Genomic DNA, 57,023 nt, shown 5'->3' with positions numbered 1-57,023 from the left:
CAGGCTCCCCGTGAAGAGCTGTCCCAGCATCAGCAGCAACAAGCCCAGCGGCGCCAGATAGATTTCCAGCCCCTCCAGTCCGAAGGCCAGCGCGGCGATGAGCAGCGCCAGGTTGCACGCCGCCGCCGCGAAGGCGCCGAACATCCGGCTGCGCTCCACCGCCCCCAGCGCCGCGTACAGGAGCCCCGAGCCACCCGCGAGCAACGCCGCCTCCTGCGTCGCCTCGCCCGGCAGCACGAACGCCATTCCAATGGGCAATAGCGCCGCGAAGCGACGGGTCGCCGCCTCCACCGGGCGCACTCCCGCCCGTCGCGCCATCACCGTCACTCCGACGAGCGTGAAGCCCAGCGCCAGCGCGAAGAGGGCGTCATGCTCGGCCCGCAGGCCCGGCGCATACAGGCTGCGCACGAGCGCGTAGACGCCCACCACCGCGAGCTGCACGAAGTACACGTGCCGCCCGGTGTGCTCCACCCAGGCGCAGTGCAGCGCCACCAGCACCGCCAGCCCGATGGCCGCGATGGCCGTCGTCAGCGACTCCTGGGGCGCATTGCCGCTTACCGCCAGCGCGGCGAGCATCACCCCCGTCGCCACGAGCCACGCGTCCCGCCCCCACGTCATCCCCACCGCGACGTCCGCCCGGCGCGCTCGTGTCCACCGCTGCGCGGTCTGCAGGGCCACCACGGCCCCCGCGGACGCCAGGGCCAGCACCGCGCCGTGGACGATGAAGAGGTCCCCATAGCGCAGCCAGGGGCCGCTGAGGCTCGCGCGAATCGTGAACCCGGCCATGAACGAAGCCAGCACCGCGCTGCCCGCCACCCAGGTGCCGGCTGATGCCACGAGCGATGCGAACGCGCCCTTCCATCGGAACGCCGCCACCAGCAGGGAGGCCGCGATGAGCCACAGCGTCACCGGGAAGGCCGGCGACACCATCCACGAGCCACCCAGTCCGATGAACATCTCCCCGAGCAGGTTGAGCGCCGCGAGCGTCGACGACGTGGTGCCGTTCACCGCCAGCGCGTACACCGTCGCGGCGATGAGATAGACGGCCATCGCCTGCTGGATGCGGACGCGCGTCGCGCCCTCGGACAGGCCGCGCTTGTGCGCAATCCACGGGCCCACTGTCACCACCGCGAGTCCCACCAGCGCGAGCACGGGGCCCGGCCATACCTCGAAGATATCCACCCGGTGCGCCAACGCATGCACCAAGAGGAGGATGCTTGCGCCCAGCACACCGCGCCCCTGCGCTCGGGCTCCACCGACGAACAACACCACCCCCGTCGCGCAGACGAGGCCCGCCGCGGTGAGCCCGGGCTGGAAGAGCGCCGCGAGCCCCACCAGCCACACCGCCGTGACGGAGCGACGATGCAGCAGGTGTCGGAACTGCTCGGGAAGACCCCTGAGCGACGCCACGGCATAGACGAGCCCCGCGGCGGCGATGCCCGCGAAGGCTCGCTGCCACAGGAGGAATACGCTGTCGCCGGGCGCGAGCCACGCCGCTTCCGTGAGCCAGTGATAGCCCTCGGCGCCCACGCGCACCCACTCGCCATCGGGCGGCGCCAGCGCGACGAGCGAAGGCCCGAGCAGCGACTGTCTCGCGGCCCAGAGCGCGGCACCAGCCAGCCCCAGGTACAACCCCAGGTTCGCGAGCAACACCGCGCGGAACGAGGTCGCGAGCAGCAGCACCAGCACCGTCGCGCCGAGCACCAGCAGCGGAGGCGTGATTCCCAGCGCGTGTGACGCGGACGGCAGGCCGACCAGGACCGCGCCCTTCAAGAGCACGAGCGCCAGCGCCGCCACGCCCACGTGGGGCACCGCGTGGTACAGCGGGCCGTGCGAGGGTCGCTCCAGCCGCTTCGCCAGCCACGGGCCGAAGCGCCTCGTCGCCAGTGCGATGCCCCAGACCGCGATGCCGATGAGCGGAAGCCGCCGCGCCACGACATCCGGTGGCAAGGGATGGCCCGCGCGATTGATGATGGCCGTCAGCGCGATGAACCCGCCCATCGCCGCGAGCGTCACCACCGAGCCTCGCAACTCCCAGTCCTTGAAGCCGCGCGACCCGAACGCCAGGAGCGCGGTCAGGATGAGCAGTCCGCCCGCGAGCAGGCACGTGCCGCGCTCGGCATCGGCGGGGAAGGGGAGCCACTGGACCAGGGTGACGGTCGCGATGATGGCCTGCACCAGCGCGGCCGTGGCGAAGCCATCCGTGTAGAGCGAAAGCCCGCGAGCACCGAGCGGCAACCGGACGAGGGCGAACACCCCCCGACCCCAGAAGTCGCGAAGCGCGCCAGGAGCCGCCGCCGGGTCGACGACGGGAGGACGCGGGCGCAGCGTCGCGAAGAGCGCGAAGCCGAATGCCACGGCCGCCGAGCCCAGCGCGGAACGCGCCGATGCGAAGTCGAAGACGGTGCCCAGCACCTGGGACACGACGAGCGCCACGCCCGTGGCCGCGATGATGCTCACGATGCGGGTGCCGTCACGGCGCGCTCTCAGCAACAACTCCAGCGAGACCAGCGCCGTGGGAAGCGCGATGAGCACCCCACCCGGCAACGCGGCGACGGACATCAGCAGGTCCGGCGGCACGGGCGCGACGCCGATGGCGAGGAACACTCCCGCCGAGGCCATCACCAGCGACACGTCGTCCAGTGGCAACAGCGCATCATGGGGCGACGACGGCTGGGCCCACGCGTACTGCAAGAGCCCCGCGACACCGTACAGCGCGCTCACGAGCGCGAAGACCGCGAGGCGACTCCAGTCACCCGAGAGCCACGAGGTTCCATCGACGAAGGCCAGTGCGCCGAACAGCGCGGCGGCTCCGCCCAGGTAGTGCAGCCCCCGCCAGCGCCAACCTCCCGCCAGGTGCGCGGCCACGGCGATGACCAGGCCCGTGAAGACTCGGGGCCACGGTGAGCTTTCGCCCTCGCCCTCCATCCAGGACACGAGCGGCAGCGACACCAGCGTGCTGACGATGCTCCACGTCAGCAGCCGGATGCTCAGCATCGAGGACTGGCTTCGTCGCGCCGAGAGCATCAGCGCCGAAGCCGCCGCAGCGCCTCCGAACACCCACCAGCCCGGCTCTCCCGGAGCCAGGGTCCGCGCGAGCAGTGCTCCCGCGAGGAGCGTGGCCATGACCCCGGGATGCACCAGGGCCCGACGCCGCGACTCCAGCAGGAAGAAGACCCCGGCGGCGAGTACCGGCGCGAGCGCCGACGCGCCATCGACCTGGAGGTCTTCACCGGTCCCCACGGAGAACGCGGTGATGGCTCCCGCAAGCGCGCCCGCGGCCAGCACCGCGTGCGCCACGGTCTCCAGCACGGCGCTCGCACGGGGCAGGGCCTCTCGCGCGAAGTGCGTGGTCGCCGCCACCGCGATGACCGTGGCGATGGCCTGTGCCCAGAGCGTCATCCCCGCGAACAGCGCGCCGCCCGGTTGCAGGTCATCGAACCCCGAGGGGCCGCTCGACACGGCGAACACCGCGAGCCAGAGCGCGCCATAGAGCGCCGCGCTCGCGCTGACGAGCAGCGTGTTCGCGGACGTCTCCTTTCGCGAACGCCACACCGTGGCCCCGAGCGCCACCACGCCCGCGGAGGCGCAGAGCACACGCAGCCACGGTGCCTCGTCGAGTCCCATCAGCGGCAGGCCCGCGAGCAGCGACGGGAACAGGGCCACCGCGAGCGCGGTCGCGGACGTGCCATGCAACAGCCTCCCCGCGGACCTCAACGGCACCATCCCCAGCGCGGCGACCCCGAGCGCGACGGGAAGGCCCAGAAGGGGCGACAGCGCCACCAGCGAGGACAGCGCGATGAACGCCACGGGGAGCAGCGCCAGTCCGATGCCCGACAGGACGCGGCCCACGGGCATCGAGCGCCGCGACAGGAACACGCCGAGCCCGATGAAGCCCGCGTGGTAACCCCACAACGCACCCGTCACCAGGAGCTGTCGAGGCACGCCACCCAGCGCCCGCCACGCCTCGCGGACGCCCATGAGCGAGCCGCCGAGCACCAGCACCGCGCCGAGGAACCACCAGATGAAATCGTTCAGCCGGGGCGTGTTCTCCGATTGCGCGTCGAGCGCGACGACGGCTTCCAGTCCGCCACCGAGCGCACCCGAGGCGTCCCGGGCGAAGAGGGACTGTCCGGAGCCCAGCGCCGAGCCGAGGTCGTCCTCGCTCGCGTCCCTGTCTCCTCGCGGCCCCCGCGCCGCCTGCGCTCGCTCCTCCTTCGCGGCCTCATCCAACGAGCGCGCGAGCGCCGCGCCCCAGCCGAAGAAGCTCCAGCCTCCCGCGCGTTGCGCCGATGCCGCGACGCCATCCGCCCAGGCCTCTACGCGCGCGGCGGAGTCCAGTGGTTGCGCCTCCGCCACGACGGTGTCGTGTCCGACGGCCTGCACGTCCACGGCGACAACGGCTGCGGAAGAGGGGGCATCGAAGGGCGTCGCCATCGCGTCGAGCGACTGCTCCAGTCGGAGCGCCGTCGACTCATCGAGGAGTGCGTCGCTACGCCAGTCCTGGATGCGTCGCCAGAGGGCCTTCTTGACGAGTGCATCGAAGTGCGGCTCGGTGACGGGCTGGAGGGTGGCTCCACACTCCGGACACTCGCCCCCCGATGCCTTGTCGCGGAACCGCGCGCAGACTGGGCAGATCATCCGCGCAGCATAGCCGCACTCCCACATCACCTGCCTTGAGTCAGCATCACCCCGTGCGTGGAGTGCCTCGGAGACACGCCTGTCGCCCCGACTCGGTGTCGCGAGCCGGGCCCCTCCACGCGCTTTCCCCGGGATACGAGACTTGTATCACTCGGCCGGGGCCCCTGTTTCTCAGTCCCTCATGTAATGGCAGGTGTATCCGCCTGGATTCTTCACGAGGTAGTCCTGGTGGTAGCTCTCGGCGGGCGTGAACTCGCCTGCTTGAACCACCTGGGTGACGACAGGGCGCTTCCATTTCCCGGAGGCGTTGACGCGGGTCTTCACTTCCTCGGCGACGCGGCGCTGCTCGTCGGACAGCACGAAGATGGCCGAGCGATACTGCGTGCCCACGTCGTTGCCCTGGCGGTTGAGCGTCGTCGGGTCGTGCATGCGGAAGAACCAGTCCTCCAGCAGCGTGGCGAAGCTCAACACCTTCGGGTCGAACACGACGCGCACCGACTCCGCGTGTCCCGTCCGTCCCGAGCTCACGTCTTGATACGTCGGCTTCTCCAGGCCGCCGCCCGTGTAGCCGACGTCTGTCTGGAGCACGCCCGGAATCTTGCGGAGCAGGTCCTCCATCCCCCAGAAACAACCTCCCGCCAGCAGCGCCGTCTCCGTCACCCCCGACGCGGCGAGCGCCTTGTTCAGGTCGACCTTCGCGGGCGTCGCGCTCACCGGCTTGCGGCCGAACAGCGTCAACCACTCGCCGTACCCTTGTTTCTCCAGGTCGTTCACCGGCACGAAGCGCAGGGACGCGGAGTTGATGCAGTAGCGCTGCCCCGTGGGCTGGGGACCGTCGTCGAACAGGTGGCCCAGGTGGGAATCCCCTGCCCTCGAGCGGACCTCGACGCGCGCCATGCCCAGGCTCGAGTCCCGCTTCTCCACCACGTGGGCCGCGTCAATCGGACGCGTGAAGCTGGGCCAGCCCGTGCCGGAGTCGAACTTGTCCTTGGAGGAGAACAACGGCTCGCCGGTGACGACGTCGACGTAGAGCCCCTCTTCGTGGTGGTTCCAGTACGCGTTGCGGAACGGTGGCTCGGTCGCCTCCTTCTGCGTCACTTCGTACGCAGTCGGGGAGAGGGTGCGTCGCAGCTCCGCGTCGGCGGGCTTCTCGTAGCGGCGGGAATCCCCCGCCGTGGAGCGCGTCCCTGCTTCGAGCGTGCCCGCGCCGCCAGTGGCCGCACCGCTCGCCTGGGTGCATGCCGCGAGCACCGCGAAGGCCATGGATAACAGCAGGCGCCCTGGCGCGCCCCAGGAACGGGAACGGGAAGAGCGTGAGGTGACGATGACGGACGACATGGGCTGGAGCCTCTCCGGACACGCCCGCCGCGCGGGGGTTCTCCCTCCCTTACGCGCCAGCCCCGAAGTCGGTTTCAGCCCACGACACCCACGCCCCCGAATACCCCAGGCGAGCCGGCGGACGACCGAGCCCGCCGTGTCACGCCAGCACCCAGGGCACGAGCGGCGCGGTTCAGCCGCCCTTGTCCTCGCCCTCGTCGTCCAGCTCGCGGCTGAACTCCTCGTTCGACAGCAGCCCCTTGCGCGCCATGATGCGCATCAGCGCCCAGAACTTGCGCTCCAGCTCCTCCACCCGGTCCGGGTCCTCGCGGGCCTGCCCGAAGAGGTAGTCCAGGTCGTCGAGCACCCCGCCACCCGACGCGGGCTTGGGCTTCGCCGCGGCCTGCTCGCGCTTCTGCTTGCGCTGCTCCTCCCGCGTGCGGATCAACTCCGCGAGCGAGGTGCGCTGGGTCGTCTCACCGGGCGGCAGCTCCTCGCCGACGATGACCTCATCCTCGTCCTCGCCAGGCTCGCCAGGCGGCGGGGCCGATGCAGCGGGCTTCACCGCGGGCGCGGCGATGGGGCGCGCGCGTGCGGACGGCGCGGGCTTCGCGGCCGTGCCACTCGCCGGAGCCACGGGGACCTTGTGGTAGTAGCGCAGGATGGCGCCCCGCACGGCGGACAGCGCCGCCACGCGCACGCTCACCTTGAGTCCGGTGGTGAACTCGATCTCCTCCACCGCCGGTACGTTGAGTGGATCACTCATCGCGACGACGAGCTGCCGCCGCCCGCCCACGCTCTCCAGTGCGATGGGGAACAGGTCGTGCTGCTCGCAGAAGCGGGGGCGCAGCATGTGCACCGCCGCCCACTCCGGAGTCACCGCCGCCAGGTCCACCTGCGGCATCCCGAGCGCCTGACTCAGCGCGCTCGAAAGCGTCGCCTCGGTGATCGCTCCCTGGGCGATGAGTGTCGCCCCCAACCGCTGCCCTGACTTCCGGTGGGCCGCGAGCCCCGCCTCGAGCTGGGCGACGCTGATCGCCCGCTGCTCCAGCAGCAGCTCGCCAATGCGCTTCCTCGCCATGCGCCGGCATTAGCATGCGTTCCCTGGGCTCGGAAGCGCGCGCTGACACAACGCCCCCTTCTTGGGAAGCCCCCCAAAAGGCCCGTACTGCTGCCTGGAGTCCATGCTGGCAAGGGGTACTCCAGCGCAAAATTCCTGTGAGATTTCAGCACTTAACGCCAGGGCCCCTGCCTTGACACCCCAGACAGCCATTCCTAAAGTCGGCACCACCGTTTTCAACATCCATTCCTGCCGCCCATACATCTGGGGCGCACGCCCGGGGGGGCGACAGGTTCTGGAAGGTCCGGAGCGCCGGGCCAAGCCGCCGTGGAGGCAAGACGCGATGAACCTGGGGTTTTTGACGAATCTGGCCGTGCTCGCGAACGCTGGTGGTCCCGAGCGGGGCTTCTTCGAAGAGGTCGCCAGGCGCTGGGAGGCCGGTCAGTGGGGTATGTATCCCATCGCCGCTTGTCTCGTGGTGGCCCTGTCCATCATGGTCGAGCGCACGATCATTCTCTTCGGCAAGGCGTCCATCAACAAGGAAGCCTTCCTCCGTGGACTCAAGAAGCACATCTACGCGGGTGACCTGGACAAGGCCATCAACTACGTGGCGGGCCAGAAGTCGACGCCGCTGACGAGCGTCATCAAGGCCGGCCTGATGAACGTCCCCAAGGGCCAGGACGAAGTGCAGGCGGCGCTGGACGAGGCCACCCTGCGCGAGACGCCCCGCCTGGAGGCCCGCAGCGGCTACCTGGCGATGCTCGGCAACGCGGCCATGCTCGCCGGTCTGCTCGGCACCGTGTCGGGTCTCATCTCCTGCTTCGAGGCCGTGGCGAACGTGAACCCGGCCGACAAGGCGACCATTCTCGCCAACGGTATTTCCGAAGCCATGAACTGCACGGGCTTCGGGCTGGTGACGGCCATTCCGTGCCTCATCGCCTTCTCCGTGCTGATGGGCCGCACCCAGTCGCTGGTGAACGACATCAACGAGACCAGCGTCTCCGTGCTGAACCTCATCGTGGCGAACAAGGACAAGTTCAAGAACCTGAACGTCCCCGCCGCTCGGGACCACCACGACGACTGAGTCGGGCTCCCTGGAGGGAACCCGGAACCCGGGCGCGCTGTCCTGTCCCCCACATAGCGTGGGGACAACGGCGCGCCCCTTTCAGTCTCTTGCCGCGCTTCACCGCGCGGGGCCGTAGGAGGAGAACGCCATGGCCGGCGGAATGGACACAGGGCAAGGTGGTAAGGGTGGCAAGAAGCCGCTCGATACCGCCATCAACCTGACCGCATTCATCGACCTGATGGCAGTGACCATCAGCTTCCTCATCATGACGGCGGTCTGGACTCAGATTGGCCGACTTCAAGTTTCCCAGGCGGGAGGTCCCTCCACGGAGGAGGAGCAGCCGCCGACGGAGACCAAGACGGTTCAACTGACGCTGCTCATCACCCCGTCGGAGCTTCGGCTGTCGGCGGACCAGAGCACGTTCGACCCCATCCCCCTCACCAAGGACGGCAAGGGCAAGACGGACCTGTCCAAGCTGGTGGCGCGCTTCAAGGAGTTGAAGGCGCAGCTTCCGGACCAGACAGCCATCACCCTTCAGCCCGAAGACAAGGTCCGCTACGAGGACCTGGTCCGCATCATCGACGAGTGCATCGGCTCTGGGTTGCCCCAGGTGTCGGTGTCCGCGGCGATGGGCTAGCCGAGCACGGAGCCACTCTCAGTCATGGCCATCAAGGTTCCAGGCAAGCGGTTTGGCAAGCGCCTCCAGCACTCCAAGGTGTTCGGGCACGGCGTCCACGGGAAGCGCAACGGCTACGCCGACCTGCTCATCACCCCGCTGGTCGACATGTTCGTCATCATCGTGCTCTTCCTCATCGCGAACTTCTCCGCGACGGGTGAGGTGCTGATGATGACCAAGGACATCCAGCTTCCCGAGGCGGTCCACGTCCAGGAAGTGGAGATGCACCCGGTCGTCATGGTGTCCGGCGAGCAGGTGAGCGTGTCCGGCACCATCGTCGGTCGCGTGGAGGACTTCTCCAAGGACGAGTACCTCAACATCCCCGCGCTGGAAGAGAAGCTGCGGGACATGAAGAAGCAGTTCGAGGACCTGCACGCGATGGCGAACGACGACGCCAACACGTTCAAGGGCGACATCAACATCCAGGCGCACAAGGATGTGGAGTACGCCATCATCAAGCGGGTGATGTTCAGCTGCGCCACGGCCGGCTACAACAACATCAACTTCGCGGTGATGACCGTCGCCGGACCGGACGACGCCACCACCGCGGCCGTCACGCCCTGAGCGATTGCTGAACGGGCCTCGAAGCCCTGAACGCCCTGGCCCTTTCGGCCGGGGCGTTTTTGTTTTTTCCGGAGACCTCATCTCATGCAGCTTCGTGCCGTCTTCTTCGACCTTGATGGGACCTTGGTGGATTCGCTGGGGGACATCGCCGACGCGATGAACCACGCGCTGGCGCACCACGGCCTGCCCACGCATCCAGAGTCCGCCTATCGCCGCTTCGTCGGTGAGGGAGTCCGGGAGCTGGCGCGCAGGGCGGTGCCCGCGGGCCGCGAGGACCTGGCCGCGCCGGTGCTGGAGACGTATCGCGCGTACTACGACGAGCACCTCTTCGATAGGACGGCGTCCTACCCCGGCATCCCCGCGCTGCTGGCGACGCTCGCGGAAGAGGGCGTGGTGATGGGCGTGCTGAGCAACAAGTCGGACAGCTTCGTGAAGCGGCTGGTGGAGCGGCTGTTGCCGGGTGTGGCCTTCGCGCGGGTGTACGGCGAGCGGCCGGGCGTGCCTCGCAAGCCGGACCCGACGGCGGTGCTGGGGATGGCGGCGGAGCTGGAGCTGGCCCCTGGCGTGTGCGGCTTCGTGGGCGACACGGCCGTGGACATGGACACTGCGCGCGCGGCGGGCATGTACGGCGTGGGCGTGACGTGGGGCTTCCGGGACGCGGAGGAGTTGCATGCGCACGGTGCGCGCGCGGTGGCCACGACGGCCCAGGAGCTGCTCACGGCGCTTCGCTCGGCGAGCGTCTGAGCGGGGCCGCGTGTCTCGGGCGGCGGGGACACGGCCAGCACGGGCGGGGTGTGCTCGCGAACAATGAGCGCAAGAATGAGCAAGACGACCCGGCCGTCGATGCCTAGGGTCCACTCGACTTCGGCGAGGCGCCGACGCTCTTCTTCCGCGAGCTCTCCTCATGACCTTTCCCCTGGGCGATGCGAACCCGGACTCGAAGCGGCGGTGTCTCCGCGCGTGGCAATGGACGCGCCAGGACCAGCCCGGGAGCGAGTACTGCGAGCTGCGTGAGCTCGACGGTGGCTGGGAGCTGGCGGGCTCCGTGGTGGTCGCGGAGGAGGGGGCGCCCTTCCTCGCGGAGTACACCGTCGCGTGCGACTCACGATGGCTGACCCGGGAGGCGCGCATCCTGCTGCGCCGGGGCGGCACGTCACAGTCGCTCGTCCTCCGTGCGGACGAGCAGCGGCGGTGGTGGCGCGGCGACGAGGAGGTCCCCCAGTTTCGGGGCTGCACGGACGTGGACCTGGGCTTCACGCCCTCGACGAACACGTTGCCCATCCGTCGGCTGTCGTTGGAAGTGGGGCAGTCGAGCGACGTGACCGCCGCATGGGTGCGCATGCCGGACCTGGCGCTGTTGCCGCTGCCGCAGCGCTACACGCGGCTGTCGCCCACGCGCTTCCGGTACGAGAGCCGGGGCGGCAGCTTCGTCGCCGAGCTGGAGACGGATGAGCTGGGCCTGGTGACGCGCTACCCGCCCGCATGGGAGCGCGTCGCCGTCACGTCGCGCTGAGGCGCCTGGGTTCTAGCCCTGCGTCGACGGCTGGACGGAGGAGTGCGTCGGAATCGGTGCGTCCCGGGCCCGGAGCCGTGTGCACGGGCCGTGGCTTTCACCCCTCGCCCCCGGCCCTTACGATGGGGCCGTGAGGTGCATCACTTGAACACCCAGGGCCCTCCGCCCGGTGCGAATGTCCTGCTGAGTTTGTCGAAGTTCCGCCTCGGCCGGATGCTGCTGTGGATCGCCGCGGTGTGGCTCGGGCTGATGGCGCTCGTTCCGGGCCCCGGGCAGAAGGCGCTGGTGACAGCAGCCCTGTTTCCCGCAGTGCTCGCGGTCTCGGGGAGCTGGAATGCCTGGTGGGCGGAGCGTGAGTCCCCGCGTCCCGGGACGATGGCGTGGCTGTTGCCTCGGCTCATGCTGGGCGCGGTTCTCCTGGGAGGCGCGGCGCTCCTGCTGTGGTGGCGCAGGCGGCGGGACGTGAAGGTGCCACTGCCACCGGCTCCGTCGCCGGAGGACGTGGACCGGTGGGCCCTGGCGGAGCTGAACGCGGACACGTCGCCGCGGGAGCGTGTGGCGTGAGCGCGTCCGCGAAAACGAACACGGGCTCCCAGGCTCCGACGATGCAGTCCGCACCGTCGGGAGTGCCAGGCGCGGAAGAGGCCGCCGTGAATGCGGTGTCGATGGAGCGGAGTCCCTTCGGACAGCTCGACACGGCGCTTCCGTCCAGTGATTCGACGCTGGCGGTGAGCACCACGGCCGAGCCGCTGGACGCGGTGTCGACGTCGTCCGAGCCGGACCCAATGACCGAGGCCCCTCCCACGAACCAGCGCCGCGTCATGAAGGACGTGGCGCGCGCGGGATTGCGGATGCTCGTGGGCGTGGTGCCCGCGTTGCTGGGCTCGGGCCTGTGGGGCGCGGTGAAGGGCTTCTTCCTCTTCGGCGCCTTCGGGCTCGCCCTGGCGGGGACCTTCGTCCTGGCGCCGCGCTGGCTCGGCATGCCGCCGACACCTGGCTGGCTGGAAGCCCTCAGCCTGGGGCTCACGCCGTTCGCGCTGGCCCTGGCGGGTGGGTACGCCCTGATGCTCAACGGGGTCGGCTCGCGGCTCGCCCAGGAGGCACAGGAGCGCGGCTGGATGGGGTACGCCTACGCGGTGCTCAAGCCCGCCGCGCTCCATGTCGCCCGGCGTTTGCGAAGCACGGGGCCGCTCGGTCGCAAGGAGCTGATCCAAGCCATCGAGCACTCCGTGGCCGAGCAACTGCGCGAGCTTCCCGAGGAGCGCACCGGGCCGCCCTCCCGCACGGAGCGCCTGGAGCGCTTCCTCATGGAGCAGTCCTACCGTGTCCTGGGCGCCGTCGCCCTGCGCACGGTGCTCACCGCGCCCGACACCGCGACGGCGGTGCGAGGACTGGAGACGCTCGCCGTGGACCGGCTGGAGGGCGCGCTGGTGGAGACGCTGGAGGACGTGTTCTTCGTGCAGCAGGTGCTCGCGCTCATCGCGGGTGTGCTGGTCGCCGCGATACCCACGTTCATCCTGCTGTTCTCTCGCTGAGCGGAAGAAAAAAGCGCGGGCCGACCACCCCTGTGAGCCGCCCCGCGCCCCGCGAGCCTCGTCGCTAGACGATGGTCACGCGGTATTTCTCTTTGTCCTCCGCCCGGTTGTGCGCGGTGGCGGCGGAAATGATGTGGCACACCCAGCCCAGGCACCCTCCGGTGCCAATCCAGAAGCCCGGGGTGACGATGAGCCAGAAGACACCGCGCAGAATGTCGCCGTTGTAGATCTGCCCCACACCGGGGATCAGAAAGGACAGCAGGGCTGCGATTCCGGGTCGCGACATCGTCTAGGTACCTCCTCCTTGTTCTTCCCTACGCACCCCCGCCGAAGTGATTGCATCCGCCGGAGCTTCCGACCTATCGGCTCCTGGACGCTTGCCTGCCCTGCGCGACGGGGGGAAGGTGCAATACCGGGCCTGGCCCGCTACCATGCACTCCACTTTGTGAACCCGCCGGGTCGGCGGACGGGTCTACCGGGGGGACGGTCATCATCATCGGGCTGATTCGAGCCAGCGCACGCGCGCTTCGCGGACGGCATCTCTTGGAGATGCTTGTCCTGGCGGGCGTTTATCTCGCCGTCGCCCGGCTCGGCCTGTCCCTGTCCACCGTGGGAGGAAATGTCAGCCCTGTCTGGCCGCCCACGGGGGTGGCGCTGGCGGCGCTGATTCTGCGCGGTCCCCTGCTGTGGCCCGGCATCTTCATTGGCGCGTTCCTGGCGACCGCGTCCACGGGGGTGCCGCTGTCGGTGGCCCTGGGGGTGGCGGCGGGGAACACGCTGGCCACCGTGCTGGGGGCGGCGCTGACGCGGCGTCTGCGCATGGGCTCGGACCTGTCACGCATCCGTGACGTCGTCGTGCTCTGCGTGGGCGCGGGTGCGGTCTGTACCGGTGTGAGCTCGCTGGTGGGGCCGCTGTGCCTGCTGTTGGGTGGCGCGCTGCCGTGGGAGCTGTTGGGCCGCGCGGTCTGGGTGTGGTGGGTGGGGGACTTGATGGGCGTGCTCGTCGTGGCGCCGCCGCTCTTGTTGCTGAGCCGCCCCACCTGGCCGCACCGGCTGGGCGAGGCGGTGGCGCTGGCGGGGCTGACCACCGTGCTGGGCGCGAGCGTCTTCCTCTTCCGGAACGCGCAGCCCGGCTTCGCGCACGCGGCCAGCTTCCTGCTCTTCCCGATGTCGGCGATGGCGGCGTTGCGCTTCGGGCCTCGGGGCGCGGCGGCGGCGACCCTGGCCATCTCCACGGTCGCCATCTTCGGCACGGTGCGAGGGCAGGGGCCGTTCTCCTCGGGCAACGTGGCGCAGGACCTGCTCGTGCTCCAGCTCTTCGTCGTCGTCAACGCGGTGACGGGGCAGTTGCTGGCGGCGGCGAGCGAGGAGCGACGGCGCGCGGTGGAGAAGCTCCAACTGCTCGCCACCACCGTGAGGGGTGTACACGAGGGGGTCTTCATCGCGGAGGTGGAGGGCCCCGGCAGGCTGCGGACCGTGTTCGCCAACGAGGCGCTGAGCCTGCTGCTGGGCCGGCCTCCGGAAGAACTGGTGGAGCAGGACCCGTGCAAGATGTATGGGGACCAGGACCCCCGGCTGTGTCAGCGCCTGAACGCGGCGCTGCTGGCGGGCGAGTCGCTCTGCGTGGAGGTGACGGTGCCGCGCAAGGATGGCCGCCTCGTCTCGACGGAGGTGCTGCTGTCGCCGGTGCGCGCCACGGGCGGAGACGTGTCGCACTTCGTGGCGACCCACCGGGACATCACCGCCACCAAGGAACTCCAGGCGCGACTGGTGGCGGCCGAGCGTGTCGCCGCGGTGGGGACGCTCGCGGCCGGAGTGGGGCACGAAATCAACAACCCGCTGGCCTACCTGGTTTTGAACCTGGAAGCCGCCACGCGCGCGCTGTCGGAAGGCGGGATGCTGGGGCAGCGGGACGCGCAGTCGAGCGTGCGCGGCGCGCTGGAGGGCGCCGAGCGCATCCGCCTCATCGTCCGCGACCTGCAGGTGTTCAGCCGTCAGGGAGACCAGGACCGGACGCTGGTGGACCTCAACGCGCTGGTGCCTCCGGCGGTGCGAATCATCAGCCATGCGCTGCGCCACCGCGCGCGGCTGGTGGAGGAGTTCGGCCCGGTGCCGAAGGTGCTGGGCAGCGAGGCGCGGCTGGGGCAGGTGCTGCTCAACCTGCTCGTCAACGCGATGCAGGCGGTGCCCGAGGGCAATCCGACGCTGCACGAGGTACGCGTGCGCACCAGCACGGACGCATCGGGCCGGGCCCGCGTGGACGTGGTGGACACGGGCATGGGCATCTCCGCGCAGGTGATGGCGCGCATCTTCGAGCCCTTCTTCACCACCAAACCCACCGGGGAAGGCACCGGGTTGGGCCTGGCCATCTGTCAGCAGATTGTCCGCACGCATGGCGGCGAGCTGGAGGTGCGCAGCGAGGAGGGCAAGGGCTCCGTTTTCACCGTGCTGCTGCCCGCGGCGCCGGTGCAGATGGAGGTGCCACCCCGGCCCGTGGCGCGTGGAAAGCCCGCGGTGCCCTCCACGGGCCGACGTGGGCGCGTGCTGGTGGTGGATGACGAGCCCCGGCTGGCGCAGTCGATGCGGCTGTTGCTCGAGCCCTACCACGACGTCGTGATGACGACGCGAGGCAGCGAGGCCCTGGCGCTGGTGTCGGCGGGGCATCGCTACGACGTCATCCTGTGTGACTTGCAGATGCCGGAGGTCGATGGCGCCACGCTCTACCGACGGCTGGGCGTGGTGGCGCCGGAGCTGACTCGGCGGATGGTGTTCATCTCCGGCGGGGCGTACACGGCGGAGACGCGGGACTTCATCGAGACGGTGCCGAACCTCGTGCTGGAGAAGCCCGTGCGGCCGGAGGTGCTGATGGCCTCGGTGGATGCGGCGCTGGACACGCTCGCCGCTCAAGACGAGGACGACGGGCCCGTGGTCGCCCGCGCGGGCGGCGCACGCCACTGAGGGCGGCGCCACCCGGCGGAAGCGGTTACTGCCGGTTGCTGATGCGCTGCTGGAAGAGCCAGGTCCAGAGGGCGGGCGTCGCGTAGGCGTTCTGCCACAGCGTGTTCGAGTGGCCCACGCCGGGATAGACGGTGGGGCTGAGCATCGCGCTGGTGGTGCCTCCGCACTGCGTCTCCAGCATCGTCTTCAGGCCCGTCGACTTGTCCGCTCCACCCTGGGAGTCCGAGCCCCCATGGAAGGGCCAGGTGGGCAGGGTGCGCAGGTTGCAGATGTTGGCGACGTTCGTGGGCGTGCTCGTGACGGCGATGGGGACGAAGGCGGCGACCTTCGACATGTAGACGGGAAGGCCGGCGGAGTCGTAGAGGACGTTGGCGCCGCCGCTGAAGCCGGTGAAGTACACGCGGTCCGTGTCCACCAGGTAGTCCCGCTTCAGGTCCTCGAGCATCGCCATGACGGTGCTCACGGTGAAGTAGGCATCCCCACTGCGGCCGGCCTTCCAGTAGTGGAGGGACACGGCGATGGCGCCGAAGCTCGCGCGATAGGTGCTGGAGTTCAGATTCCAGGCGAGGCCCTCCGCGTTGCTGGACACCGACAGGTGGTCATTCGTGAGCATCACGCCGCCGGTCCCAGGGAGCGAAATGATGAGGGGCCAGCGAGCGTTCCGGTCCGCGTTGTAGCCAGAGGGGAGGAACAGCGCGTACGAGTAGCGCGAGTCGCGCACGGCGATCTGCTCTCCGGCGGTGCAGGCAAGGGGGCCCGTAGACGTGGTGGCGGGCTTGCCCATGACCTTCAGTTCCCGCACGAGGCAGGGCTCGTTTTCGTCCCCATCGCTGTCCAGGCAGAGCAGGCGAACCTTGCTGGCGATGACGGGTGCGGTGAAGGTCACGTTCTTGAGGGTGGTGGCCCCCGGATTGTTCCGCACGGAGGAGCCGGGAATGGTCTTCCAGCAGCCACCATCCCATGCCTGGAGGTCGAAGTTCGTCATCGCGGCGGAGGAGTCCGTGGAGAAGGACAGATGCACCTCCGCGCTGTGGATTTCGTAGGCACCCTGGAGGTCGACGTCGAGATAGGTGCCTGGCTTGTTGGCGTAGACGGACTCCCAGCGGGTGGAGAGGTTGTCATCGGTGGCGCGCGCCGCGACGTTCGAGCCGCTGGTGTGCATGGCGACAGCCGGCTTGAGTCGCGCCACGTTGGTGAGGGTGCTGGCGTTCGTGACGGTCACCGTCGCGGTGTCCGCGTGAGTCGCGCCATCGTCATCGGTGACGGTGAGGCGGAAGACCAGCGTGCCGACGGCGAGCCCGCTGACGGAGAGTGACGGGGTGTTCGCGCCACTCAGTGAGGCCGTGGGGCCGCTCACCTGGGTCCACGAATAGGACGCGATGTTGCCATCCGAGTCCGTGCCCGAGCCCGTGAGGGTGATGCCCGCGTTGGGCAGCACCACGGTGCGGTCCGCGCCCGCGTTGGCCACGGGCGCCTGGTTTGGCGGGGCGTTGGTGACAGTCACAGTCACGTCGTCGGAGTGGGTCGCTCCGTCGTCGTCCGTGACAGTGAGGCGGAAGACGAACGTCCCCGCCGAAAGCCCACTGACGGCCAGCGTGGCGGTGCTCGCACCGCTCACGGTCGCGGTGGTGCCGCTGACCTGGGTCCACGCGTAGGAAGCGATGGTGCCATCCGCATCCGTACCGGTTCCGGTGAGCGTGAGGCTGGAGGTGGGAAGCACCAGGCTCCGGTCCGCGCCCGCGTTGGCCACGGGCGCTTGATTGGCGCCAGGGGTGGCGGGCGCACCGAAGACCCAGACCTCCTTCACGCGGCAGTTCGAGGTGCCGGGCTCGTTGCAGAGGAAGCGGACCTTCTGACCGCGCACCACCTGGGTGAACGTCGTGGAGACCGCCACGCTGGTGTTACCCGTCCTGGCCGCGCCGGGGATGGGCTGCCAGGACGTCCCGTCATGGTAGAGCAGGTCGAAGTTCGCGATGGGCTTCGTGCTCTGGTAGCCCGTGTAGACCTCCGCGCGGTGCAGGTCGAACGTCCCCTGCAGGTCGATGTCGAGATATCGCGGCGCGTAGATGTACTCACCCGTGCACCATCGCGAGTCGTCCGACGTGATGTTTCCATCCACCGCGTACTGTGGAAGGAAATGCTGAGGGTCCAATTGGGTATGGGACGCCGTCGTGGGCTTGTTCAAGGTGACATTGACGAGCCCATCGTCCAGCGCCGAGGCCCTCGAGGACACCTCGGCCGCACCCGGTGCTTCGCCGCAAGCCGACAGCACCAGGGCGCCGACACAGCTCCCCCACTTGATGAACTTCTTGTTCAAGGTGAGACCTCCCAGACAGGAATACAAATCCTGTTTAATCCAGGAGTGAGTGCGAGGTACACTGGCAGTCGCGATGTTCTAGTTTCTGTGATACCGTATTGAGTCGGGCCCTGGTGCGGGCCTGGACGCTCAGTCGGTGCGGATGACGACCTTGCCGGTGGTGCTCCGCTCCGCCATCGCCCGATGTGCCTGGGCGACTGCTTCGAGCGGGAAGGTCTGTCCGATGACCGCCTGGAGCTGACCTCGCTCGACGAGCGAGAGCGCTTCACGGAGCGCCGCCTGCCTCAGTTCGAAGGGAAGGGTGAAGGTGGCGAAGCCGATGATGGCCTGGTTCTGGGCCAGCATTCCGGTCATCTGTTCCCGGCTCCACTGCGTGTCGAACATGCTCTCCGCGCCGAACAGCACCAGCCGTCCCCGGAAGGCGAGGGCCTGAAGGCTCCTGCCGGGAAGCTCTCCGCCGCCCGCCACGAAGACGATGTCCGCGCCGAGTCCACCCGTGGCCTCGCGGACCCGGGCGGGCCAGTCCGGCTGGGACGTGTCCACGACCGCGTCCGCTCCCAGACGCAGGACGACGTCCCGCTTGGCGTCCTGGCTCACGCCACCAATGACACGCGCGGCTCCCATCCGCTTCGCGAACTGCACGAGGAACGTCCCCACCCCTCCCGCGGCGGACGGGATGTAGACGGACTCGCCCTCACGCAGCCGCGCGCCCTCCCTCAGTCCGAGCAGCGCGGTGGGGGCCTGCGCGGGCAGGCAGACCGCCTGCTCGAAGGAGACCGCGTCGGGAAGGGAGAGCACGGTCGCCGTCGGCGCGATGGCATATCCCGCGAAGGCGCCTTGATTGGGGAGGACGGCGACGACGCGCGTTCCTTTCGTGAGGCCCTGGACGCCAGGTCCCACGGCATCCACGACTCCAGCGGCCTCCAGGCCCGGGACGAAGGGCAGCGGCGGCGTACCGGGCATGCGGCCCTCCCGCTGGCCCATGTCGGTGAAGTTGAGTCCCGCGGCGTGCACGCGGATGCGCACCTCGCCCTCTCCTGGGGTGGGGGTGGGCACGTCGTCGAGGCGCAACTCCTCGGGTCCGCCGAACTTGTGCAGGCGAATGGCTCTCATGAGGTCTGTCTCCTGGACGGCGGGCCGTGGGGTAGGGAGGCTCGTGCTTCCTCGCCCGCCGCGTGAGTGGACCTATAGTCCTGGGTGAAAGGACGAACATGCGCCAGAAGTCCGTTTCTCTCGTCCAACCGTCCGGCGAAAAGCCCGGGCTCGATGTCCTCGCGGACGTGCTCCAGGGCGTGCACCTGCGCAGCCGTGTGCACGCGCGCTACGAGCTGACGGCCCCGTGGGGCATGCGCATCGACGGCTCTCCGCTCCCGCTCTTCTACGCGGTGATGCGCGGCAGTTGCCTGCTGTCCACGGACGAGCGGGAGTTGTCACTCGCGGGCGGAGACTTCGTCTTCGTCCCCGCCAACGTGAAGTTCACCTTGAAGGACCGCCGTGGCACGCGCGTGCTGCCCATCGCGGAGGTCTATGCGACGCGAACGCCCATTCGCTGCGGAGGCCTGTTGCACTACGGCGGGGGCGGCGAGGCGGTGACGCTGGTGGTGGGCTCCTTCACCTTCGAGGGCGAGACACTCAGCCCGTTGGTAAGGCACCTGCCGACGCTGCTCCACGTCCGGGCGGATGACCCCAAGTCCCCGAGGTGGCTGGAGTCGACGCTGCGCTTCGTGGCCTCCGAAATCGAGGCCAGGCAGCCGGGCCATGAGACGGTGGTGAGCCGACTCGCGGATGTCCTCTTCGTGCAGGCCTTGCGCGCGCACCTGGAGTCGTCCTCTGGGGAGGGCGGCTGGCTGCGAGCGCTCGTCGACCCGCGCATCGGCGCGGTGCTCCAGCGCGTCCATGAGAATCCCGAGGCCCCGTGGACGCTGGAGGGGCTCGCCCGGCTCGCTGGCATGTCGCGCTCGGTGTTCGCGGAGCGCTTCAAGTCGCTCGTGGGTGAAGCGCCGCTGGCATACATCGGCCGGTGGCGCATGCACCGGGCCATGGTGCTGATGCGCGGCCGGGACGTCGCGATGGCGGAGGTGGCTCGTGCCGTGGGCTACGAGACGGAGAGTTCCTTCGGCAAGGCGTTCCGACGCTGGGTGGGCATGACACCGGGCGCGTTTCGCCGACAGGCCTGAAGGAGCGTCCTCCCCCAACTCAGGGCTTCTTCGCGGGAGCCTTGTCGGCTGCGTACACCGCATCACGAACGGCGCCGGGGAACCCGCCCGACATACCCTCCAGCGCGGTGTTGGTCAGCGCCACCACCGTGAGTCCCCGCTGGGGGTCCACGAACCAGTTGTGTCCGTACGCACCACCCCACTGCCACGTCCCCGCCGACTGGGGGCTGTGGGTCGGGGCCGGGTCGATGAGCACCGCCGAGGCGAGTCCCCAGCCCCAGCCCGGTCCCTGCGGTTGCGACTCCGGGCCCACGTGGACGGAGCCCAGTTGCTCGACGGTGCTCTGCTTCAACACCGGCGCCCCGCCCTTGCGCAGGGCCTCCAGGAACTTCACGTAGTCGCTCGCCGTCCCCACCATGCCCGCGCCCCCGGACGGGAAGGCTCGCGCGTCCAGGGCCCGGCTCGGGGTGTAGTGGACCACGCCCGCGCCAAAGGGGATGTCGAAGGTCTTGCCCATGCGCACGGGGACAGGCTTTCCGTCCGCGTACGGCGTCGCGAGCCGCGAGACGTCACTGACGCGGAAGCCCGTGTCCTTCAAGCCGAGTGGCTGCGTGACGAGCCGTGAGACGACCTGGGGCAGCGGCGCGCCTCCCGCGCTCGCGACGACGGCGCCCAGGACGTCCGTGGCCAACGAGTAGGCCCACTTCTCCCCTGGCTCCGAGGCCAGTGGGGCGGTGGCGAGGCGACGCAGGTTCTCCTCCAGCGTGAGCCCGGGAGGGTTGTCGAGCCCGTCGGAGACCTGGGCCTTTTGATAGGCCCCCTGCGCTGGCTGGTTGAAGCCGTAGGTCAGTCCCGCCGTGTGCGTGAGCAGGTGCCGCACGGTGATGACGGGCTCACGTCCATCCGGAAGCCTGGGGCGGAACGTGGGCAGCCACTTCGTGACAGGGTCCTCCAGGGACAGCTTGCCCTGGTCGATGAGGGCGAGCGCCGCGACGGAGACGAGCGGCTTCGTCATCGACGCCAGTCGGAACACCGCGTCCTCGCGCAGGGGCTTCTTCGCCTCGCGGTCCTCGAAGCCCGCGGCGCGCCGGTAGATGACCTCTCCGTCCTTCGCGACGATGACGACGGCCCCGACGATGCGCTGGTCCGCGAGCGCCTTGTCGATGACCGGGTCCAGGCTCGCCGCGAGGGCGCTCGATTCAGGACTCACGACGACAGCGCTCGGTCGGGCGGTCGCCTCGGTGGCGCGCGGCTCCGGCTTCACGGACGTTGCGGGAGAGACACCAAGACCTGCGGCCACCAGGAAGGTGGCGATGGCGGAATGCATCGGGCGGAACTCCTATTTATGTAGCGAGTGTTTTATAAATAGGAAGCCCATTTCCTGATTTCAATAGTGAGCGTTATGAAAAGCGACATCGCCCCTCGGCCCCGGCCGCGCGGAAGGCCCCGCGAGTTCGATGAGACGAAGGCCCTGGACCTGGCCGTGGAGGTGTTCTGGCGGCTGGGTTACGAGGGCGCGTCGGTGGCGGACCTCACCGGCGCCATGGGCATCACCGCGCCCAGCCTCTACGCGGCCTTCGGCTCCAAGGAGGGCCTCTACCGGCGCGTGCTGGAGCGCTACCAGCAGGGCCCCGGGGCCCACACGTGGCTGGCGCTCACCGAGGAGCCGACCGCGCGGGGCGCCATCGAGCGGGTGCTCCGGGAGTCGGCCCGGGCCTTCACCCGCCGCAAGCAGCCGCCCGGGTGCATGATTTCGACGGGTGTCCTCCGGTGCGCGGAGGCCCACCAGCCCGTCGCCGACCTCGTCGCGGGCCTCCGCTCGAACGCGGTGAAGCTGGTTCGCGAGCGCATTGCCCGGGGAATCGCCGCCGGGGAGCTGCCCTCGGAGACGGACGCGGGGGCCCTGGCGCGGTATTTCGGCGCCGTCGTCCAGGGCATGTCCATCCAGGCGCAGGACGGCGCGAGCGAGGCGGAGCTGCTCGGCCTGGTGGAGGTGGCGATGCGGGCCTGGAATGGAGGGGCTGGCCGCCCGCGCGCACGGTAGTCGTCGAAGGGGCGTCCCGACGGAAAGTCCCTGCGAATCCAGTGGGTTGTGCCCGGCCCCTCCGGTGCGGGCCGCGGTGGGACGCGGGTTTGCGGTGCGACGGGCGCCCGAGAGGCTTATCAACACGGGTAAGGATGCCCGACATGACCGCCCAAGAACGCGTCGAGCGCGCCGCCGCCAGTGCGCTGAAGGTCTTCCCGCTGCCGTCGGCGGTGCTCTTCCCCCATACCGTCATCCCCCTTCACATCTTCGAGCCGCGCTACCGGGCCATGGTGAAGGACGCGCTCGCGACGGACCGCGTGGTGGCGCTGGCCCAGTTGGAGGATGGCTGGGAGGGCAAGTACGAGGGCCGGCCACCGATGCAGTCCATCATGTGCGCCGGCGTCATCGTCTGGGACGAGGAGGTGGAGGAGGGGCGCTACAACATCCTCCTCCAAGGCGTCAGCCGCATCCGCATGGTCACCGAGCTGACCACGGACAAGGCGTACCGAGAGGTGCAGGCGCTGTCGCTGCCGGACCTGCCGTATCAGGGGCCGGAGGAGGAGCGGCTGCGTCAGGCCGTCTTCGAGCTGGCCGGGCGCGTGCCGCCGACGTTCGCGGAGAACCTGCTGCCCGTGACGGCCCGTGCGGCGGGCGGCAAGCTCGCGGACGTGGTGGCCTCCGCCATCAGCCCGGAGGCCGAGCGGCGCCAACAGCTCCTCGCGGAGCTGGACGTGAAGCGCAGGCTGGAGGCGGTGCTGGAGGACGTGGGCGAGCTCATCGCCCGGCTCCAGCCCGTGCGGCCCCTGGGCCCGTTGAACTGACCCACCCGTGCGCCCCGGGGCTTGGGGCTTGCCTTGTGCTTCGCTCCGAGCATTGCTGAGCCCCGCGTCGGAAGCGAAAGGGGAGCGGGAGAATCATGCGGCTCGTGAAAGTCGGCATCGCCAGCGTCAACACCACCGTCGGAGCCTTCGTTCGCAACACGGACCGGGCCCTCGTCCTGGCGAAGCGGATGTCCGAGGACGGCGTCACCGTGGGCGTCTTCCAGGAGCAGCTCCTCGCCGGCTACCCCGCCGAGGACATGGTCCAGTGGCAGGGCTTCATCGACCGACAGTGGCCGGAGATGGAGCGCTTCGCGCGCGAGACGGCCGCGCTTTCCACCGTCTTCGTGGTGGGCGTGGGCGTGGCCCTTCAGGGGCAGCGCCTCAACTGCGCGGCGGTGGTCGCCGGAGGCCGCGTGCTGGGCCTCGTCCCCAAGGAGAAGCTGCCGACCTACAGCGTCTTCTATGAGGCGCGGACGTTCGGCCGCGGCCAGCCCGGCATGAAGGAGCGCTACCGGGGCGTGCCGCTGGGCGACTACCTCTTCCAGTTCGACTTCGGCCTCGTCGCGCCGGAGGTCTGCGAGGACATCTGGAGCGCGGACGGCCCCATGCGCCGGCGCACGTACTCCGGCGCGGAGCTGGTGGTGAACATCTCCGCCTCGCCCTTCCGGCTGGGCTTCGTGGAGACGCGCCGCGAGCTCATCGCCACCCGCGCCGCCGACCACCAGTGCACCATCGCCTACTGCAACGCGGTGGGCAGCAACGACGGCCTCATCTTCGACGGCGGCGGCTTCCTCAACCAGAACGGCCGCCACGTCATGGAGACGCCGCGCTTCCAGGAGGGCTTCGCCTCCGCCGTCGTGGACCTGGACCGCACCCTGCGCCTGCGCGGCGAGGCCACCACGTGGCGCGTGGACCGCGAGGCGTGGCTGACCACCGGTGGCCAGGGCACCGCGGTGCTGGACTGCACCGACGCGGTGCGCACCCGGCGCGAGTCCCTGACGTACCCCGTGCCCGCGCACCGCAGCTTCTTCCTGCCGACCCCGGACAAGCGAAGGCCCGCGCGCGAGGCGCTGTGCGAGGACATCCTCGACGCGCTGTCGCTGGGAGTGGGCGACTACTTCGAGAAGACGCGCGCCTTCAAGGTGCTGGGCATCGCCCTGTCCGGTGGCCGTGACTCGCTGTTGACGCTGCTCATCGCCCACCGCTACGCGAAGCGCGCGCGGCCGGAGAACCCCGGCTCGCTCATCCAGGCGTTCTACATGCCCAGTCGCTTCTCCAGCGACTCCACCCGCGACGCGGCGGAGACGATTGCCCGCGAGCTGGGCGTGGCCTTCCAGGTGGTCTCCATCGACGAGGCCTTCGAGCGCGAGCGCGACGTGGCCGCGCGGATGCTGGGCGGTGTCCCCGTCACGCCGATTACCGAGCAGAACATCCAGGCCCGCCTGCGCGCCCAGCGCATGTGGAACTGGAGCAACTCCTGCGGCGGCCTGTTCCTCCAGACGGGCAACATGAGCGAGAAGTCCGTGGGCTACACCACCATCGGTGGAGACCTGATGGGCGCGCTCGCCGTCATCTCCAACCTGCCCAAGACGGTGGTGATGTACCTCTTGGACTACCTCCAGGAGGTGACGGGCTACGAGGGCATCCGCAAGGTGCTCGCCAAGCCCGCGGGCCCGGAGCTGGCGCACAACCAGGTGGGGGAGGAGGAGCTGATGCCCTTCCCCATCCTCGATGCGTGCTTCTACCTGTTCGCGAGCGAGAAGCTCACGCCCTCGGAGATGCTCCAGGCGCTGACGCCCATGTTCCCGGAGGTGGAGGCGGCACGGCTCGGCGGTTACGTGGACAAGTTCGTCCGCCTCTTCACGCAGTCCATCTACAAGTGGGTGCAGTCGCCCCTGTCGCTGCACGTCGGCAACCTGGACCTGGACCGCGAGCGCGCCCTGCAACTGCCCGTCGTCACCGGCTCGGAGTGGATGCGCGAAAAGTAGCCTGCTCGTGCAACCGTGTTTCCCGGGCTCCACGCCTGGCTGGCTGCTCAGCGGCCAGCCACGCGGGAAACGCTACCCAGGTGTGCCTTGCCGGATGTGTCTTCGCAAACAACCTTCATGTCAGCCACTCGACGACGGAGGGTTGGATGAAAGCGAAAATTCTGGCAGGCGCCATCGGGGCGCTCTTTTACGGCACCTCGGCACTGGCCTCGGACGGCGATTGCCCACCACCACGGGCGAGCGCGGGGAACCCGGGACAGGGAGTGTTGCTGGCTCAATCGCAGGACACCTCTTCTGGTGACTCGCTTCAGGAGGAAGACATCATCATCGAGACGGAGCCCGTGCCCGATTCCATGGGGACGGATGACGACTCGGGAGTCGGCGGCAGTGGACAGAGCGGGCAGGATGACTCCTCGTCCTCGAGCTCGTCCGCCATCGGAGGCAGCCAGGCCGCTCCACCCGCGCAGGGTGAGGTGTACCTGAACATGCCGCTGCGCTGCGAGCCGTCGAACCAGGACTCCCAGCAGCAGCAGGGGACCGGTGGCAGTGGCTCCAGCGGACAGCAGGACGACATCCAGGGCCTGCAGGCCCCGCCGCCGCAGTCCTCGCCCCAGCCTCGTCCCGAGGCCGCGCCCGCGGCGGAGCCCCGCTCCGAGTCATACCCGGCGCTGCCCCAGGATGACGCCACGGGTGGCAGCGGCATCACCGCGCCTCCGCCCTCGGACTTTCGTCCCTCGGCTGAAGCCGCGGAGCCTGTCGAGCCGCTCGAGGTGAAGAAGAAGGACAAGAACGACATGAAGGGTCTGAGCGTGATGCTGGGCGGCGGTGTGGAGGGTTACACCGGCGCGTTGGCACCGCAGCTCAACCCGGGCCCCACCGCGGGCGTGACGGCGGCCATCCGGCCGTCCAAGGTGTTCGGCATCGAGCTGGGCTATACCGGCGCCATCAACGACATCGATTCCAAGCGTGGCGAGGTGAGCGTGGACGGTCCTGACCTCGTGCGCAACGGTGGCACGGCCGTGGCGACGCTGGGTCTGTTCCCCTCCGCGTGGCAGCCGTACGTGCTGGGCGGCATTGGTATCAACGATTACAACTTCCGGGGCGGCCAGTCGCTGGGCTACCGGGATGACACCGTGGGCAGTGTCCCGGCGGGCGTGGGCCTGCGGGGCCACGTGGGTCACTTCACGGTGGACGCGCGCGCCAACTACAACTTCCTCTTCGACAAGGAGTTCGCCCCCGGCATCGAGTCCGGCGGCGGCGACTTCGACAACGGGGGTAGCTACCAGGGCGTCGTCAGCGTGGGTGGTACGTTCTGACGCGGGCGTCTTGAAGTCTTCACGCACGGCGTGAGTCGGTGGCGCGGTGCCCGGTAGCCAACGGGCCCGCGCCACTGTGCTTTCCAGTGCGGCGCCAGCGGGGTTGGCGAGTTAAGGTGGAACCTTCCACTGCAACAGGAGAGGGAATGAGCCTGGGTATCGAAGACGTGAAGGTCGGCACTGGCACGGAGGCCACCGCCGGCAAGACGGTCACCGTGCACTACGTGGGGACGCTGACGAGCGGCAAGAAGTTCGACAGCAGCCGGGACCGGGGCGAGGGCTTCACCTTCCGTCTGGGTGCGAGTCAGGTCATCAAGGGTTGGGACGACGGCGTCGCCGGGATGAAGATTGGCGGCGTGCGCAAGCTCACCATTCCTCCCGACCTGGGCTACGGCGCGCGCGGCGCCGGTGGTGTCATCCCCCCCAACGCCACCCTGCTGTTCGAGGTGGAGCTGTTGGAAGTCCGCTGAAGTCACGCTCCGCCCAGGCGGGGAGAAACGAGGGCCGTCATGGCGACGGTGGAAATCACCAAGGACAACTTCAAGGATACGGTCGGCAAGAACGGCATCGTCATCCTGGACTGGTGGGCGTCGTGGTGCGGTCCGTGCCGCATCTTCGCGCCCACTTTCGAGGCGGCGTCCGGCAAGCACGCGGACATCGTCTTCGGAAAGATTGATACCGAGGCGCAGTCGGAGCTGTCCGGAGCGTTCGAGATTCGCTCCATCCCCACGCTGATGGTGTTTCGTGACGGCATCCTGCTCTTCGAGCAGGCTGGTGCGCTTCCCGCCGCCGCGCTGGAGGACCTGGTCCGCCAGGTGCGCGCGCTCGACATGGAGCAGGTGAAGAAGGAAGTCGAGGAGCGCCGGAGCAAGGAAGCCCCCAAGGCCTGAGTCGGTGCGCCTGTCGGGCGGGCTTCGTGCCTGTCCGCGCCGCTGGCCGGAAGCGTCTCACGGTGCTTCCGGCCGGTCGGCGGTCCCCTCGCGGAGCGGGGGGCTACCAGTGGATGAGCAGCGAGAAGTCCTTGAAGGGCGGCTCGCCGGTCTCCAGCTCCACGCGGAAGCGCCGCTCCGGGTTCGTCTGGAGCAGGCCGCTGCGGACCAGTCCGCTGCACCACGCGGGGCCGAAGAACTCGTCCTTGAAGCGCACGCGCGCGGTGGTGTCGGAGACGCGCTCGTACTCCCGCTCGCCGAAGGTGCTGGTGGCGCCCGCGAGCCCCGAGCCCACGGACAGGCCGCGGTGCGGGTCCTCGCCGGTGATGGCCATCACCATGGCGCCCACGGGCGCGGAGAAGACGTGGCTCGCGGCGGTGAAGGACAGCTGCTCCACGGCGTGGGAGTAGTCCTCTCCCAGGGTTTGCTCCACGGTGCTCGCGCCCTCGTGGAGCAACTCCAGGTACTCGCGGGCGGAGCGGTGTGAGGGGGCGCCCCGCACGGGGACGCTGGCGATGGGCGCTCCGGCGGCCCGGGCCAGGTTCCGACCCATCCGCTGGGCGATGCTCTCGCGGAGGCTCTGCACGAACAAATCGAGCACCATGTGCTCGGGACGGCAGAGGGCCATGCGGGCTTGCAGGTGCAGAGGAGAGTCCATGTGACTTTCCTAGCGGCGCGGGGCGGGCCAAGTCCAGCGGGGGTGGGGTGCCCGCGGGTCCACCTGTCATTTGGCGACCGTGCAAACACCTCCACCGTTGAGGTGGGCCTGATCGACAATGCTCTGGGTGACGAATTGCTGGAGCGTGCGCACATCATGCGCTCCGGGCAGGTACACCACGGGCTGACCCGCTGCGTCGCGAAGCTCCCGACCTTGGGCATCCTTCAAGTCGGTGAGTTGCTGTGAGGCAAGCCCCTCCGGGGTGATGAGGTGGTCCGAGGTGGCCGTCGCGGCGATGGCGTCGAAGCGCAGCTGCACGCCTCTGTGGGTGCCGAGCCTGTCGTAGAACATGTGTTCGGCGTGGATGGTGACCTCCACGTCCGCCCGGGAGCCCTCCGGGACGATGATGCCCTGGGTGCCATCCACCCCGTTGATGCAGTCCACCATGCGTGCGTCGACGGGGAAGCCCATCCGGAAGTCGAAGATGCCCACGCCCGCCTTCACCGCGCGGCCCTCTACCCAGTAGCTGAAGCCGCGCTCGCGCATCATCGCGAGGTCCTCGGCGGAGACCTGGCCGTCCGCCAGCTCCGTGTCGTCGCGGGGTGGGCTGACTCGGAAGCCCACGTCCCAGCGGCCCGCCGGCAGGCCCGTCAGCTCCGTCAGCGGGATGTCTCCTTTCTGCACGTCCACCAGCACATGGCGGCGGCTCTCACGCGCCTCGCCCGACGCGGAGGTCAGGGTGAAGTCTCCGAGCGAGACGAGGTACTTGGTGAATTGCACGGACCAACCGTCCTGGAAGAGCGTGTCTGGCAAACCCCGCTGGGTGCCGTCTCCGCCGCTCATCGTCACGCGCACGTCTCCGGGGGGCACGGAGTCACAGGCCGGGAGCGCCAGTGTCAGCGCGAGCACCGCGAGGAGGCCAGGTCCGCTCGATTTCAAATTCATGTTTCGCGGATGTATATGTAACCAAGTTGCAATTCAAGGGGTCCGTGTTGTATCTCCGGGCGGTCGACGTTCCGGTGGCGAGGTGTCCCGGGTGCCGCCGAACCCAGGAGTGAGGTCCTCGCCGTGTGGATTGCGATGCTGGTGTTGTGTGCGGTGGGGGCGCTGGAGGAGGCGCTCATTTCGCCGCCGGTTCCGGTGGAGGTGGCGGCGCCGGTGACGCCCGGTGACGCGCCGGTGCTGGAGGACACGGCGACGGTGGTGGTTCGCCTCACGATTGATGAGGTGGGCGCGGTGTCGCGGGTGGAGGTGCGCGAGTCGGCGGGAGCCGTGTTTGACAGGGCCGCGATGGGCGCGGCGGTGCGCTGGAAGTTCGAGCCGGCGCGGCGGAGCGGAGTGCCGCTCGAGGTGCAGGTGGACGTCCCGGTCCACTTCGCTCCCATGCGGGCGCGCGAGGCCGTCGCGGACACGCCGCACGGGGCGATGGGGGCAACACCGTCGCCACCTTTGATGTCGGAACTCGCCGTGGACGATTCGTCGTCGCCGTCGGGCGCCTCATCCGAGGAGGCGAAGGCGGCCTCCAGGTCTTCGTCGCCCGGCTTCTCCACCACGGTCCGAGGTGTGGCCGAGGCACCACCGCCCGTGGCCGTCGGAGACTTTCACATCGAGGTGGGACAGCTCGCGGACGTCCCGCGCAACTCGGCCTCCGACCTGATGTTGCTCGCGCCCGGAGTGATGCTCGCCAACCACGGAGGCGAGGGCCACGCGGAGACGGTGTTCATCCGAGGCTTCGACGCGGGCGAGGGCAAGGACGTGGAAATGCGCCTCAACGGCGTGCCCCTCAACGAAGTCTCCCATGCCCACGGCCACGGTTACGCGGACACGTACTTCATCATCCCGGAGTTGGTGGACTCGCTGCGAGTCACCGAGGGGCCCTATGACGCCTCGCAAGGTGACTTCGGCGTGGCGGGGACGGTGGAGTACCAGCTCGGCCTCGCGCGTCGAGGGCTCACGGCTTCGGCCAGCTACGGCAGCTTCGCCTCACGTCGGCTCGCGCTGGTGTGGGGCCCACCCGAGTCCGGTGAGGCCACTTTCGTGGGGCTGTTGTTGCGACAGGGCGAGGGCTTCGGACCGAATCGCTCCTTCGCCAATGCGACCGCCATGGCGCAGGTGGAGTTGCGACTGGGAGACGAGACGCGACTGCGACTGCTCGGTGCCAGCTACGGCGCGCGGTTCGCCTCGGCGGGCGTGGTGCGGGAGACGGACGTGGTGGACGCCCGGTTGCCGTGCGCGGCGGACGCGGACTCGCAGTTCTTCTGTTTCTATGACGAGAACCAGGGAGGCGCGAGCCAACGCCATCTCGTCTCCGCGGAACTCCAGTCGCGGCTCAAACGCGGCGGACGGCTGGTGCAGCAGGGGTACGTGGTGCTGCGCCAGACGCGCATCCGCGACAACTTCACCGGCTTCATCCAGGACACGCCTCCCGGCGAGGACGCGCAGCGCGGTGACGGCACGGAGGGCTACTACCGGGGAAGCACCCTGGGCCTGCGCGGGCGCTACACGCCAGGGCTCACCTTGCTGGGGCAGTCGCGCCCGCTGGAGCTGGGCTATGTGGCTCGCTACGACGACGTCCGCACGCGCTCACGTCGGCTGAGGGACAGCGGTGGCGTGCCATACTCCACCCTGTTCGACAATCAGGTGCGCACCACCAACCTGGGTGGATACGCGTCCCTGCGAGTGCAGCCGCTCGACTGGCTGGCCCTGCGTGTCGGTGTGCGGCTGGATACGTTCCTGTTCGGCGTGGAGGACCTGAACCGTCCCGCCGTGGACCGTGATGGGCCGCGCATCCCGGAGGAGTCCCTGGATGCCTATGGCTTCTTCGCCAGCCCCCGGGCCAGCGCCGAGGTGAAGCTGTCACCTCGACTCACGTGGCTGACCAGCGCGGGACTGGGCGCGCGCTCCAGCGACGCCGCCGCGCTGTCCGACGCGGAGCTGGCGCCGTATGCGCGCGTCGCCTCGGGTGAGACGGGGCTGGGTTGGAGGCTGGAGGGCGAGTCGCGGCCGTACTCGCTGGAAGCACGCGGCGCGGTCTTCGCCACGCGCGTGTCCCAGGACTTCGTCTTCGACGAGCGACTGGGACGCAACCAGCCCATCGGCGCATCGCAACGGCTGGGAGCCTTCGCCACGGGTCGACTGCAATGGGAAGACTGGCTCGACACGCAGGCCTCCGTCGCCTGGGCTCGCGCGACGCTGCCCGCCCCCGGTGCGTCCGCGTGGAAGCTGTGGGATGGCGCGGTGATGCCCTACATCCCGGCGCTGCTGGGGCGGGTGGATGCCTCGGTGAGAGGACATGTCACCGTGGCGGGCGAGCGGCTCGGATGGAACGTAGCCCTGGGGCACAGCGCGGTGGGACCCAGGCCGCTGCCGCTGAATCGCTACAGCGACCCCGTGTTTCTCTTCGACGTGGGCGCGCGCGCGCGCTGGGACTGGATGGAATTGGGCGTGTCCGTGGAGAACGTGCTGGACGCGCGCTGGCGCGAGACGGAGCTGAACTACGTCTCCAACTTCCGGGGACCCGATGCCCCCGCGTCACTGCTGGCCACGCGCCACTTCTCCGCCGGAGCACCGCGCACCTTTCGAGGCACCTTCACGCTGTACCTGGACTTCGAGGAGGACGCTCCATGAGGCACCTGTCCCAGTCGCCCGAGAGGCCCGCTTCGTCGCGGGTAGTCCTGGCGCGACACACCGCCGTACTGAGCCGAGGGCTCGCGGAGGGACCCCAGCACCCCACGCTCTCCCGTCCACGACACGACACCTCGTTGTGTCGGTGCCCGCGGGAGAAGGCCCCATGACACGTGTGTTTCATGGCTCCCGTCGCGCCTTCATGTTGTTCATGGGCACCGCGCTCGTCGGTGGTGGCTCGGCGTGTGGACTGTCCGGCACCGGCGGGCGAGGCATCGTGTTCCGCATGGGCCTGCGCACCGCGCTCGCGCCCGGCGCGGCTCAGGTGGGCGAGCTCACCACCGATACCGGTTGGAGCGTGAGACTCACCTCCGCGCGGATGGTGCTCGGCCCCATCTACCTCTTCGAGAATCCCTCTCCGCTCCAGGCGCGGACGCGCGGCGTCTTCAAGTCGCTGCTGAACGCGCTCGTGCCCACGGCGCATGCGCATGACGGGGACTTCTTCTCGGGAGGGACGGTGCTCGGGGAATGGGACCGCGAGGTGGTGTTCGACCTGCTCGCCGGCGGTGAGGCCCAGGTCCTGGGGCGCTCACCGGGCATCGCGGGTCGGGCCAGGTCCTTCTCGCTGCTGCTCCAGCCTCCTTCACGGGCTCTCGGAGACGAAGCGGCGTCCCTCCAGGGACACTCGATGCTCCTGGCGGGTACGGCCTTCCGGGGAGAGGCACGGGTGCCGTTCCGGGTGGCGCTCGACTTCCCGCCGCCCGTGGAGCTCCAGCGCGTGGACTTCGTGCCGATTGATGCGGACCTGGACGACGACGGACTCTTCGTCGTGGAGGCCCGGCCGCATCAATGGTTCGAGGGCGCGCACTTCGACCGGCTGACGCTGCCCGCCGACGGAAGTCCGGTGGACATCACACCGGAGACGCAGGTGCACCGAGCGCTGTCCGTCAACGTGCGGCGCTTCACGGCCTTCTCGGGTGCATGGGAACCCGAGAAGGCCGGGTGAGCAGCGCGGCTCAGCTCACGCCGCGTGCCACGGGCGAGGGACTCCGGCTGCTCGCGCGCGCGACGCTGATCCACACGAGGGTGACGGCGAGCCAGCCCACGGTGAGCGCCCGCCACGACAGCGGAGCGCCCGCCTGGACGAGCCACAGCGTCACGGCGCCGCCCATGGCGAACACGCGAGCCATCTCCAGCGGGAGGCCCCAGCGCTTGGACTCCATCATCCCGCCCCACGCGGTCGCCATGCCCCAGAAGAGGACGCTGAGCATCAGCTTCTGCCATCCCACGAGCGGCGATGCGTGGTGGCTGACCAGGAGCATGAAGGGCATCGACGCAATCATCTGGAAGACGAGGTAACCGCGGATGTTGGGCAGCTCGGTGGACTGGAACTTCACCTCCACGCCATCTCGCTTCCACGGAGTCGACTCGCGGGCCGGCAGGTCCGAGGGGCGCCAGCCGGTGGGCATCACCCACAGGCGCAGCCGGTCCCACCCACTGCGCGTCTTCACCGCGTCACTGACGAGCTTCCCCCAGAACTGGAAGTTGATGACGGTGGGGTCCCAGGTGTTCGGCGGAGAGGTGACGCCGTAGGAGCACTCCTCCGTCTCGTCGGCGTAGGTGCCGAACATCTTGTCCCAGATGATGAGGAAGCCCGCGTAGTTCTTGTCGATGTAGAGGTCATTGCGCGCGTGGTGCACGCGGTGGTGCGAGGGCGTGTTGAGCCACGACTCAATCCACCGGGGCAGCTTGGGGATGACGCGCGTGTGGGGGATGAACTGGAGCACCAGGTGGAAGGCCACCATGGCCAGCACGGCCTCGGGCGAGAAGCCGACGACGACGAGCGGCCAGTAGAAGAGGAACGAGAAGATGCGCTGCGTGACGCTGGCCCGCAGGGCCACCGCGTAGTTCAGCTCCTCGGTGGAGTGGTGTGGCGAGTGCGCCGCCCAGCCGATGTTGGTGCGATGCCCGAAGCGGTGGAACCAGTAGAAGAGGAAGTCGACCCCCAGGAAGAGGCCGAGCAGCGCCCAGGGTGACGCGACGTCAATCTTCCAGGGCGCGAGCTGACCCAACAGGGTGAAGAGGGGCAGCATCAGCAGCGCCACCGCCACGTTGACGCACTGGTTGAGGACGGCGGTGCCCACGCTCGCGATGGAGTCCTGGAAGCTGTAGTACCCGTTGCGCTTCGCCACGCAGTAGACGAACTCGCCCAGCGCCAGGGCGATGACGAAGGGTGTGGCAATCGCGTAGACGTTGATGGACATGTCCCCGGTGTACGGCGCCCGGCTCGATTGCCGCCTTAACCTGGGTTAACCTCCGTCCTCGTCCCCGTGAGATTCCCGAAGCTCTACGAGCAGCTGTCCCCGCTCGGTCCCATTCCCGAGAGTGAGTGGGAGAGGGCCGAGTCGCTCGCGAGGGAGCAGTCGGTCGAGCGCAAGGCCCACTTCCTGCGCCCCGGAGACGCGGCGGACCGCTTCGCGGTCGTGCTTCAAGGGGTGTTCCGGCTGGTGCGCGTGTCGGCGCGAGGCGGCGAGTCAGTGAAGGCGTTTCGCGCCGAGGGTGAACTGCTGGGCGCGTACGCGGAGATGCTCCAACGCATGCCGTCAATGACGGCCATCGAAGCGCTGGAGCCCGCACGGGTGTTGGTGTTCCGGACGCAGGACTTCCAGACGTTGGAAGAGGGCCATGGGTGCTGGGTGCGTGTGGCGCGCCGCGTCGCCGAGCGGCACTTCCTGCTCAAGGAGCGAAGGGAGCAGGAATTCCTGGAGCTGTCCGCCGAGGAGCGGCTGGACACCTTCTGGGCGGAGCATCCGCATCTGCGAGGGCGGGTACCGCAGCGCGACGTGGCGGCCTACCTCGGCATCACCGAGGTGGCCTTGAGTCGCATCATGTCGCGCAGGCGCAAGCGCACGGAGTGAGCTTCAGCGGGTGGTCACGGCAGGGGAATCACCACCAACTCGCTGCGCACCGTCACGTAGAGGGAGTCCTCAATCAGGCACAGGCCACCGAGGTCGGCGTGCCCGACGTCATGGACCGCGAGGCACTCGGTTGAGTCGAGCGACCAGACACGCACGGTGCCGTCGGAGCTGCTGGTGCACAAGAGTCCGCGTCGCGGGTCGACGGCGACGGAGTCGACCCAGTGCGCATGGCCGTGCCACTCGCGCACGACGTGTCCGGTGTGGCTGTGCACCATCCTGGCGATGAAGTCCCAGCTTCCACAAATCAGGTGCTCGCCATCGGGATGCCAGGTCAATGCCTCGATGGTGTTGGACGGGCGGTTCCACACGATTCCAAGCTGACGCTGGCGCTCTTCGCTGAGCGGCTCGTGTCGCGCGGTCGCCATGGGCAACTGGAAGCTGGCGCGGACCTCGAGCGTGGGGCCGTCGAGCAAGGTGATGGCACCTTTGCCACCACCGACGGCGACGAGGCCGTGCGCAGGGCTCTGGGCGAGCGCGTAGAGCGGCGAAGTCTCGAACCTGCGCAGGAGTTCACCCGTCCACGCATCCCACAGCAGCGCGAAGCCATCGCCACTGATGGAGAACACCCGGTCTTCAGCGATGAACTCGGCGGCCCGCACCGGCTCACCGTGCCCCGTGAAAACCTGGAGGCGGCGCCAGTCCGTCGAGTCCCACAGCGCGAACTCTCGAAGCTTGTGGCTTCCGAGCACGCGCCCGAGCACCGGCTCGCACGCCAGACGGAACATCGGTGGCTGGTGAATGGCGCTGGTTTCGAGCACCCGCGAGCACTCCCCAGTCGCGAGGTCCCAGAGGAAGAGGTGCTTGCCGGCATTGGCGGCGACGTGACGACCATCGGGCCAGCGCATCGGCGCGCCGAGCAGTTGATGAGGCTCGAAGTCGGGAGCGTCGTCCGGGTCGGGCCTCTGGCGGAAACGGCGCAACATCTCCGCAGCATAGGGTGTTCGCCGCGGAGATGAACCTGCTCAGTATCGCTCGAAGACGAAGGTGAACTTCTCCAGAGGCGTCGGGCCGTAGGTGAGGCGAAGGAAGCGGTCTCCGGCGGGCGCGGTGAACTTCAGCGTGTGGGAAATCGCGGGGAGACACACGGCGGGTGCCGGCGTCACCGTGGAGGCAATCACCGTCTCGCCTTCCGTCACGTCGTGCACCACCACGGGGACCTCGTGGCTCAGGTACATGATGACCGGCTCGTCGCGCTCCGCGGAGACGACCTCCGAGTAGCCGAGGAATGACGTCCCGCTCGTCGGCAGTGTCAGTTCGTAGAACTCGTGGGGTGAGTCCGTCGCGGGATACATCGTCGTCGGAGACGCACCCGCCCTTACGGCCACGGGGGCCTCCAGCAGCGCGTGCCCGCAAGCGTGCTCCGTGACGCGGTCCCGCTCGCCCGTGGTGAAGTCCAGCCGACCATCGCCGAGTCCCGCGTGCACTGTGTCCAGCGCGTTGCCCGCGACATCCCGCAGCGACGTGAGGTCCAGCGAGTAGCGGTTGTCCTCCTCCAGCGGGGGAAGGTCCGACTCCGGACGCGGAATGGAGAGCGACAAGGTCAGCGCGTCCTCGGACCAGGTGCCGGTGAGGACTCGCGGGGCGTTGGCGGGCGTGCTCACGTCCAACAACGTCACCTGCGCAGCGGTGGAGTCCATGGGCTCGCTGAAGGAGACGGTGACGAGCCGCCGCAGGCTCGTGTTCGTCGTGTCCACCTTGTAGGTCTGCACGGGCAGCACGTTCGTCGCGCCTTCCTCGGGGCTGGACGCGGTGACGTGGGGCTTCGTGGTGTCACCTCCCGCGTCGGGGCCCGCATCCGGTGAAGGTCCCGCGTCTGGTGGAGGCCCCGCGTCCGGGCCCGCATCCGTCGGAGTGCCCGCATCGGAGCTCGGGGTGATGGGGTCATCGTTGTCACAGCCCGTCAGGGTCAGGACAGCGCAGGTGGTGAGCAGGGCGGCGACGTGGGTCAGACGCATGTTCGGGTGTTTCCTTGCGAAGTGAGCGGGGCGAACGGGTGAAGCGCGGGGCGCCCTCGAACACAGAGGACGCCCCGCCCAAGGGGCCACGGTGGGCCTGGGGCTACGGTGGGGTGAGGCTCAGCAGTTGAAGATGGCGGGGTTCGTGTCGTCGCAGTCGAACCGCTGCTTCACGTAGCCGGCGGGCGCCTCACAGGCGTAGCGGTACACGGGCGTGTTGGTGCCGTACCCGTCGCCATCCTGGTCCCGGTAGAAACGGTCCCGGTTGTCGTAGAGATACTCGGGGACGAGGCCGACCTGGTTCCCCGTCGCGGGGCCCGTGGCGAGGATGTACTCGCGGCCCACGACGAGGTCATACACACGGGCCTGCGTCAGCGAGCAGGCGACTTCCGACACGGCCTCGCTGATGAGCGCCGACACGGTGGCGCTGGTGGTGGTGTCCACCACCGTGAAGGCCACGTTCTGCGACAGGTAGAACGAGATGGACTCCACCGTGGAGGTGCCCGACGTCACGGCGACGGGGGTGAACGTCACCGAGCCCTCGGCTCCGGGCGGCAGATTCAGCGTGTAGTGCTTGTGCCGCGCGCTGATGTCCGGCGCGGTGGCGATGCGCGTGGCGCTCGTCGTCACTGTCACGTTGTCCGCGCTGTTGCTCGCGTGGGTGCAGGCATGGGTCGTCATCAGCGTGTCGTCCACCGACACGCACCCAGCCTCCAGCGGCGCCTCCAACTGGCCCACCGACTCCAGCTCCGCCTCGTCCATGGGGCCGCAAGCCGCCAGGGACAGCCCGAGCAATGCACCGCAAAGGGTCTGCTTCAGCATCTTCATTGTGGGGTTCCTTTCAAACGCCGGGCGCGACGCGCGGGCACCGAAGCGGGCTTCCACCGCCACTCCACGGCGCGGTTACTCATGACGTAAATGTAATTGAGTTGCAATAACGGGGCGGACGTTTTTCACGGTCGGGTGTGGTCTGGCGTGCATGGCTATTCGAGGTGTTCGATGACCATGCCGACCTCGGGGAGCGAGGTGGGGCCGAGCGTGAGGGTGTACTGGACGCGGTCTGTCAGCTCGTAGCCGACCATGTGTCGAAGGCCCGAGCAGAAGCCGCCCGTGGACTTGGTGCCCGCCGGCGTGAGCTGCGTCTGGATGGCGGTCTCCACCAGGCTGACGGGCACGTCGGGGATGCTGAGGTAGACGACGAAGTCGCCGCTGGCGAAGGCCTTGTAGCTGAAGGTGCCCGTGTACTGGCCGTTCTCCTCACGGAGCTTCACGGTGTAGTGCGTGTGGAAGTCGTCCACGCGAGGGTTGCGACTGGTGGTGGCCGTCACGGTGACGTAGGGGCCGTGCGCGACATGCCAGCACGCATGTTCCCCGTCGTCGCCGAAGTCGAAGCCCTCGCTGGGGACGTAGTCGGGGTCCACTTCACAGGCGAGGCCCTGGGGCGCGGCGACGTGGCCCTTGTTGCAGTGGCACCAGTCGCCTTCGGCCTCACGGTGGATGTGGCCATTGGGAGCGCACGGGTCTTCGGCGTGAGGTTCGGGCTCGACGCTCGGGGGCGTCTCGCCACCACCGCAGGCGGAAGCCGCCACGGCGCACGAGGCCAGAAGGGCACGGAGGTTCAATCGCATGCGGGAGCGCTCCATGGGGAGGCGAGGGGAGGACGTCATTGAGAGACATGTGTGTGCCAGGAGTGGCGTGGACGACGCGGCGTGGGGCGGAATGCCCGGAGTGTTTCCGGGCACCCGCGTGGATGGAGAGACGAGGAGCGCTATTCCTCGGGGTGGTGCGCGGCCTCCTCGATGACGAGCGAGAAGGCGGCGTTGCGGCTCAGGATGGAGCGGAACTCCAGGTAGTACTCGGTGTCGGCTTCGAGGTCCGCGACGATGGCCGTCTTCAGCGCGCCGCATACTTCGGTGGGAACCTGGTAGCGGCACTCGCGTGCGACCTCGAGGCCCGTCGCCGCGTCGTAGATGCGCAGGCCGCGGTGGCGTGACAGCAGGAAGGCGAACTCACCGGACTCGTCGGGGAGGAAGGACACGCGGCCCGCCCAGCCCCACGAGGTGGCGCTCGACGGGAGGGTGATGTTGTACGCGGTGTGGGGCGTGCTGACGTCCACCAGCACGGGCGCGCCCAGGGCGGCGGCGGTGACGGGCTCGAAGGGGCCCAGCTCCGCGTGGATGCAGGCGTGCTCGACGACCTCGGCCAGCTCCTCGGGCTCCTCGCAGGAGGGCAGCATGCCGAGCAGCCCGGACTCGTCGGTGGACAGCTCGGACTGGGTGACCTCCTCCTCGGCGGCGGTGGTTCCGCAGCCGGTGAGAAGGAGCGCGACACTGGTGGCGAGCAGGGACTTCTGGAACAGGGACTGGGGCTTCATCGAGGGACTTCTCCTTGTGGGACTGCTGGGGTGAATCCGTGGCGAAGGGGTTCAGGGGGCGTCTGGAGGGAGGACGACCCAGGCGGCGGAGACCTCGCCCGAGGCGAGGTGTTCGGCGGGGAGTTGGAGGTGCGCGCTTCCACCAGGGAGCCGCAGCTCGGGTGTGAGGCCAAAGGCCACGTCGAAGGAGGCGGCGTCCGGGAAGGTGACGCGCGTCACGCAGCCCGCGACGAAGCAGCGCGCCGCCTGGGCCTGGACGGGCAGCACGCTCGTCGTCACCTGCTGGCGCCAGCGGTCCAGGGCCTCGCGAGCCTGATGCGTCCAGGGCGCCTGGCTCTCTCCCGAGGCGACCAGCGAGGCGAGCACGGCCTCGCGGCGCGCGCCCGGTTCGGAGGGCGCACCGCGCAGTGCCTGGACGAGGCGAAGGCGTGACTCCGAAGTTGGCCGACGCGCTCGGACAGGAGGCGAGGGGACGCGGGGCTCCGCCATCCCGGATGCCGCGAGTGTGGAAGGCGGGTCGGCGTCGGGGATTTCCGTGGGCTCCGCCGCATGCATGGGGCTCAGAGGCGGGCCTGCTTCGGAACGGAGCGGTGCCGGCGCGGTGGCTGCCTCCGTGAAGGAGGGCTCCACGGGGCGGCGAAGGAGCACGGACGTGAGGCCCGCGAGCGCGAGTCCTGTCACGCCCACGCTCCAGATGAATCTGTTCATGAATGCCGCTCCTGCTCGGTGGCTGACGGGTAACTCGATGTCGCGCCCGACCCCGGTTCGTCGTCGAGCCCCGCAAATATGCAACCGATATCTAAAAGTAATCAAGTTGCATTTACGGGTCGGTCCTCGCGCCTCCACGAGGTCGGGTGCGCCCATGGGGACGGTGCCTTGCGTCCGGGGGCCGGGCGCACGTCGCGGCGTCGGCCTCACAGCGGATGGCGTGGCGGAGGGCGCTCTCCGCGGAGGAAGAGCGCTCGGTCCGGAGTCGACTCGACGGGCTTATCCGAAGCCCGGAGTCGCATCACTTCCGTGTCAGACGACGGGCTGCTTGGGCCAGGTGAAGCCGGCAGGCGTGGTGCCGTTCGTCTTCATCACCCGGATGAGGTGCGCATTCAGCTTCAGGAGCTCGCGCTTGCTGTCCGGGGTGATGTTCCGAGGGTTGGCGAGGTTCGTCAGCTCCTCGGGGTCCGCGTCCAGGTCATACAGCTCGTACTCGAAAGCGGAGCCGTCCTGCGTGAAGTACGCGGCGTACAACCACTGCTTCGTGCGCAGCGCACGAATGTGGCCGGGCGTCGTCGCGGGCATGCCCTGGGCCAGCGCCGTGTCATCGAAGGTGAAGTGGATGGAGTCCTGGAGGGATGTCGTGGGCGCGGTGAACAGCGGCGACAGGTCGATGCCCTTGAACTGGCCCTGGAAGTCCCCCAGCACGCCGGCCACCGAGGCCAGCGTGGGCAGCAGGTCGATGTGGCTGACCAGCTCCTTCGTCACCACGCCCGAGGGGAACAGCACGGGGTTGGAGATGATGAGCGGGACGTTGATGGTTTCGTCGTAGGCGTTGAAGGTCTTCTCGACGAGCCCGTGGGACAGCCCCATCTCCCCGTGGTCGGCGAGTCGGACGACGAGCGTGTTGTCGGTGAGGCCGCGCCGCTCCAGCGCCTGGAGCAGCGTGGTGATGTCCTGGTCGACGAGCGTCTGGAGGTACGCGTAGAAGCGCGCGTAGCTTGTCCGCTCGGCGTCGCTCCAGGTGGGGACGTTCCAGTTCTTCCCGCTCGACTGGAACCAGCCCTGCACCGAGGGCTTCGTGGACAGGTCCTCGTTCCACGACGCCGGGGGCTGCTGGGGCAGTGACGCCCAGTCGGTGGGGTTGTAGCCCGCGGCCTCGTAGTTGAAGGGCGCGACGTAGACGTCATGCGGATTGACGAACGAGGCGACGAGGCAGAACGGCACGCTCGGGTCCACGCGCTCCAGGAAGTCGAGCATGCTGGGCCCGTCGAGTGGAGTGCCCGGAGGATTCTCCGAGGCGCCGGTGACGGTGCCCAGGTAGCGCGCGTCGTTGTTGTAGCCGCCCGCGCCCTGCGTGCTCCCGGCTTGCAGGGACGTGCCCGCGTCCGGTCCATCCCAGGGCCCGAAGCCGTGCGTCGGAGGAGGATTGCCCAGGTGCCACTTGCCCCGGTATCCCACCTGGTAGCCCGCCTTCGCCATCACCTGGGCCAGCGTGGTGATGTCGGGAGGCAGGGACTGCTCACCCGTGTCGACGACGCCGGTTTGCGCGGGGAAGAGGCTCGTCCACAGCGTGGCCCGACTGGGCGAACACATGCAGGTGTTGGTGAAGGCCCGCTCGAAGCTCAGCCCGGTGCTCGCGAGGCGCTGGAACGAGGGCAGGTGCTGCTCCGCCCAGCCCTTGGGCCAGTGACGGAACTGGCGCTGCTGGTCCGTCAGGATGATGAGCAGGTTGGGCGGCGTGGAGGCGTTGCCGAGTCGCATGGGCCACTCCAGGACGACGAGGGCCTCCAGCGTACTCCGCGATGTTCCTCCACGCCGGGATGAGAACCGTCAGGCCGCGTTGGCGGTGACGCCTACGTCCTCCACGGCGGTGAGTCGGGGGTGAGGCGTGGCGCGCGTGCCGTCCGCGTCGGTCTCCTCGGCGGCAATCTCCTCCGCGCGGTTCCAGCAGCCCAGCGCTTCCACCCAGCCCTCGAGCAGGTCCATCAGCGCGCTGCGCTGCTCCCCACCCAGCGGCATCAGGAGGCGCGCCATGCGCTCCTGCACCACCGTGTCCGCGCGCTCCGCCAGGGCGCGGCCCTGCTCGGTGAGGCGCACGCGCACGCGGCGGCGATCATGCCGCACCGAGCGCTCACGCTGGACGAGCTTGGCGTCCTCCAGGCGGTCCAACAGCCGGCTCAGACGGGGCAGGGCGATACCACCCAGGCGGTCGGCGAGCACGTTGACGGGCAGCAGGCTCTCCGCCTTCAGCCACCAGATGGCCTGTACCTCCATGGGGTCCAGCTCCTGGTGAGGCAGGGCGCCCAGAGGGCTGCTGAGGGCGCCGCAGCGCGCCACGTCGATGACCAGGTTCCGCAACCGCGCCACCTGCACACGCACTTCCGCCGAAAGCTCGGACATCTTCGTGCCTCCGCCTTTCGGGCGCCGCCCCCGTCCGGCCTTGGGGGTTCATCGGTCGCCCGCCATGGATGGGGGCTTTCGCCCCGCCTGGGAACGGGAACGAAGGGGTGAAAAGGGCATATCGGACCCGTTGAATTAATCGGGGCGCCCGTCGCCAGGCCCCCGTGGATCCTCACCGCGTGTGGCCGTCAGCCCGTCTGCTGGGGGCGGTGGGCCTTGGCCTTCGCGTGGGCCTTGTCGAAGCCCTCGTAGAAGCGCACGGCCTGCTCACCCACGCGCTGGATGTGCTGGTTGTTGAAGTAGGCCGTAATCGGCGCGGCCACCAGCGGCATGGCGCGCCCCAGCGTGTGCAGGCCGCCCTTCTCCAGCATCAGCGCGGCGAGCTTCCCCAACACCTTGGGGCTGGAGCGTTGGATGGGCCCCAATCCGTTGGCGTAGCCGAACAGGTCGAGCATCTCCCCGCGCGCGCGCTCCGTCTTGAGGTTGACCTTGTAGAGCGTGGCCAGGTCGGTGAGCAGGATGATCTGCAGATAGGCCATGAACAGCAGGTCCGCCGGCAGGGCGATGAGTCCGAAGACGCCGCTGACTCCGCCCACCATGCTGGCCAGGTTCTTCTTCTCGTCAATGAGGCGCTGCGCCAGCTCCTTCACTTCCGCGCGGGGGTAGCGCTTCTCCAGCTCCGCCACCCGCACCCGGGCACGCTTCGTCTCCTGGAGGACGATGTCCGACAGCCGAGCCGAGCCGAGCTTCTTGAGCTCCGCCGGGGTCAGCTTCTTCATGAAGGCCAGCCGCTCGGCCACGCTGTCGTAGAAGCCCATTGTCGACGCTCCTCCAGGGGGTGGGTTTCCCGCGTCCTCTAATAACCCCGCTCGGCGAGGTAGAGGTCCACCAGCGCGCCTTCTTCGTACCAGGCGTGCCGCATCTCCACGTTGAACCAGCGCGAGTCCGGCTTGGCTCCTCGCACCTCGAGCTTTATCTGGTTGGGGGACGTGTCGATGACGGCCGCGCGCGCCTTGCAGGCATAACCCGGCTCCTCGCCGTAGCCACCCTCCAGGCAGACTTCGTCACCCACGGACAGTCGCCGGGTGTACTCCGTGGCCAGGTAGAGCGCCTCGTCGCAGCTGGAGCGCACCGAGGACTTCCCGTGCGCCACACAGCGCGCCTGGAGGGGCGCCTTGACGACGGGGATGGCTCCGTAGAGCGGATCCTCATCGTTGGGGTTGGGCCGGAAAGAGCCCACTGCGGAACAACCGGAGAGTCCCAGCGCGAGCACGCTGGCTCCCACCCACATCCGCCTCATCGTGGTGATTCCTCCGGGGCCATGGGCCCCCCTCTAAAGGTGGGCGGAGCATGGCAAAAGGCGCGCGGAGGGGAAAGCCGGCGGAGGGCCTGGACCGCCGGTTCAGGCGAGGCGGCGAGCCGGTCCCGGAATCTCTTCCGTCTGTCCGGGGACGATGCGGTTCTTCGCATCGACGAAGACGACGGTGGGCTTCCAGGCGCGGGCCTCGGACTCCTCCACCTCCGCGAAGGTGGCGATGATGACCAGGTCCCCCGGCTTGTTGAGGTGGGCCGCGGCGCCGTTGATGCAGATGACTCCGCTGCCGGGCTCGCCCTCCAGGGCATACGTCTCCAGGCGCGTGCCCTGGGTGACGTTCCAGATGGCGACCTTCTCGTTGGCGATGATGTCCGCCGCGCGGAGCAGGTTCTGGTCGATGGTGACCGAGCCTTCGTAATCCAGGTCGGCCTGCGTCACCGTCGCGCGGTGAATCTTGGACTTGAAGAGGATGCGGCGCATGGCGTGTGTCCCAAAGGGCGCCCAACCGTAACGGCAAGGGCGCCCTGGGACAACCACGAGGTTGCCTCCCGCCCGCTTGCTGCCCGGACGGGCGTTATTTCACGATGTTGACGAGCTGGCTCAGGTTGAGCGGCACGGACTGGGCGTCCGAGGTCAACTTGCCATCCAGGCTCAGCTTGGCGTTGCCGCCCGAGCGCAGGGCCATGGCCGCGGAGGCCGCCCGCGCGAAGTGGATGGTGAGCGGCAATGTCACCTGCTTCGTCCCACTGCCGTCGAGCATGCCCAGGTTGCCGGTGGACAGCGTGCCCACATCCGCCCCGGCGACCTTGAGCGCGCCGGTGATGCCGGCGACGGGCAGGGGGAAGCTGTTGCGGTTGGTGATGGAGAGCGGGAACTCCACCGTGGCGCTGGTGAGGCCGATGTTGGTGATGCGGGGCGGCTGGAAGGACACCTGCGGAATCTTGGGCACGTCGAAGGTGCCTTCCTTCTCGAGCGGGAAGTTCAGCACGCCGATGGGCGTCTGCACGCCGACGCTGCCCTGGGCCTTGTAGGCGGCGCGGTCCTTGTTGAGGAAGGTTTCGACGACGGGGGCGATGTCCGCGAACCTCACGTTGGCGGGGAAGACCAGCTCGCTCCTGCCGTTGGCCTTGAGGTCCAGGCCTTTCTTGGGCTTGCCGGCCACCACCTGCTTTCCCTCGACGAAGAAGGAGTAGTCGATGCTCGCCAGCTCCAGTCCGAAGCCGTTGGGGTTGTTCACCTCGTAGACGAGGTCGACGGTGGCGTCGGAGAGCGACGCGCTGGAGAGCCGCGCCGTCTTGAAGGTGAGGGTGGGTTTCTTGAAGACCCCCTTCAGCGTCTTCTGCAGAGAGGCGCAGCCGCTGAACGTGGTGAGGGCAAGAGCGGCCAGGACGAGGACGGCGCGTTTCATCGTGGGCATGGGCGTATCACCAGACGGCCCCTCGCGGCGGGCATTCACGGCGTTGGCGAGGGGTGTACCGCGAACAGCACGGGTGCTATGCGTGGGGCCGCCGCACCATACATGGAGACGCCTGTGCCTGGTGTCTGGACCCACATTCCCTCCCTTGTCTGGCGTGGAGCCTGGCGCGCCTGGATGCTCGGGTTCGCGATGGTGGCGTTGGCCGCCTGCTCGCAGGGAAGCTCGCCCTCCCAGGGGCGCAAGCTGGAGCTGAAGCCCTGCCGGCTGGAGGGCCTGTCGCTCCAGGCCCAATGCGGGACGTACGAGGTCTTCGAGAACCGCGAGGCGAAGTCGGGCCGCAAGCTGTCCCTGCGGGTCGCCGTGGTGCCCGCCCTGGCGGCCCAGCCCCAGCCAGACCCCCTGGTGTACCTGGCGGGCGGCCCCGGGCAGTCGGCCACGCGGACGGCGGAGATGCTGTTGGCCGTGGAGCGCATCCGCCGCCACCGCGACATCGTGCTGGTGGACCAGCGGGGCACGGGCGACTCGAGCCCGCTCGACTGCGAGCTCCGTCAGAAGGAGGAGGGGCTGTCGGCGCTCTTCGACGAAGGCGACGTCCCGCGACGCCTCCACGCGTGTCGCGAGCGGTGGGAGGCGGACGTGCGCCAGTACACCACGCCCATCGCGATGGCGGACCTGGACGAGGTGCGCGCGGCGCTGGGCTACGAAAAGGTCAACCTCTGGGGCGTCTCCTACGGGACGCGCGCGGCGCTGGTGTACATGCGCCAGTTTCCGGAGCGGGTGCGCACGGCCATCCTCGACGGCGTGGCGCCCATGGGGCTGTACCTGCCCCTGTACATGCCGCGCGACGGTCAGCGCGCGCTGGAGCTGTTGCTGTCCCACTGCGAGCAGGACGCGGTCTGCGAGAAGACCTTTCCCAAGCTGCGCGCCCGAACGGAGGCGTTGCTGGCGAAGCTGGCGGAGGCCCCGGTGCGTGTGCGGGTGCCGCATCCGCGCACCGGTGTGCAGGAGGACGTCGTCCTGACGCAACAGGCCTTCCTGGGGGCGCTGCTGATGCAGCTCTACTCCGCGGAGGGGGGCTCGCTGGTGCCGCTGATGTTGGACCGGGTGACGCGGGAGGACTGGGCGCCCTTCGTCGCGCTGAGCCTGGGGGGCGGCGACACCCTGGACCGGACGATGAGCCGGGGACTCCAGTTCGCCGTCATCTGCGCGGAGGACGCGCCCTTCTTCACCAAGGAGGATGTGGAGCGCGAGGCGAAAGGCACCTGGTTCGGCGCGCTGATGGGCCTGGAGATGATGGCCGCGTGCGAGGGCTGGCCCCGCGCGACGCTGCCTTCGGGCTACCGCGACGCGGTGGTGTCGGACGTGCCCACGCTGCTGTTGTCCGGAGAGCTGGATCCGGTGACGCCGCCTGCCTGGGGGGAGGAGGCGAAGCGCACGTTGAAGAACGGTCTCCACGTCGTGGTGCCCGGGGTGGGCCACAACGCGCTGGTTGCCGACTGTGCCCGCTCGCTGATGGTGGAGTTCGTGGCCAAGGGCAACGTGGAGGGCCTGAAGCCCTCGTGCGGCGGGAGTCTCTCGCGGCCCCCCTTCTTCACCTCTTTCGCCGGCCCCGTGCCCTGAGGACGCAGCGTCGATGATACGAGCCACGAACCTGCACAAGCGCTTCGGGAAGGTGACGGCCGTGGAGGACGTGTCCTTCACCGCCGAGGACGGGATGATTACCGGCCTCCTGGGTCCCAACGGCGCCGGGAAGACGACGACGCTGCGCATGCTCTACACGCTGGTGCGCCCGGACCGGGGCACCGCGACGGTGGACGGCGTGGACGTGACGGCCCGTCCAGAGGACGCCCGGCGTGTGCTGGGGGTGCTGCCGGATGCGCGGGGCCTCTATCCGCGCCTCACCGCCCGCGAGCACGCGCGCTACTACGGCGAGCTGCATGGGCTGTCTGGCGCCGCGTTGGACAAGCGCGTGGACGAACTGGTGGACCTGCTGGACATGAAGGAACTCGCGGACCGGCGCGCGGAGGGCTTCAGCCAGGGCGAGCGGGTGAAGGTGGCGCTGGCGCGTGCGCTGGTACATGGGCCTCGCAACGTGCTGCTGGACGAGCCGACCAACGGCCTGGATGTCATGAGCACCCGCGCGGTGCGCACGCTGTTGCGGCGACTGAAGGACGAGGGGCGCTGCGTCGTCTTCTCCAGTCACATCATGCAGGAGGTCGCCGCGCTGTGTGAGCGCATCGTCGTGGTGGCGCATGGCCGCGTGGTGGCGGAGGGCACGCCGGATGCCCTGCGCGCGAGCACCGGCAAGGACAGCCTGGAAGAGGCCTTCGTCGCGACCATCGGCAGTGAGCAGGGGTTGATGCAATGAGGCGCCTGATTGGCACTGTCTTTCGCAAGGAGCTGAGGGATTACCTGCGGGACCGGAGGACGGCCTCCACCTCCCTGCTGTGGGCGTTGCTGGCTCCGCTCCTCTTCCTGGTGTTGATCAACGTGATGGCCTCCTGGAGGAAGGACAAGCCCCTGGAGCTGCCCGTGGTGGGGCGCGAGCATGCCCCCAGCCTGATGGCCTTCCTGGGTCGCCTGGGTGTGACGCTCAAGGACGCCCCGGAGGACTACGAGGAGCGCATCCGCGCGGGCTCGCTGGACGTGGTGCTGTTGGTGCCCCAGGACTACGGCCGGGACTTCTCCTCCGGGCGCACCGCGGATGTGAATCTCATCATGGACAGCTCGCGCCAGTCCGCCCAGCGGTCGGTGCAGCGGGCGCAGCGGCTGCTGCAGGGGTACTCACGGCACGTGGGCGACCAGCGGCTGTATGCGCGCGGCATGGCGCCAGAGCTGGCGATGCCGGTGCGCGTGGAGGAGCTGGACCTGTCCACGCCGGAGCGCACCGCCGCCATGGTGCTCAACATGCTGCCCTTCTTCCTGGTGATGGCCGCCTTCGGAGGAGGCATGCAGCTGGCGAGTGACACCATGGCGGGTGAGCGCGAGCGGGGCTCGCTGGAGCCCTTGCTGCTCAACCCCGTGCCGCACGGTGCCCTGGTCACTGGCAAGTGGCTCGCCACCGTCGCCATGGCGGGGGTCACCGTGGTGGCGTCGCTGGCGTGCTTTATCGTGGTGGTGCGCCATGTCCCGCTGGAGGACCTGGGCGTGAGGGCCAACTTCGACGCCCCCGCCACCCTGGGCATGGCCGCGGCCATGCTGCCACTGGCGCTGGCCGTCTCCGCCCTGCAGATGTGGGTGGCCACCTATGCGCGCTCCTTCAAGGAAGCGCAGATGTACCAGTCCATGTTGATGGTGGTGCCCATGTTGCCGGGCATGATGTTGATGCTGTCGCCCATGCAGACGAAGTTGTGGATGTTCGCCGTCCCTGTGGTGGGCCAGCAGTTGCTGGCGAGCGAGGTCCTGCGCGGCGAGGTGCTGGGGCCACTGCCCTTCCTCATCGCCGCGGCTTCCTGTGTCGTGGTGACGCTGGTGTCCCTGCGTGTCACCACGGGGCTGCTCTCCCAGGAGCGCATCGTCTTCGGCCGGAGCTGAGAGGCCCACCGACAGTGTCGCCGAGGCGTCGGTTGGCGCCCCGGGTCGTCGAGCCTGGGTGACTTCGGCCGGCGGTTGGCTTCCAATGGGCGCGGATGACGCCCGAGAGAGAAGCCCTCCTGCCCCTGGCGCCGGCCTCCGTGGCCACCTCGCAAGGTGAGCCCCGATTTGGCACATACCAGGGTGAGCTGCCCGAAGTGGACCTGCCCAAGCTGCTGGGACGGTGGGCTCCGGCCCGCGCCACCCGGCTGCTCAAGCGCAAGCGGTGGCACTACACCTTCGTGGCGACGCAGGAGGTGGCCGCGCTCTTCGCGGTGGTGGACCTGGGCTACTCGTCCAGTGCCTTCGCGGTGGCGCTCGACCTGGCCGCGCGCAAGCCCTTGTGTGACGTGAGCTTCCTGGGCGCGCCGGGCCCCATGCTGTCGCTGGGCGACAAGCCCGGCGCGGGACTGTCCGCTTCCTTCAGGACGCTGGGCGGCAAGCTGGCCATCCGCCGGGGCGAGACGGACGAGCGCTACCAGGTGGAGGTGGACGTCAGCCGCGTGCGCACCGGCAGCCTCAACACCTTCCAGTGGGCAGGCGAACTGCTCGTCGCGGGTGGCCCTCCCGCGCTGACGGTGATTGCGCCCGTGCAGGGTGACGGGCTCGTGAATGTCACGATGAAGCGCAACGGCCTGTTGTCCTTTGGCAGCCTGGAGGCGGGCGGCAAGCGCTTCCGGCTGGACGGGGGCGTGGGCGGCATCGACTACACGCAGGGCTACCTGGCGCGGCATACGGCGTGGCGCTGGGCCTTCGCCGCGGGCCGGCTGGCGGATGGCACGCCCGTGGGCCTCAACCTCGTCGAGGGCTTCAACGAGAGCAACACCGAGGCCAATGAGAACGCGCTGTGGCTGGGAGACCGGCTGTACCCGCTGGCCCGCGCGCGCTTCGAATACGACACGAAGGACCTGCTCGCGCCGTGGCGGCTGACGACGGTGGACGGCGCGGTGGACCTGCGCTTCCAGCCCTTCTACGTCCACCGCGAGGAGCGCAACCTGCGCCTCATCATCAGCCACTTCGCCCAGCCCGTGGGCTTCTTCGAGGGCACGGTGACGGTGGGCGGCCAGACGCTCCAGCTCTCCAACGTCCCCGGCGTCACCGAGGACCAGGACATGCTGTGGTGAACGTGTCCCCCATGTCCTGCCCGCACTGCGGTCAGCCACTTCCCGAAGCGCGCATCGCCGCGTGTCCCCACTGTGGCCGGGACGTGAAGCCTTCCTTCGACAAGCCGCTGTTCTCCGAGGACACCGCCGAGTCCGCCCGGCGCACCGCCGAGTCCGCGGGCCGCGCCGTGCAGTCGATTCTGGAGGACCCTCGTCTGCGAGAGCGGCTGCCGGGCGGCTCGCTTCCGTTGCTCGGCTCGGGGCTGGTCGCCGCCGCCGTGCTCCTGCCGGGGCTCCCCATCATCGGCGGGAGCATCGGTCTGCCTTGGTCCGTGACGATGCTCGCGGGCAGCATCCTGCTCGGTGCCCGTGAGTGGAGCGCCGCGGGCCGCCCCGTTCCCCCGCCGCTGGAGAAGCTCGCCCAGGTGGCCTCGCACGCCGCCTTCCTGCCGCTCTTCACCGCGCTGGCCGTCACCTTCGCGTTCCTGTCCCTGGGCTTCGGACTGGTGCCGCTCGTCTGGGTGGGGGCCGCTGTCGTGCTGGGGTATGTGCAGTGGCGCGTGTTCCAGGCGTCCTCCGCCTCGGCACCCGAGCTGCGGCCTTCACCCGAGGCCTCGCGACTGAAGCGCTGGGTGTGCGCGGGCGCGGCCGTGTGCGCGGTGTCGCTGCTGTTCTCCTGGGGCACGGGGATGCGCTCGTCCACGTCCCTGGGCGGCTACGGCTACGACGACAAGCTCGTGTACGAGGTGGACAACACCGGCCGCTCCACGGGCCACACGTATACGGACAGCAGGTACACGTGGAAGCCCGGCCTCACCAACACGTCCTCCTTCTTCGCGAAGTCGGGACGCGCCCGGCCCGGCGCGCCGCTCATCGTCCTGGCCCTCATGTCCCTGGGGCTGCTGGCCGCCGTGCCGCGTGCCCGTGACGCCGTGCCGCCCATGCTCCCGTACCTCCTGGCCGGCGTCGTCACCCTGTGGGGACTGCTCGGTCTGGGATTGCACGCGGGCCCGCTCCTCTTCCTGCTCGGCGCGGTGGCCATCGACGTGGCCCTGGTGCGCGCGCACCGCGCGGCGAGCAGCGGAGCAGGCGACGCACCTCCAGGGGGCGAGGATGCGCCGCCGGGCCCGGGTTCCGCCGAGAGCTGAGTCGCCCTCGGCGGAAAAGGGCTCGCCCGGCTACGAGCCCCGGGCGCGACGTGACTCGACGATGGCGCGGAAGGAGCGGCTTCGCAGCTCCTCCAGCGTGAGGCCGGTGGCCAGCGCTTCGTCCTGGCTGAGCGCGCCGCAGCTCAGGCCCCGGAGGAAGAAGTTGAGCAGACCCTGGCCCGTCGCCGCGTCGTCGAACACGTCACCCACCAGCGTCGCCTGGGCCGCCTTCTCCATGAAGGCCTTGAGGCGCCGGGTGGCGGTGTCCAGGCCCTCCAGGAAGAAGGCATACACGGCCGCGTAGCGCACGGGCAGCTGCGCGGGGTGCAAGTCCCAGCCCTGATACCACCCGCGCTCCAGCGAGTGACGGATGTGGCGATAGGACAGCTGCCACACCCGCTGCACCGCCTCGCTGTTCTCGCGCAGCTGCGTGGGCAGCAGCGGCATGTCGCCCTGCTTCTTGTTCGGCGGCACGGGCATCACGTTCGTCGCGCCGTCGGCCAGCTGGATGCCGGTGCCCGCGAGGCAGACCTGCACCAAATCCCGCAGGAAGTCGCAGGCGGGGTGCAGCATGCTCTGCACGTGGGCGCTGACGCTGAGCGCGGCGGTGTAGTCATACAGCCCCAGGTGCACGCTGGAGCAGCGCCCCTCGCCCGCGGCCACCAACGCGGGCAGGTGCAGGCTCCCCTCTTTGTTGAAGAGGGCCTGGGGCGTCTCCACCATCAGCTCCAGCCCGAGCGCGCCGCGCGTCAGGCCGTGCTCCGTCTCCAGCACTTCCAGGATGCGGGCGAGCGCCGCCACCTGCTCGGGCACGGAGACCTTGGGCAGGGTGACGACGAACGACGGCGGCAGCTTTCCGCCGCTGTGCTCCAGGAGCGTGGTGACGAAGAGGTCCAGGGTGCGAGAGGCCCGCTCGAACAGCTCCTCGGTGAAGGACTTCACCCGGATGCCCACGTACGGCGGCAGCGAGCCCTGGGCCAGTCCCCGCGCCATCTCCTGGGCGGCGGCGACGGCGTGCGAGTCCTCCTCCTCGTCGGGACGGTGGCCATAGCCGTCCTCGAAGTCGATGCGGTAGTCCTCCACCGGCTCGCTTCCGAGCTTGTCCAGCACCCGCTCGTAGACGCGCTGGGCGAAGCGCCCGCGCTGGGGAAGGCCCAAGCCGTGGGCCAGCTCCGCCGCGTCCGGCGCGTAGGTCTTCATGGCCCCCAGGGCGAGGTCCCCCAGCTTCCGCGCCGCCTCCGCGCGGAAGAGGTGGGCGCCGCCGTACACGACGTGCACCGGCTGGCGACGGGGGGACTCCCCCGGGTACTCGCGCGCGAGCTCGGCGTTGGCCCGCCGGAGGGACTCGCGCGCGCTGGAGAGGCTTGCGGGCGTCAGGGTGGTCTTCATCGAGAGCCTCTCAAGAGGGGTGCGTCAGGGCTGGCGCTTCAGCCACGCGGAGACCTCCGGGCCGCAGCGCTCGCGCAGCTCCACGTCCTGCGACAGCCGCTCCAGCGTCTGCGCGGTGGCCTGGTTCGCGTCGCTCACCGGGTTGTCGCGCAGCAGCGCCTTCACCGCCTCCAGGTGCTCGCGCGTGCGCAGCATGCCCAGCGATTCCACGATGCGCCGCACCAGCATGGGCGCGCCGCCCGTGCGCGCGACGACGTCCTTCCACTGCTTGCGCATCTGCGCCCACCACGCGTCGCGGCCGGTGCGGTTGGCCAGGAGCCCCGTCACGAAGCTGGCCACGTCCTGCGTCTTCACCGTCTCCGAGAAGAGCAGCCCCTGCGCGCGCTCGGCCAGCGCCGGGTCCTCGAAGGCGGTGAGCGCCATCAGGTAGCGGCGCTGCGTGGCCGGGTCCGGCTCCTTCGGCACCTTCTGGAGGAACGTGTCGAAGAGGGCCGAGTCTCCCGCGCGCGCCACCATGGCCACCGCCACGTCGAGCAGGTTGGGCTCCAACGCGTCACGCTCTCCCTGGAGCATGCGCGCCACGCGCGGGCGGGCCTCCGCGAGCGCCTCCGGGCTGCGAGCCAGGCCTCCCACCGCGCGCACCAGCGCGGAGCGGCGCAGCTTCACCCGGTCCGACTCACCGGATGCCGCCTGCCAGCCCAGCTTCTTGAGCCCCGGGCTCAACAGCTTCTCCACCCACGCACGCACGCGCGCCTGGTCCTCGCCATCCACCAGCCGGTTCTCCACGTACGCGAGCCTGCCCACCAGCTCGTCCAGGACGGAGTCGTCCTCCTCGTTCCCGAAGCGCGCCGCCAGGTCCAACAGGTCCGCCACCGAGCCCCGGCCCGAGCGCACCAGCGCCCACTGGTCCTCCAGCAGGGCGATGCGCTCCGAGGGCGCCAGAACCTGGAGGTTCGACGCCAGGGCCGCGAGCGACGCCTTGTCGTAGGCCATGCGGTAGAAGCCGGTGGAGCCCGCGTTGGCGCACAGCCACTTCACCGCGCCCGTGCCCTCCAGCTTCACGGTGGCCTGCTTGTCGCGGAACAGCACACGCTGCTCCCGCACGCCGGAGGCGTCCTCGTAGCGCAGCACCATGGGCACCGGCCACTTCTCGCCGCTCTCCACGCCCGGCTCCGAATAGAAGCGCTGCTGCGACAGCGCCACCTCGCGTCCCTCCACATGCGCCGTCACCAGCGGGAAGCCGCTCTGGCCCACCCACGCGGTGGCCAGCTCCTCCACCGGCTGCTTCGCGGCCGCGCCCAGCGCGTTCCACAGGTCTTCCTTCACCGCGTTGGCGCGCGCGTGCTTGCGCATGTACAGGCGGATGCCATCGCGGAAGGGGCCTTCCCCGAGGAAGCCCTCAATCATCCGCAGCACCGCGCCGCCCTTCTCGTACGTAATCGCGTCGAAGCTCTCACCGGCCTCGCCCGCGTTGCGCACCTCGCCGTGGATGGGGTGCGTCGACTTGAGTGCGTCCAGGTACAGCGCGCTGGTGCGGTGCGAGTCGAAGTCCAGCCACATGCGCCACTCGGGGCGCCACTGGTCGACAATCTTGAAGGCCATCCACGTGGCGAACGCCTCGTTGAGCCAGAGGTCGTCCCACCACACCATCGTGACCCAGTTGCCGAACCACTGGTGCGCCAGCTCGTGCGTCACGACTTCCGCCACGCGCTTCTGCACCGACAGGGGCGCGGTGGCCGGGTCCAACAGCAGGGTGACCTCGCGGTAGGTAATCAGGCCGGCGTTCTCCATCGCGCCCGCCTCGAAGTCCGGGATGCCCACCTGGTCCAGCTTGGTGAAGGCATACGGCAGGCCGAAGTAGTCCTGGAGCAGGGGCAGCACCGCCAGCGCCACGTCCTGGCCAAAGCGCGTCAGGTGCTCCTTCTCCTTCAGAGACCAGGTGCGCACCGGCACGCCCCCCACCAGCTGCGCCGGCGTGCCCACCAAGGGGCCCACCACCAGCGCGACGAGGTAGCTGCTGAGCACCTCCGTCTCCTGGAACGTCACCTTCGTCAGCGCGCCGTCCTTCTCCTCCTTGACGATGGGGCCGTTGCCCAGCACGGCGAGCCCTTTGGGCACGCGCACGCTGAGCGACCATTTCGCCTTGAAGGCGGGCTCGTCGAAACAGGGGAAGACGCGGCGCGCGTCGGCGGCCTCGAACTGGGTGGCGGCCACCTTGCCCGCCAGGTACAGGCCGCGCAGGCCGTCGGTGAAGGACCCCGTCCACCCGAGCTCCAGCGTGGCGGGCCCCTTGGGCAGCGGCGCGTCGAAGCTCAACACCACCGTCTCGCTCACCTCCACGGGCCGGATGGACGTGGGCTGGTGCCGCGCGTTGCCCGAGCGGAAGGACACCTCGCCCAGCTTCAGGGCGATGGCGTGGAGGATGATTTCGCGCGTGGGCTCGGCCAGCTCCACCTCGATGGTCTGCTGTCCGGAGAAGGACTTCGCGTCCAGGTCCAGGGTCAGCGTGGCCGCGTAGCGGTGGGGGCGAACGGCGGTGGGGAGCCGGAAGTTCTTGTCTTCGGTCGGATGCGCCATAGGGAGGCGGAATCTAGCCTCGCTCGCGGCGCGCGTTCCCACTTCTGTCACGCGGGTGCAAGAAACCTGTCGTCCGCCGGGTGGGGTGTCGTCCGCCACACCCTTACCGCCCCGGCTCCCCGTCCGGGCCCGCCTTCCGTCCGCGAGGGCCACGGCCCGGGACGAGCTGCTGGAAGAGGCTGGACTCCCGCTGGAAGAAGCCGTCCGTGTGGAACGAGTGGGGCAGCTCCAGCAGCAGGAAGTCCAGGTGGTGACACAGCTCGTGGAGGAAGGTGCGCAGGTACGTGCGGAAGGCCACCACGCGCGCCTGCTTCGCGGTGCGCATCCAGACCTGGAGTCGCGGCCGGAGGCCCGGCTCCCAGGTGTAGAGGCCGTGCAGCTCGCCCTCCTCGGACGAGGGGCGCACGTCCAGCACCTCCACCCGGACGCCGGGGACATCCAGCCGCTCGCACAGCGCCTTGCCCAGCCGCGTCGTGGCGCGCTCCAGCGGGCCGCGTTCACCCATGGCCAGCGCCTCCCGGACCTCGTCCACCAGGGGATGCAGGGCGGTGGGCTCCCTCACCCGGAGGGCCGTCACTCCATCGCTCATCCGATAGGTGCGTCGCTGCTCGGGATTGAGGCTCTCGTAGTAGGCGAAGGGCACGGGGCGGCGGCACTCTAGCGAGCACGGCGCGTGAGTGCCTGCCTCCGACTCCAGGCCGGCCTGGGCGGACGGGGGCCCTCCTGCTCCTTTGGCCCGGCCGCGCTTCCCCGCCCTGGCTGTTTACCTTGCGATGGGGGTCGGAATGGCACTCACGCTGGGGCGCGCCGCCTGGGAGCGAGCGGTACTGCTCGCGGTGTCCTTCGAGGTCCTGAAGGTCGTCAGCTCCCACTTCGTGTTTCCGCCCCTGAGCAGCGCCATCCTCTGGCTGCCCGCGGGGCTGACGCTGGCGTTCCTCATGCGCTCGCCCACGCGCATGTGGCCCGCCCTGCTGGCCGCCGTGTTCGCCGCGGAGCTGGGCTCGGTGCTGTCCCAGGGCCTGCCCTGGGGGCTTGCCGCGACGTGGGGGCTGGGCAACGTGCTGCGCACCTGGCTGGGGGCGGCGCTGATGCGTCGCTTGCTGGGTGGAATCGTCCGCTTCCATCGCGTGCGAGACGTCACGGGGCTGCTGGTGCTCGGGGCGGTGGTGGGGGCGCTGCCGAGCGCCACGCTGGGCGCGCTCGGCGCGACGAGGTGGTTGGGCTCCGCGTCGTTCGCGAGCGAATGGATTGTCTGGTGGCTCAGTGACGCGTTGGGCACGGTGCTCGTCGCGCCGCTGCTGCTGACGTGGTGGCCCGTGGCGCGCGCGACCTCTCCGCCGAGGCGACTGGTGGAGTCCGTCTTCATGATAGCGGTGGTGGCGCTCGTCGGCGTCCTGGTCTTCAGTGTCGAGGACACGACGGGGTCAGCGGCGCTCTCCACCACGCTGCCCTACGCGGCGTTTCCCCTGGTCATCGCCGCGGCGCTGCGGCTGGGGCCTCGGGGGGCGGCGAGCGCGTCCGCGGTGATGAGCGCGGTGGCGGTGGAGTACACGCGCCTGGACATAGGGCCCTTCGGGGCGCTGTCCGTGTCCGCGTCGGAGCGCGTCCTGTCCGTGCAGGTGTTCATGTCCGTGCTCAGCCTGACGGCGCTGACGGTGGCGGCCGTGGTGGCGGAGCGGCGGCGCGCGGAGGCGGCGCAGCGCGTGCTGGCCACCGTGGGCGGGGTGCTCGCCGAGTCCCCTGAATGGAGCGTCACGCTGCCTCGGGTGGCGCGGCTGCTCGTGCCCGAGCTCGCGACAGGTGTCGCCATCTGGTTGCAGAACGCCGACGGAGTGGTGGAGCGGGTGGCGGCGGCGGGCTGGACGCCCGCGCGCGAAGTGGGGCTGCGAGGACGGTTTCCTCCGTTGCCAGCGCAGGCAAGCGACTGGACGGGTCCGGAGGGCTCGGGGGTACTGGTGCCGCTGCGAGTGCGCGGACAGGTGGTGGGCGCGCTGGCGGTGGCGATGGATTTGGAGGGGACAGGGCGACGCAGACGGGAGCACGTGCTGGCGGACGACGTTGCGCGCAGGTGCGCGATGGCGCTGGAGAACGCGCGGCTGCTGGAGGAGGCCCGTGAGGCCGTCGCCGTGCGTGAGGACTTCATCGCCGTGGCGGCGCACGAGCTGCGCACGCCGCTGGCCACGCTCACCCTGCGGGTGCAGGGGTTGATGGCGCTGCTGCGCGGAGGCACCGAGAACGGCTTCCTGCTGGAGCGACTGGAGGCCATCGCCCGACAGTCGCGACGGTTGACTCGCCTGGTGGAGAACGTGTTGGACGTCGGCTTGTTCAAGGCGGGCGGGCTGGAGTTGCGGCGCGAGTGGGTGGACCTCACCGCGCTGGTGGAAGACGTGCTGGAGCGCTCCATGGAAGAGGCGACGCGCGCCGGGACACCGCTGCGACTGACGGCCACGGCCCAGCGGGTGCGCGGGTGGTTGGACCCGGGGCGCGTGGAGCAGGCCCTCTCCAACCTGGTGTCCAACGCCATCAAGTTCGGCGCGGGGGGAGAGGTGGACGTGTCGCTGAGTCAGGTGGGAGGCCGCGCCCGGCTCGTCGTCACGGACCGGGGCATTGGCGTTCCTCCCGAAGCGGTGGAGCGCATCTTCGGCCCCTTCGAACGGGCGGTCTCCACGCAGGAGTACGGAGGCCTGGGCATGGGGCTGTACCTCACGCGCCGCATCGCGGAGGCACATGGTGGCTCCGTCCAGGTCAGCAGCACCCGGGGGGCGGGCGCTTCCTTCGTGCTGGAGCTGCCGGTGGAGCCGTCGCTTCCGCTCCTGAACGAAGACCCGGCGCGGCAGCCCCGCGCGGGCGCCTGAGGCGAGTCGCTGGGTGCCGGAGGCGCCTGTGGAGCGACTTCACGGCTCAGGGTGGGAAAGGGA

Annotated in this window: 49 protein-coding genes (1 of these 49 running past the window's edge); 24 read left to right on the top strand and 25 right to left on the bottom strand. The window is 69.4% G+C overall.

What is annotated here, in order from left to right; translation table 11 throughout:
• The 3 genes from HR086_RS01135 to HR086_RS01125 form a co-directional block, all read right to left on the bottom strand.
• Positions 1–4,641, bottom strand: partial view of a hypothetical protein gene (locus HR086_RS01135; RefSeq protein ID WP_174464592.1) — the 5' portion only. It extends 381 nt beyond the left edge of the window; only the first 4,641 of its 5,022 coding nucleotides appear in the window; the start codon lies at positions 4,639–4,641; the stop codon falls past the left edge of the window.
• Between the two features lie 171 nt (positions 4,642–4,812).
• Positions 4,813–5,904 (bottom strand): bifunctional methionine sulfoxide reductase B/A protein, encoded by a 1,092-nt coding sequence (locus HR086_RS01130; protein ID WP_174464591.1) that lies wholly within the window; start codon positions 5,902–5,904, stop codon positions 4,813–4,815.
• Between the two features lie 247 nt (positions 5,905–6,151).
• A complete protein-coding gene (locus tag HR086_RS01125; RefSeq protein WP_174454006.1) occupies positions 6,152–7,039 on the bottom strand; it encodes a general secretion pathway protein GspE in 888 nt (295 codons plus the stop codon).
• A gap of 322 nt (positions 7,040–7,361) precedes the next feature.
• Here HR086_RS01125 and HR086_RS01120 point away from each other — a divergent pair, with 322 nt between their 5' ends.
• The 7 genes from HR086_RS01120 to HR086_RS01090 all read left to right on the top strand — a co-directional run bounded on the left by HR086_RS01120 (position 7,362) and on the right by HR086_RS01090 (position 12,372).
• The gene (locus HR086_RS01120) at positions 7,362–8,102 is read left to right on the top strand and encodes a MotA/TolQ/ExbB proton channel family protein (protein WP_141642173.1); all 741 of its coding nucleotides are present in this window, start codon (positions 7,362–7,364) and stop codon (positions 8,100–8,102) included.
• A gap of 130 nt (positions 8,103–8,232) precedes the next feature.
• A complete protein-coding gene (locus tag HR086_RS01115; protein WP_141642172.1) occupies positions 8,233–8,721 on the top strand; it encodes a biopolymer transporter ExbD in 489 nt (162 codons plus the stop codon).
• Positions 8,722–8,745: 24 nt separating this feature from the next.
• Positions 8,746–9,324, top strand: coding sequence for a biopolymer transporter ExbD (locus HR086_RS01110; protein WP_141642171.1), 579 nt, complete (start codon positions 8,746–8,748; stop codon positions 9,322–9,324).
• Between the two features lie 84 nt (positions 9,325–9,408).
• Positions 9,409–10,068: an HAD family hydrolase gene (locus HR086_RS01105; protein WP_141642170.1), complete on the top strand. Its 660-nt coding sequence runs from the start codon at positions 9,409–9,411 to the stop codon at positions 10,066–10,068.
• A gap of 160 nt (positions 10,069–10,228) precedes the next feature.
• Positions 10,229–10,837, top strand: a complete 609-nt coding sequence (locus tag HR086_RS01100; RefSeq protein WP_174464590.1) for a putative glycolipid-binding domain-containing protein — start codon at positions 10,229–10,231, stop codon at positions 10,835–10,837.
• 144 nt (positions 10,838–10,981) lie between these two features.
• Positions 10,982–11,401 carry a hypothetical protein gene (locus HR086_RS01095; RefSeq protein WP_174464589.1) on the top strand — a complete coding sequence of 140 codons (420 nt, stop codon included), beginning with the start codon at positions 10,982–10,984 and terminating at the stop codon, positions 11,399–11,401.
• Positions 11,398–12,372 carry a hypothetical protein gene (locus HR086_RS01090; RefSeq protein ID WP_373564243.1) on the top strand — a complete coding sequence of 325 codons (975 nt, stop codon included), beginning with the start codon at positions 11,398–11,400 and terminating at the stop codon, positions 12,370–12,372. Before HR086_RS01095 ends, HR086_RS01090 begins: the two co-directional genes overlap by 4 nt.
• A gap of 64 nt (positions 12,373–12,436) precedes the next feature.
• Here the strand turns inward: HR086_RS01090 and HR086_RS01085 are convergent, their stop codons facing one another.
• Positions 12,437–12,658: a hypothetical protein gene (locus tag HR086_RS01085; RefSeq protein WP_141642167.1), complete on the bottom strand. Its 222-nt coding sequence runs from the start codon at positions 12,656–12,658 to the stop codon at positions 12,437–12,439.
• Between the two features lie 263 nt (positions 12,659–12,921).
• Here HR086_RS01085 and HR086_RS01080 point away from each other — a divergent pair, with 263 nt between their 5' ends.
• The gene (locus HR086_RS01080) at positions 12,922–15,330 is read left to right on the top strand and encodes an MASE1 domain-containing protein (protein ID WP_174454358.1); all 2,409 of its coding nucleotides are present in this window, start codon (positions 12,922–12,924) and stop codon (positions 15,328–15,330) included.
• A gap of 25 nt (positions 15,331–15,355) precedes the next feature.
• Here the strand turns inward: HR086_RS01080 and HR086_RS01075 are convergent, their stop codons facing one another.
• Positions 15,356–17,647: a discoidin domain-containing protein gene (locus HR086_RS01075; RefSeq protein WP_174464588.1), complete on the bottom strand. Its 2,292-nt coding sequence runs from the start codon at positions 17,645–17,647 to the stop codon at positions 15,356–15,358.
• 129 nt (positions 17,648–17,776) lie between these two features.
• Positions 17,777–18,760: an NADPH:quinone oxidoreductase family protein gene (locus tag HR086_RS01070; protein ID WP_174464587.1), complete on the bottom strand. Its 984-nt coding sequence runs from the start codon at positions 18,758–18,760 to the stop codon at positions 17,777–17,779.
• Between the two features lie 98 nt (positions 18,761–18,858).
• Between HR086_RS01070 and HR086_RS01065 the strand changes: the two genes are divergently transcribed.
• The gene (locus HR086_RS01065; RefSeq protein WP_141642164.1) at positions 18,859–19,824 is read left to right on the top strand and encodes an AraC family transcriptional regulator; all 966 of its coding nucleotides are present in this window, start codon (positions 18,859–18,861) and stop codon (positions 19,822–19,824) included.
• Between the two features lie 19 nt (positions 19,825–19,843).
• Here the strand turns inward: HR086_RS01065 and HR086_RS01060 are convergent, their stop codons facing one another.
• A complete protein-coding gene (locus HR086_RS01060; RefSeq protein ID WP_174464586.1) occupies positions 19,844–21,130 on the bottom strand; it encodes a serine hydrolase in 1,287 nt (428 codons plus the stop codon).
• A gap of 75 nt (positions 21,131–21,205) precedes the next feature.
• On the opposite strand from HR086_RS01060, the gene HR086_RS01055 reads away from it, so the two are divergent.
• The 6 genes from HR086_RS01055 (at position 21,206) to trxA (ending at position 26,844) form a co-directional block, all read left to right on the top strand.
• A complete protein-coding gene (locus tag HR086_RS01055; protein WP_174464585.1) occupies positions 21,206–21,847 on the top strand; it encodes a TetR/AcrR family transcriptional regulator in 642 nt (213 codons plus the stop codon).
• Positions 21,848–21,990: 143 nt separating this feature from the next.
• A complete protein-coding gene (locus HR086_RS01050; RefSeq protein WP_141642161.1) occupies positions 21,991–22,650 on the top strand; it encodes an LON peptidase substrate-binding domain-containing protein in 660 nt (219 codons plus the stop codon).
• Between the two features lie 95 nt (positions 22,651–22,745).
• Positions 22,746–24,638, top strand: a complete 1,893-nt coding sequence (gene nadE, locus HR086_RS01045; RefSeq protein WP_174464584.1) for an NAD(+) synthase — start codon at positions 22,746–22,748, stop codon at positions 24,636–24,638.
• Between the two features lie 146 nt (positions 24,639–24,784).
• Positions 24,785–25,954, top strand: a complete 1,170-nt coding sequence (locus tag HR086_RS01040) for an outer membrane protein (RefSeq protein ID WP_174454012.1) — start codon at positions 24,785–24,787, stop codon at positions 25,952–25,954.
• A gap of 146 nt (positions 25,955–26,100) precedes the next feature.
• Positions 26,101–26,424 carry an FKBP-type peptidyl-prolyl cis-trans isomerase gene (locus HR086_RS01035; protein ID WP_174464583.1) on the top strand — a complete coding sequence of 108 codons (324 nt, stop codon included), beginning with the start codon at positions 26,101–26,103 and terminating at the stop codon, positions 26,422–26,424.
• A gap of 39 nt (positions 26,425–26,463) precedes the next feature.
• Positions 26,464–26,844: a thioredoxin gene (trxA, locus tag HR086_RS01030; RefSeq protein WP_141642157.1), complete on the top strand. Its 381-nt coding sequence runs from the start codon at positions 26,464–26,466 to the stop codon at positions 26,842–26,844.
• 103 nt (positions 26,845–26,947) lie between these two features.
• On the opposite strand, the gene HR086_RS01025 is transcribed toward trxA, so the two are convergent.
• Complete coding sequence (locus HR086_RS01025; protein WP_141642156.1) at positions 26,948–27,541, bottom strand: DUF2378 family protein; 594 nt, start codon at positions 27,539–27,541, stop codon at positions 26,948–26,950.
• Between the two features lie 66 nt (positions 27,542–27,607).
• A complete protein-coding gene (locus HR086_RS01020) occupies positions 27,608–28,486 on the bottom strand; it encodes a hypothetical protein (RefSeq protein ID WP_174454013.1) in 879 nt (292 codons plus the stop codon).
• Positions 28,487–28,621: 135 nt separating this feature from the next.
• Here HR086_RS01020 and HR086_RS01015 point away from each other — a divergent pair, with 135 nt between their 5' ends.
• Positions 28,622–31,168 carry a TonB family protein gene (locus HR086_RS01015; protein WP_174464582.1) on the top strand — a complete coding sequence of 849 codons (2,547 nt, stop codon included), beginning with the start codon at positions 28,622–28,624 and terminating at the stop codon, positions 31,166–31,168.
• Positions 31,169–31,331: 163 nt separating this feature from the next.
• Positions 31,332–32,171: a hypothetical protein gene (locus tag HR086_RS01010; RefSeq protein ID WP_174464581.1), complete on the top strand. Its 840-nt coding sequence runs from the start codon at positions 31,332–31,334 to the stop codon at positions 32,169–32,171.
• A gap of 10 nt (positions 32,172–32,181) precedes the next feature.
• Here HR086_RS01010 and HR086_RS01005 read toward each other — a convergent pair whose 3' ends face one another.
• Positions 32,182–33,429: a sterol desaturase family protein gene (locus HR086_RS01005; RefSeq protein WP_174464580.1), complete on the bottom strand. Its 1,248-nt coding sequence runs from the start codon at positions 33,427–33,429 to the stop codon at positions 32,182–32,184.
• 66 nt (positions 33,430–33,495) lie between these two features.
• On the opposite strand from HR086_RS01005, the gene HR086_RS01000 reads away from it, so the two are divergent.
• A complete protein-coding gene (locus HR086_RS01000) occupies positions 33,496–34,083 on the top strand; it encodes a Crp/Fnr family transcriptional regulator (RefSeq protein WP_141642153.1) in 588 nt (195 codons plus the stop codon).
• Positions 34,084–34,097: 14 nt separating this feature from the next.
• Here the strand turns inward: HR086_RS01000 and HR086_RS00995 are convergent, their stop codons facing one another.
• From HR086_RS00995 to HR086_RS00940, 12 genes are all read right to left on the bottom strand, one after another.
• Positions 34,098–35,066 carry a WD40 repeat domain-containing protein gene (locus HR086_RS00995; protein ID WP_254626124.1) on the bottom strand — a complete coding sequence of 323 codons (969 nt, stop codon included), beginning with the start codon at positions 35,064–35,066 and terminating at the stop codon, positions 34,098–34,100.
• Positions 35,067–35,105: 39 nt separating this feature from the next.
• Positions 35,106–36,098 (bottom strand): Ig-like domain-containing protein, encoded by a 993-nt coding sequence (locus tag HR086_RS00990; protein ID WP_174464579.1) that lies wholly within the window; start codon positions 36,096–36,098, stop codon positions 35,106–35,108.
• Between the two features lie 120 nt (positions 36,099–36,218).
• Positions 36,219–36,926 carry a hypothetical protein gene (locus HR086_RS00985; RefSeq protein WP_174464578.1) on the bottom strand — a complete coding sequence of 236 codons (708 nt, stop codon included), beginning with the start codon at positions 36,924–36,926 and terminating at the stop codon, positions 36,219–36,221.
• A 155-nt stretch (positions 36,927–37,081) separates the two neighbouring features.
• On the bottom strand, positions 37,082–37,726 hold the full coding sequence (locus HR086_RS00980; protein WP_174464577.1) for a hypothetical protein: 645 nt from the start codon (positions 37,724–37,726) through the stop codon (positions 37,082–37,084).
• A 140-nt stretch (positions 37,727–37,866) separates the two neighbouring features.
• Entirely contained in the window at positions 37,867–38,472 is a 606-nt protein-coding gene (locus HR086_RS00975) for a hypothetical protein (protein WP_217441641.1), read from the bottom strand.
• 51 nt (positions 38,473–38,523) lie between these two features.
• Entirely contained in the window at positions 38,524–39,180 is a 657-nt protein-coding gene (locus tag HR086_RS00970; protein ID WP_174464576.1) for a hypothetical protein, read from the bottom strand.
• A 312-nt stretch (positions 39,181–39,492) separates the two neighbouring features.
• On the bottom strand, positions 39,493–40,944 hold the full coding sequence (locus HR086_RS00965) for a sulfatase-like hydrolase/transferase (protein ID WP_174464575.1): 1,452 nt from the start codon (positions 40,942–40,944) through the stop codon (positions 39,493–39,495).
• Positions 40,945–41,013: 69 nt separating this feature from the next.
• Positions 41,014–41,583: a MarR family winged helix-turn-helix transcriptional regulator gene (locus HR086_RS00960; RefSeq protein WP_141642147.1), complete on the bottom strand. Its 570-nt coding sequence runs from the start codon at positions 41,581–41,583 to the stop codon at positions 41,014–41,016.
• Between the two features lie 188 nt (positions 41,584–41,771).
• A complete protein-coding gene (locus HR086_RS00955; protein ID WP_174454022.1) occupies positions 41,772–42,401 on the bottom strand; it encodes an EcsC family protein in 630 nt (209 codons plus the stop codon).
• A gap of 38 nt (positions 42,402–42,439) precedes the next feature.
• Positions 42,440–42,883 carry a hypothetical protein gene (locus tag HR086_RS00950; protein WP_141642145.1) on the bottom strand — a complete coding sequence of 148 codons (444 nt, stop codon included), beginning with the start codon at positions 42,881–42,883 and terminating at the stop codon, positions 42,440–42,442.
• A 102-nt stretch (positions 42,884–42,985) separates the two neighbouring features.
• Positions 42,986–43,378 (bottom strand): aspartate 1-decarboxylase, encoded by a 393-nt coding sequence (gene panD / locus HR086_RS00945; protein WP_141642144.1) that lies wholly within the window; start codon positions 43,376–43,378, stop codon positions 42,986–42,988.
• Positions 43,379–43,472: 94 nt separating this feature from the next.
• Positions 43,473–44,315, bottom strand: a complete 843-nt coding sequence (locus HR086_RS00940; protein ID WP_141642143.1) for an LEA type 2 family protein — start codon at positions 44,313–44,315, stop codon at positions 43,473–43,475.
• Positions 44,316–44,489: 174 nt separating this feature from the next.
• Between HR086_RS00940 and HR086_RS00935 the strand changes: the two genes are divergently transcribed.
• The 5 genes from HR086_RS00935 to HR086_RS00915 all read left to right on the top strand — a co-directional run bounded on the left by HR086_RS00935 (position 44,490) and on the right by HR086_RS00915 (position 50,139).
• On the top strand, positions 44,490–45,935 hold the full coding sequence (locus HR086_RS00935; RefSeq protein ID WP_254623612.1) for an alpha/beta hydrolase: 1,446 nt from the start codon (positions 44,490–44,492) through the stop codon (positions 45,933–45,935).
• Between the two features lie 13 nt (positions 45,936–45,948).
• A complete protein-coding gene (locus HR086_RS00930; RefSeq protein WP_174454024.1) occupies positions 45,949–46,683 on the top strand; it encodes an ATP-binding cassette domain-containing protein in 735 nt (244 codons plus the stop codon).
• Complete coding sequence (locus tag HR086_RS00925) at positions 46,680–47,849, top strand: ABC transporter permease (protein ID WP_174454025.1); 1,170 nt, start codon at positions 46,680–46,682, stop codon at positions 47,847–47,849. Before HR086_RS00930 ends, HR086_RS00925 begins: the two co-directional genes overlap by 4 nt.
• Positions 47,850–47,944: 95 nt before the next feature.
• Positions 47,945–49,012 (top strand): DUF2804 domain-containing protein, encoded by a 1,068-nt coding sequence (locus HR086_RS00920; protein ID WP_174454026.1) that lies wholly within the window; start codon positions 47,945–47,947, stop codon positions 49,010–49,012.
• A gap of 11 nt (positions 49,013–49,023) precedes the next feature.
• Positions 49,024–50,139, top strand: coding sequence for a zinc ribbon domain-containing protein (locus tag HR086_RS00915; RefSeq protein ID WP_174460795.1), 1,116 nt, complete (start codon positions 49,024–49,026; stop codon positions 50,137–50,139).
• Between the two features lie 30 nt (positions 50,140–50,169).
• On the opposite strand, the gene HR086_RS00910 is transcribed toward HR086_RS00915, so the two are convergent.
• From HR086_RS00910 to HR086_RS00900, 3 genes are all read right to left on the bottom strand, one after another.
• On the bottom strand, positions 50,170–51,528 hold the full coding sequence (locus HR086_RS00910; protein WP_174464573.1) for a phosphoenolpyruvate kinase: 1,359 nt from the start codon (positions 51,526–51,528) through the stop codon (positions 50,170–50,172).
• A gap of 24 nt (positions 51,529–51,552) precedes the next feature.
• Complete coding sequence (locus HR086_RS00905; RefSeq protein WP_174464572.1) at positions 51,553–54,105, bottom strand: M1 family metallopeptidase; 2,553 nt, start codon at positions 54,103–54,105, stop codon at positions 51,553–51,555.
• A 103-nt stretch (positions 54,106–54,208) separates the two neighbouring features.
• Positions 54,209–54,748 (bottom strand): hypothetical protein, encoded by a 540-nt coding sequence (locus HR086_RS00900; RefSeq protein WP_174464571.1) that lies wholly within the window; start codon positions 54,746–54,748, stop codon positions 54,209–54,211.
• A gap of 142 nt (positions 54,749–54,890) precedes the next feature.
• On the opposite strand from HR086_RS00900, the gene HR086_RS49125 reads away from it, so the two are divergent.
• A complete protein-coding gene (locus HR086_RS49125) occupies positions 54,891–56,960 on the top strand; it encodes an MASE1 domain-containing protein (RefSeq protein WP_174464570.1) in 2,070 nt (689 codons plus the stop codon).
• The last annotated feature ends 63 nt before the right edge of the window (positions 56,961–57,023 follow it).

Source organism: Myxococcus sp. CA039A, assembly GCF_013336645.1.
GTDB classification, from domain to species: Bacteria; Myxococcota; Myxococcia; order Myxococcales; family Myxococcaceae; genus Myxococcus; species Myxococcus llanfairpwllgwyngyllgogerychwyrndrobwllllantysiliogogogochensis.
This window is presented reverse-complemented; position numbering and strand designations above follow the sequence as displayed.

Coding starts and splice junctions, on each gene's coding strand:
- HR086_RS01130 (WP_174464591.1), bottom strand. CDS start 5,904: ATGGCCTTCGCGGTGCTCGCGGCATGCACCCAGGCGAGCGGTGCGGCC.
- HR086_RS01125 (WP_174454006.1), bottom strand. CDS start 7,039: ATGGCGAGGAAGCGCATTGGCGAGCTGCTGCTGGAGCAGCGGGCGATC.
- HR086_RS01120 (WP_141642173.1), top strand. CDS start 7,362: ATGAACCTGGGGTTTTTGACGAATCTGGCCGTGCTCGCGAACGCTGGT.
- HR086_RS01115 (WP_141642172.1), top strand. CDS start 8,233: ATGGCCGGCGGAATGGACACAGGGCAAGGTGGTAAGGGTGGCAAGAAG.
- HR086_RS01110 (WP_141642171.1), top strand. CDS start 8,746: ATGGCCATCAAGGTTCCAGGCAAGCGGTTTGGCAAGCGCCTCCAGCAC.
- HR086_RS01105 (WP_141642170.1), top strand. CDS start 9,409: ATGCAGCTTCGTGCCGTCTTCTTCGACCTTGATGGGACCTTGGTGGAT.
- HR086_RS01100 (WP_174464590.1), top strand. CDS start 10,229: ATGACCTTTCCCCTGGGCGATGCGAACCCGGACTCGAAGCGGCGGTGT.
- HR086_RS01085 (WP_141642167.1), bottom strand. CDS start 12,658: ATGTCGCGACCCGGAATCGCAGCCCTGCTGTCCTTTCTGATCCCCGGT.
- HR086_RS01080 (WP_174454358.1), top strand. CDS start 12,922: ATGCTTGTCCTGGCGGGCGTTTATCTCGCCGTCGCCCGGCTCGGCCTG.
- HR086_RS01070 (WP_174464587.1), bottom strand. CDS start 18,760: ATGAGAGCCATTCGCCTGCACAAGTTCGGCGGACCCGAGGAGTTGCGC.
- HR086_RS01065 (WP_141642164.1), top strand. CDS start 18,859: ATGCGCCAGAAGTCCGTTTCTCTCGTCCAACCGTCCGGCGAAAAGCCC.
- HR086_RS01060 (WP_174464586.1), bottom strand. CDS start 21,130: ATGCATTCCGCCATCGCCACCTTCCTGGTGGCCGCAGGTCTTGGTGTC.
- HR086_RS01055 (WP_174464585.1), top strand. CDS start 21,206: ATGAAAAGCGACATCGCCCCTCGGCCCCGGCCGCGCGGAAGGCCCCGC.
- HR086_RS01050 (WP_141642161.1), top strand. CDS start 21,991: ATGACCGCCCAAGAACGCGTCGAGCGCGCCGCCGCCAGTGCGCTGAAG.
- nadE (WP_174464584.1), top strand. CDS start 22,746: ATGCGGCTCGTGAAAGTCGGCATCGCCAGCGTCAACACCACCGTCGGA.
- HR086_RS01040 (WP_174454012.1), top strand. CDS start 24,785: ATGAAAGCGAAAATTCTGGCAGGCGCCATCGGGGCGCTCTTTTACGGC.
- HR086_RS01035 (WP_174464583.1), top strand. CDS start 26,101: ATGAGCCTGGGTATCGAAGACGTGAAGGTCGGCACTGGCACGGAGGCC.
- trxA (WP_141642157.1), top strand. CDS start 26,464: ATGGCGACGGTGGAAATCACCAAGGACAACTTCAAGGATACGGTCGGC.
- HR086_RS01025 (WP_141642156.1), bottom strand. CDS start 27,541: ATGGACTCTCCTCTGCACCTGCAAGCCCGCATGGCCCTCTGCCGTCCC.
- HR086_RS01020 (WP_174454013.1), bottom strand. CDS start 28,486: ATGAATTTGAAATCGAGCGGACCTGGCCTCCTCGCGGTGCTCGCGCTG.
- HR086_RS01015 (WP_174464582.1), top strand. CDS start 28,622: ATGCTGGTGTTGTGTGCGGTGGGGGCGCTGGAGGAGGCGCTCATTTCG.
- HR086_RS01010 (WP_174464581.1), top strand. CDS start 31,332: ATGACACGTGTGTTTCATGGCTCCCGTCGCGCCTTCATGTTGTTCATG.
- HR086_RS01005 (WP_174464580.1), bottom strand. CDS start 33,429: ATGTCCATCAACGTCTACGCGATTGCCACACCCTTCGTCATCGCCCTG.
- HR086_RS00995 (WP_254626124.1), bottom strand. CDS start 35,066: ATGTTGCGCCGTTTCCGCCAGAGGCCCGACCCGGACGACGCTCCCGAC.
- HR086_RS00990 (WP_174464579.1), bottom strand. CDS start 36,098: ATGCGTCTGACCCACGTCGCCGCCCTGCTCACCACCTGCGCTGTCCTG.
- HR086_RS00985 (WP_174464578.1), bottom strand. CDS start 36,926: ATGAAGATGCTGAAGCAGACCCTTTGCGGTGCATTGCTCGGGCTGTCC.
- HR086_RS00980 (WP_174464577.1), bottom strand. CDS start 37,726: ATGCGATTGAACCTCCGTGCCCTTCTGGCCTCGTGCGCCGTGGCGGCT.
- HR086_RS00975 (WP_217441641.1), bottom strand. CDS start 38,472: ATGAAGCCCCAGTCCCTGTTCCAGAAGTCCCTGCTCGCCACCAGTGTC.
- HR086_RS00970 (WP_174464576.1), bottom strand. CDS start 39,180: ATGAACAGATTCATCTGGAGCGTGGGCGTGACAGGACTCGCGCTCGCG.
- HR086_RS00965 (WP_174464575.1), bottom strand. CDS start 40,944: ATGCGACTCGGCAACGCCTCCACGCCGCCCAACCTGCTCATCATCCTG.
- HR086_RS00960 (WP_141642147.1), bottom strand. CDS start 41,583: ATGTCCGAGCTTTCGGCGGAAGTGCGTGTGCAGGTGGCGCGGTTGCGG.
- HR086_RS00955 (WP_174454022.1), bottom strand. CDS start 42,401: ATGGGCTTCTACGACAGCGTGGCCGAGCGGCTGGCCTTCATGAAGAAG.
- HR086_RS00950 (WP_141642145.1), bottom strand. CDS start 42,883: ATGAGGCGGATGTGGGTGGGAGCCAGCGTGCTCGCGCTGGGACTCTCC.
- panD (WP_141642144.1), bottom strand. CDS start 43,378: ATGCGCCGCATCCTCTTCAAGTCCAAGATTCACCGCGCGACGGTGACG.
- HR086_RS00940 (WP_141642143.1), bottom strand. CDS start 44,315: ATGCCCACGATGAAACGCGCCGTCCTCGTCCTGGCCGCTCTTGCCCTC.
- HR086_RS00935 (WP_254623612.1), top strand. CDS start 44,490: ATGCTCGGGTTCGCGATGGTGGCGTTGGCCGCCTGCTCGCAGGGAAGC.
- HR086_RS00930 (WP_174454024.1), top strand. CDS start 45,949: ATGATACGAGCCACGAACCTGCACAAGCGCTTCGGGAAGGTGACGGCC.
- HR086_RS00925 (WP_174454025.1), top strand. CDS start 46,680: ATGAGGCGCCTGATTGGCACTGTCTTTCGCAAGGAGCTGAGGGATTAC.
- HR086_RS00920 (WP_174454026.1), top strand. CDS start 47,945: ATGACGCCCGAGAGAGAAGCCCTCCTGCCCCTGGCGCCGGCCTCCGTG.
- HR086_RS00915 (WP_174460795.1), top strand. CDS start 49,024: ATGTCCTGCCCGCACTGCGGTCAGCCACTTCCCGAAGCGCGCATCGCC.
- HR086_RS00910 (WP_174464573.1), bottom strand. CDS start 51,528: ATGAAGACCACCCTGACGCCCGCAAGCCTCTCCAGCGCGCGCGAGTCC.
- HR086_RS00905 (WP_174464572.1), bottom strand. CDS start 54,105: ATGGCGCATCCGACCGAAGACAAGAACTTCCGGCTCCCCACCGCCGTT.
- HR086_RS49125 (WP_174464570.1), top strand. CDS start 54,891: ATGGCACTCACGCTGGGGCGCGCCGCCTGGGAGCGAGCGGTACTGCTC.